We start from the raw sequence: 57,671 nt of genomic DNA on the forward strand, positions 1-57,671 counted from the left end.
ATACTGCCCTTATTTATAACAGAGAGTTAAATTAAAGAAAAAGTTTTTCTTATAATTTATAGACTTATGGGTAATAGTAAGGTTTACTCCGGAACGTACTCCTGCTGCGTCAACAAGTAAAAGTTGGTGCGGATTCTTCGGGAAACGAGTTGTGCCAGCAATAGCAACAGTTGGTGTAGCCATTGCAACTGTATATTACGCGAGTTTATAAAAAATTATCGTGGCGAAGCCCCATAGGTATCTGTAGAAATGCTTCTCTCAACATTTGAGAAGCATTTTTTATAGAAAAATTAGATATCGTTCCCAGGCACTTTTATTTGGATTTTTCTTATTAAATTCAATGTATTAGATTATATTGTTTGATTTATAGTTTCTCTTTCTCCGAGGAATTACTCCATAAAATATCCAATTAAATGACCATAAAATACAAAAAAAATACAAATTTTGCTTGCATTTGAGGGAGCCGTTGCGTATCATGCCGAAGCTCAATAATAACCCAAACAGTTCCATTTATAGAATATTTGTTGTTAAGTTGAATAACAAGTAAATTTAAAACGCGAATCGGAGTAGTCAATGCAACAGAAACATATTAAATCTTGGTCTGAAATTGATGTTAAATCTGCAAAATATTACGATAAAATCATTGCTTTATGTAAAAAGAATCTAAAAATTGATGATAATGTTACTTTCTTAGTAGTGGATCATTGTCTGCAAACTTTTGAGTCGCATGTGGATTCTATAGCAAAACTTGGCAAAATAGCGGGTGTGATTCTGAAAAGCTCTACTCATGTTAAAGAAGCTGAGGAATTTGCCAAAAAACACTGCAAAATATTAGATGTTTCAAAAGAAGATCTTAAAAAACCTGGAGTAGCGATTGATCTCGTTTTAAAAAATACAAAAGCCAATGAAAAATTGGTTATATTGGACCATGGTGGTTATTTTTCTTATTCTCTTAAAGAGATGATGTCTGATCCGGAAGTGAGCAAAAGACTAATTGGTATTGCAGAGGTCACTGAAAATGGGCACTACAAACTGAATAAGGCTTTAAAAGAAACGGCGATGCCTAATCTTTCTGTTGCTCGTAGTAACATTAAAGAATTGGAAGATGCGCAAACGGGTGTTGCGATTTGCGATGCGAGCAATACAATCCTATATGGTGTACATTCCGCTTTAAATTCGTTACAACACGCTTGTGTTATTGGTTATGGAAAAATCGGCCGGAGTATTGCAAATAGCTTAAGAAAAAGAGGGATTCCAGAAGTCACAGTGATTGAAATTGACCCTCTTCGCGCGCAATTAGCTATGATTGACGGACATCAGGTCGTAATGGGGACCGATAAAAAAGCTAAAGCACTTGCTTTCCAAAAAGCACAGATTTTATTTAGTGCAACTGGATCAAAAGTATTGTGTGCCGAAGATATTGCTAACTTACGAAAAATTGACCGCTCTTCTGAAGTGGACACGCAACCTGTGTTGTTTATTGCATCATGTACTTCCCCAGATGATGAGTTCAGTGATGACTTTTTTAAAGAACTGGCAGCTCAAAGCACAAATTCAGAAAGAGATCGTTGCGAGTGTGAAGAAGACCAACACTTGTCGCCTTATAAGTTATTTGATGGTCGTACAATCTATGTATTAAATGGTGGAAAATCGGTCAATTTTGCAATTGGTGGCACTCCAGGTTTTGAAATTTGCCAGGTCTGGGCAGGAGTTTTATATACTGCAGCGAAATTAGCGGCACACGATGTAAAGCCTTCTAATACAGTACAAGAATTGAGTCGCGACGAAGAAAGGTCGATTGGTCTTGTGACCCAAACGGTATTCTTTGGTAAAGACTGTTGTGAAGATCCTAAACCTAAGGAAGAACCTAAAAAACCTCAAGCATCTAGGCTTCACCGCTCTCATAGTTTTTCAGAAGTGATGCAGTCTGGATTGTTTGGTGCCTCAAAACCAACAAAGCAGGAGACACAACACGATCCCTATGAGAAAAAATCTCAGTCTCCTCAATAAATGATATAGACTTGACTAGACGTATCTAGTCAAGTCTATCCAATATCATAACCTGTACCTCATTCACTAATGAATAGTTAGTCAAATAGTCTATCTTGGAATCTTGACTTCAAAGGAACTTAGTGAAAAAATTCATCATCTTATTTAAACTATGAACAACAAAAGAGCGATTCACCATAATCCGAGTCCTGCTCTTACTTTATTTAGTTCACAAAGTTTCACACTGTACTCAGATTTAATGAAATGATAGGTAATAAAATGTCTTCAGAAAATATGGAACAAGCACTTGGTGGCCTCTTGTCTACCACTATAACCCAAGAAACAGATCAGAAAAAAACAGAGCAGAAACAGCAAAAAAGAAAAGTAATTTTGAATCGAATAATTTATCCTATCAGTGCATTAGTTGCATTACCTACCAGCATATTATCTGGATTTGCAGCACTTGAAAGTGAGCATGGAAACCTTAAATCACTCGATTCTTTAAATGCAATTGGTCACTTACTCATGAATCAATCCGTTAGTCAGCTCTTCTATGGACTCATCTGTTTGCTAGCAACTGCTATTGTCTTGACTGGCCTTAATAAGAAATATCTTTTGGGTTCTACGCAAACAGTTTTAGATCTCATTAAAAGTAACATTATTTATTTAAAAAACAAATTTTCAAAAAAATTGGACGGAAACAGAGTTTCATTAATTGAAAATGGACTTTTCGTATGGTGCTTTATCACCAGCCTGATTTTTGCAGAGCTTGGCAAAGAGACGATGGCTTTTTTAGGAGTACCTGGTGAGCTCATTGGTTTTTATCTCAATTTAATCGTGTACTTCGCTACTCGATATGCAGGAGCACGTCGTTTTTTTCGAAATATTCTCGAACAAAAGAATACTCAATCCTCGCCACAAGATCATAGGATTAGAAAAATAGCCCCCATCATTGGCTATATATTGGCTTTTGTTAGTGCGATTTCGATTATCATTAATTTTATTCCCGAATGTGTTAAAGGATTACAAATGCTGTTACATAGCAATTTGAATGCTGATCCCAAATATCAAAACATGACGGCTCTAAGTGTAGGTTTTATCGCGACCTTACCAACAGTTTTTTTCTATAGTGTGAGCATTAAAGATTTACCCAAACATTTGACTAAATCTGGTTCACTATTTCATAAGACAATAAAGTTCCGTCATTATAAACACGCTTTCTTGTTATTGTTATTAACAGTGCTTGCATTTGCAGCAAGTTATTTCGCGGGAATTGGTTTCCGTTTAGTGGGCACCAGCAATATCGAGCAAGGCTATTTATCTTATTTGAATCCAGTAATCGCAAATTGGATGCCCAATATGCTTTTTATTGCATGTGTCCTGATGTTTTGGTCGCATTTGCAACATTTAATCAATGAGCGTGTAAAACAACAATAGACCTCTCTCCAAACTCGCTGAGGGGAGTGAAGTGCGAGGAGAGCGGAGCACAGAAACAGAGTGTACACGCAGTCACATGAGGATTCGAGCACCGCATCGACGAAGCAATGCACCTCCTCAGTAGCGTTTGGAAAAAGGTCTAATAAGAGACAAAACCTAGCGGGCACTCAGAAATCTTGATCTTTTTATTATTGCTCGATGAAAAATATTTATGTATAGTTGTTAATTAATGACCACAAATCTTTATAAGTGTTCAAGATACATTTATATTTTCATTGATGAAAAAGGAGGATGTTTGTGCCTAAAAGTTATAAGGAAATACACGATCGAATAACAAAGAAATATAAATCCCATTACTTAAACAAAACTACTTCCAAGTCTTTAGCGAAAAATATTAAAAATCTCACCCTTGATGATATTATTAATTTATTAAAAGAAATTAGAGACACGCCTGAACTAACCCAAATGTCTATTTCCCTATCCCGAAGAAGCAACCTATTTGATAAGTTAGTTCTGATGATAGGTGATGAGCCGCATGAATGGGCTTTAAGATTACATACCTATAACATGGTAAGACAATCCGATGAACCCGGATATGTAATAAGTAATTTAAATAGAAAAATTAGGGACGATGAAAACCATATACATGAACATAGTTGGCAATTGGCCTCTAGAATTTTAATTGGTGGATTCAAAAATCATCAATATGCTAAAACTGAAGTAGCACCCTTTTTTAATCGTTATAATTTAGTACCCACCATCAAAGATGGTGTTTCTGAAGACACATCATATAGAAAAGCTATATTAGAAGGACAAACAGGTATAATAGAAATTACTGAAGATTTATATCAACAAGGTGATTTAGTCCATTATCCCATAGAAATTCCTCATAAAATCGACACGCTTGCTTCTTCTTACTTAGGCATGACAATCACCTTGGCACATACCTCTGAGCGTCAACACGAGAACTCTATTTTTTATGAGAAAATGCAAGGTGATGCGGGAGATATGGAATTGACAATTGAAGCCCATAAATACACAGAAAGAACCTATTATGAAGCCATAAATATCGCTATTACTAATTTAGAGCTTATAAAATTATGTGATCAACTGGCAAAAAAGGGATTTGAACGGTTTAATCGCTTTATCGATCCACTTACCAAACAATTTTCTCCAAATAACGTGCTAGAAACAGAATTATTACCTACGATAGCCATGTTAATATTACAGAAGAATGAGAAATTTATAGAGTATCCAATGACAGCAGAACTACAGGGAAAATCAAAAAAAGAAATTCAAAAACTAAAGGAAAAATATGCGAATCGAAGTAGTGAATTAAAAGAACTTATTGAAAATACAATTGAAGATATGGATAGACCCTCTTTAATGCAGCTTATTAGAACTTCTCAAGAGAATCTAATTGCTAAACTATACACAGCTTCTCGTGACAATTTAGCTCCAAGCGTTCAGCACATATTAAAAAAGAGAGAGATAAATCCACCAGAACATGTTCTCAAGAGCGTAAGCTTTTTTTCTAGAGAGCCGGCAGGAGCACGTACGTTAATAACAGAGAGCCACGATTCGCTTGCCCAAATCATTTCATTGAAATAATAACTCTGGTGGGTCTTAAGAACTCAGTACATCAAATCAATTAACCACTTAATTTGCATGACTTTATGCAAAAACTTAAAATTAACCAACGTAGGATGACGACATACTGCTTCTCACGCCAGTCATAGTTTTTATTAAAAATTTCAACCTGCTATCCCCTCTTGGGAAGTAATTATCTATTCATTGTTTCCTTTGCATTTATTGCGATTTCAATTAGTATTGAAGCTAATAGTAAGTCAGGGATTTTAATCATGTCATACTTTATCCAGAACTTACAATGGCCAACATCTATCAATGCAGCCACAGGAATGGATGCTTTGTCCCATAATCTAGGAATTGCATGAATTTCTTATATTATTAAAGAGCCCTATCAATGAGATCTAGATTAGTTAAATTGTTAAAATCACTAGTTAAGCTTATCTGCTTAGGTCTGGTAATTTTACTCGGGTTAAGAATATTTGATTCGCAACGTGGCCCAGCCTTGGAGCTATGGCATACTTATGTCCCAAAAGAAAAACATGCTAAAGAACTTGATAAACTTAATTGGGCACAATACATAGAAGTAGAAAATGCCCTTTTTAACGCTGTACGAACTGAAGTAACTGAAAAATTAAACCGTAAAGAGCGTGTCCCGATTAATCGATATTTCTCCGGAAGCCCAGTATATCCCGAAAATTTTTCCATCGATTGGAATCACTCCTACATACTTGAGCCCCAAGGTCCTACTATTGGTGCTGTTGTACTCTTACATGGGCTGACTGACTCTCCTTATAGCCTGCGTCATATTGCCAGACGATATGTCGCCCATGGTTATGTCGCCATAGCGATTAGACTACCTGCTCATGGCACAGTACCTGCAGCGTTAACAGATGTCAAATGGGAAGATTGGTTAGCGGCAACCAGGCTAGCCGTACGTGAAGCACGAAGACGCATAGAACCATCACAACCCCTTCATCTCGTAGGTTTTTCTAATGGCGGAGCACTGGCATTAAAATATGCTCTTGATTCTCTTGAAAATAAACAATTAGTACGACCCGATAAGATTATCTTAATTTCACCAATGATAGGAATCACCCGCTTCGCTCGCTTTGCGGGATTTGCTGCCTTACCGGCTATCTTACCCCCATTTGCAAAAGCAGCTTGGCTTAGTATTCTTCCTGAATTCAATCCATTTAAATACAATTCTTTTCCGGTTAATGGAGCAAGTCAGTCTCATCGTTTAACTACAGCATTGCAACAACAAATAGTGCGCCTTGCCAATGAAGATCAACTCATTGAACTTCCACCCGTATTGACGTTCCAGTCTGTAATGGATTTTACAGTGAGTACGCGTGCAATAATTACTGCTTTTTATGCCAACCTTCCTGCAAATGGTAGTGAATTAGTATTATTTGATTTGAATAGAGCGGCTAAATTAGGTCTTTTATTACGCCCTTCCGCAGATACAGCAGTGGCAGAGCTTTTAAATGCCCCTCCGCGAAAATTTCGCACCGTAATCATCACCAATGCGAATGTTGACAGTGTCGATGTTGTCGAACGTGTCACTGAAGCTGGAACTGTAAATGAAACCGTTTCCCCTCTGGGATTGACTTATCCACGCGATGTTTACTCCTTGTCACATGTTGCCATACCCTTTCCTGTAAACGACAGTCTATATGGCCTTTTTCCTGATTCGAAAAAATATGGCATTCAATTAGGAGCCACCGCTTCGCGTGGTGAACGACACGTACTCATCATCAGTTTGGATTCAATCCTTCGACTTTCATCCAATCCGTTTTTCCCTTATATGATTAAACGAATAGAAGAACATATTCCCGCAACTACCCAAAAGGTTCCTAAAGCATAAAAAAATTTGCATACCCAATAAGGAAATAATATACTCATATTGAGTAAAATAAATTCATTATGGCGTGGCAAAAAGAAAAGGAGTTCATAATGATAATTAAATCATTAGCAACTGGATTAGCGCTTGCTTCTTCCATGATACTAACAAACATTCCAAATCGGCCAGTATGTTATAAGGAATTTCATGAAAAAAAAGGATGGCATATGGTTTCAAAAAAATGTCCTATCCCCCCTGCTAGAACTTGGAAAGAATATTACAGTGGATTCTACACTCGTCCAGAATTATAGATTCTGAGGCTAAAAACCATCTCTTTTGGTGTCTTAAGTAATTATTCATTTTTTATAGTTAATTATTGGGTCACTTTAACCTGAGATATGTCACCTTATACACAAGATTTTTTATAATCATTGTCAACTTTAATAATACACTTTGAACTAAATTCATGTCATTCCCGCCTGCGCGGGAATGACAAAATATATAAACAATATGATCATTAAAAGCGACAAATTATTCAAAAAAAACTGACGATACCTCAGGTCAAAATGACCTGAGGTATCGTCAGCTTTTCATTTAAATTTTTTTGATTCATTTCATAGAGACAAGTCATAATTTACGGTGTTATGTTGCACAAGACTCCTTGTGTTCTTTCTCCGCCAACAAAGTAAAGTTGGCTTCAGCAAAGCAACTTGTTGCTTCATAATGTACTGTTTTGCTGCTTAGGTTTGCCTGGCGTAATTGATTTATAAGCGTTTCATTGTGCCGAAAACTGTCCAACCATTTTTTGATCCTTTTTAAACGCCATATATGTTTATAAATTTTTTTATTCTTTATCTCTTTTATAACAATGAACTTAGGCAATTTAAAGGGAAGTAATTCTTCATTGAGGAGAAGTATTGCCATTAGCCAACGTAGTGAAAGGAATGAAGGGTGAAAGTCGCCACTGCGGTGGCTGATATTTTTTAAAACAGCCCCTGCTTTATCTTTAAATTTTATATTTCCTGCGGTCAAGCAGCATGCAGTCTCTAAAGGATCACCGGTCATTTGGAAATGTTTCGGTGCTTTATTATGAGGACGAGTTTCAAATGCAAACCACAGCTTACCTGCTGTATCTACTAAAAAGCGAAAAATGGTTTCTTCTTCTCGCGCCAGTAGTTGTTTGAACGTAGATAAAGAATTTACAGAAAAAGAATCCGCTTCACAATTAACGGCTGTTTTTCCCGCATAAAAAAGATGTGCTGGATCGGGAGGAGCTGAGAAAAACTCTTTATCTAATTGGGTTGAAAATCGAATCATATTTTTTATTAGAATAATTGACGCACTAATAACATGAATCATAACACAAATAGGCGTCGTCAAGTTAATAAAATCCAGGGTAAAAAATACCAATATCTTGAGTTTTCGGACGGCAAAGAATCCGGGGAGCGAAACCAGCTTATAAACCAATTACTTCGAACTGACGTTTTAGAGATAAAAGGATTGCAAATTTAATTTAACTCGATAACATAATCTATAAAAAGAAATAACAAAGGAATGTCATGAAACTTGCATTATTTACTACCGCTTTATTAGCCGCTGGAACCGCTGCCTCATCCTCAGTGAATGGCTGGTATGCCAGCGGCTTTGGCGGCTACACTTATTCACCTTCTAATGTAGAAAGGATTTATTACGATTTCTTCTACCTCTCCGATGTACATTATCGTTGGGGCTATAATGCTGGTGGCGGCCTTGGATACCAAAGCAACCCTATTCGTTATGAATTTCAATATACGTACTTATATGTTGATACAAATCAATATAGTGTAAATCATAGACCCGCACTGGATATCGATGGTGGTACTAAAGCAAACATCCTTATGGCCAATCTTTATTATGACTTTCCTGAAAAGTTGGCTAAAATTTCTCCCTTCCTTGGAGTAGGTATCGGCTATGCCTTTATGCACGCTACTTTAAACAGTACAAGCCGCTTCAAACGCCCTCATTTTAATGTAGACCAAAACTCCTTTGCTTATCAAGGAACCGCTGGGTTGACTTATAATATTAGGGAAAATTTTGCAATCAATGCAGCATATCGCTATTTCGCATCCACCGATAAAAGTAATTGGGGCAAAAACCTCCAAGCACACATGGCTAATGTTGGTGTAGTATATCGTTTTGATATAGGCCAGATAGGTAGTTATAAATAGTAGTTCTTTGCATTTGAAATTCCAAATTTAGTCCTATTTCCGATGACGCCCGATTTACCCGAAAAGATTGATTATGCCTTTAGGAGTAAATAGTGGGCCATTGGACAGAGCACCTTTAGTATAATAAGGACCACCAACCCAGTCTACATAGGTATATTGATTAGTATCCATGTTTAAATCCCCAAATGCAGCACCTCCTTGGGAGCGCACATTTTCTCCAACAACCGGCGGTATGGTTCCTACATGGTACGTGTCTTCAGCAATGTATTGCCCAGAGGATTTTGTACCCGTTACATGCCATACGTATTTGGGCTTTGAATAAGGCTCATTCAAATCTCTGCCTTCTGCATTGGCTGGCGTTATTGTAAAAATGGAAGTAATAAAATAAACAATAAATGAAAAAGAAAAAATAGGGGCCATTCCATGTCTCCCTGTTTTCTAGAAATTGTTATGTAGAAGTATAGCTCAAAGGAAGATCTATGCTTCAAGCATGTGTTCTTATAGCTACGAGAGTCCGAGCTGCGTAATACTTTAACAATTTTTTTCGTTGAATGTCGATACAGTACGATTAGGGCTAGGCTTTAACAGTCTGGCCTACGTTTGTTGCGGTTCATAAAATTGAAATGCGCAACAAAATTGGTTAAATTCTACATAATATAATTTTGCTAATTTCCTCTTCCCTTAAAGGAACCTATGCATCAAACTACGTTAATCTACTCAACCACTCTTATTCGTAAAGCGATTTTTAGTTTTTGGTATAAAACCGTTGGGCCTTTCACAATCCTGACTTGGGTTGCGCTCATGGGATATTTAATATTCCTAATATCTAATGAAGATTATTCTTGGATTACCGGTGCACTTGGAGCGATTCTCTTTTTTTCTGTTGCTATAGTTATTATGCTGTATTTCGTTCACTATCGAAACTCTATAAACAAATTCAAAAAAATGGGAAATCCTGATGCGCTATTCTTGGCCTCCGAGGATAATTTCACATTTTCATCAGGCGCAGGCTCGGTCACTCTTCCTTGGTCATCAATTGAATCAGTTTGGCAATTTTCTGACTATTATTTATTGTTTTACTCAAAATCTCAATTTTCGATCGTTCCTCTTGCAGGTGTTAATGAAGAAATTCAGCACTATATTATTAAGCACGTACGCGATGCGGGTGGAAAAATATTTTGAACTTTAGAGCGGTGTAAGTATAAGCTGGCCTGTTACGCCCAGTATAGAATCTTTAGTTTTTTCACATGAACATTCATTGGTTTTTTATTGAGTCACTTCAAGTCACTTATTTTGCACAAAAAAAAACCTGACCTATATTTTATATATGAGCACCTTGTTTAAGGACTTGTCATGCCGCATCCCAATAATTATAGACCTTTTGATCCTCCCAATGATAAATCTCCTCCTCCTAAGGTATGGGCACAAGCTGTATTGCCAGATATATTAGCTTTAGGTCGACAGAAGATTGCTTTGTTTAATAACTTTCCCCCAGAATATGTCGACTATTACAAAGCCCTCCAGGAAGCGATTGCCAAACACCATCCAGACGAGCAAGACCGACCTTTAATTTGCCTGGATATTATAGGACGTAAGCGTAAAAATGAGCGGCCCCTTGACGAAGCAGACCCTAGGCCTCAAGAGGATGATGGGAGATCTCCTGAGGATAGTATGGAAGCAGCCCCTAAGCTTCAAGAGGATGATGGGAGGGAAAAAGCTCCTGAAAAGCCTAAAGTAGTTCGCTATTTTGCTGATATTCGAATGGCTGGAGGTACAGGACCATTATCTGATGCAACAGCCTTAGAAAACCTTGTACGTCAAATGTCTAAAATTGGCCATGCTCCATTGAATCAGGAGACACGAGAGCAGATTGCAGAGCGGATGGAGAATTTTTCGGGTGTTATGTACTCAATGCCTCCACCTCGGGATAAGAAACGTTTAGCTCTAGAAGGAAGAACATATAAGAATCTATACAGAGATGCCAGGGAGGATCTACCTTGTACGTCGTTACACATTCTAACCAATACCGGTCATTCTAATAAATGGGTATTTAGTTGGGATCTTTTTTTAGGTCAGAAAAAATTTGGCGATGTGGATGATATGACGGTAAAAGTTGCACGTCGAATTGAAGATGAAGCCCGTAATAATGAACGTGTATTAATATTGGGGACTCATGAGGCTGACAAAAAAAAATTATACCCTAACTTATTAAGTAATCGATCCATCGAAGCAATACTCCCTACAGGAAAGTTTGGACGACACGATGCCAAATTATATTTGCAAAGCATTATTGATCAAACCAAAGCAGGTAGAGTTCACGCGCATATGCCGGGCGAACCTCGTACTTGTGGTCAAGCATTCGTTGACTTTGTTGTAGCCTATGCAAAAGCAACTCGATGTACCTCTTTACTTTTTAGTTGTACCGAACTACCGATGCTTCTGCATACCCCTGCATCTGCCAATCAGACTTATTTTGATATATTAAAAGAAGAGTTAGCTAAATTAAATGTAGATTTTAAATATTATGATACTGAAGAACTATTTGTTGAAGAAATGGCCACAAAAAGTCTGAGCTTGCAGAAGCATCCAGAGATACGCTCGACTTTTTCTTTCAGAGGCGAATCATCAACTTATCATCATCTGCATACCAAGTTGAATGAAGTTAGAGATACTATAGAACAACATTGTCATAAGTTTATTGGTACAAAGGATGAGAAACAAAAACAAAAAAGAAATGTACTTATGGCTACATTGAAATACTTTGACGATGGTGATTTGAGTGCGTTAGCTCGTGTAATGAAAGAAAACCCAAGATATGAGGAATCATCAACAAAAAGTAAAACTTTAGAATTAGTGTCAACAGGTATACACTTAATGAAAGATATAGAGCGTGAGAAAGCAAAATTTGATTCGTTTAAGGTAATGCGAGAGGACCTACAGGAAGGAAGAGCACAAGCTTTAGAAAATGCGTTGCCGCCTGATGAAGGTAAAGAGCCGTATGATGATCAAGCTCAAGCTCGACTCGCCTAGCGGGGGTAGCTTGTTTGCTGCTTACCCACAGGCATACCGAAACGTTAAAACAGAGATTATTAGACCGTTGCTCGGGAATGAGGATTAAAATAGATAGTTAAGGTAAATGCCGGGTTGCAAGCAACCACACTACGCTTACTTATTTTTCATATTTTTATTGACTCAGTATCGAAGGTGTATGCTCCTGTTCATCAGAGACTTTTGTATTGAAATAGTCTGGCAATTCGAGTGAGTTTTTCTTGCAATAAGAGATAATATCCGCCTTACATCCCATTTTATAATGGCCTTTACCATCTGAAAAAGCATAATTATCACTATTTACTTCTTTAAATAAAAATGCATGCCCTTCATTTGCCTGCTGACTAAAAAAAGCATCTGCTTTTGAATTGTCCTCATCGTCGGGGAAATGGAGACAATTACCATGAATATTTTCCTCGCCAAACTCCTCTTTAAAATTTGCAAATATCTTAGCAATCGTTTCATTATGTGCGGATTGGACTTCAAATAATGGATTAGGCTTCTTATACAATTTTTGCAATTGTTCTATCGGAGGAAGTTCATCCATTCCTGCATCATCGCTTAGCTTATCTTTCAGCCTTTTAAATGCCTCTTGCTCCATAGTGGTTAATTGTTGGTGTTGCAGTTTTTTAATGAGTAAAGCTGCTTCTTCTTCCTTGATGATTTTTCTTAATTCTTCAAGTGATGTAGCCATAAAATTAGTTCCGCTCAACTTAGTTTATTAAATCATATATTAAATAAAAAGATGAAAGCGAATTTACCCATAAGTTTACACAATTTTTACAAATTGATTTAATTTTACATCATGGAATAAACACTTTTTTACCTTAAAAGTTCATTTCACCTCGTAAATGCCAACCTTGTTCTCGTTTCCATTGGGCATACAAACAATACTCCTATGCCAAAAATACCGGCATTGAACCATTCTGGAAAATACGTTACATTTTTTAAGAATTAGGCGCTCACAATACAAGGAAATGTCTGTGATAATGCAAACCATAACTACCTATTACTTGGGGTTTTTAGGTATAAAGAGGCGATGGACTCAATTTTTATTTATTTTCTCTTTCTTTATGTCTTGCTCTCATGCGGATTCATTACGTCCGCTTATAATAGCTACAGAAATTTTTAACCCTCCTTTTATTATGCAAGGAGCAAATAAGCAATTATTTGGTTTTGATATAGAAATGATGGAGGATATTTGTCAGATGATACACCGTGAGTGTCAATATCGTCCCGGTTTTTTCGAAAACACGATTATATCGAGTATCGAAAAAAATGAGGCAGATATAGGTGTTGCGTCGATTACAATTACTTTAGAACGAAGTGAGCATGTCAATTTTTCATTCCCCTATCTTCCAAGTGATGCTCAATATTTAGCATTAAAAAAATGGACTGCTGTCCCCTTTTCTCAAGACGCGTTTAATGGAAAAAAAATAGGTATTCAAGTGGGCACTATTTTTGAAAAAGTAATTAAAGACTCAGGTTTTCCTGATGTTGAAATTGTAAATTATAATTCAACTCCTCAGCTCATTAAGGCTTTGGGCGATGAGAATGTTGATTTTATTTTACAGGATGCATTGTCAGCCCAGTATTGGGCCAGTCAAATGCCGATCTTTACTACGTTTGGAAAACCGTTTGGCTTTGGATATGGATTGGGTATCGCTGTAAATAAGAGAGAAAGTGAGTTATTACAACAGATTAATGATGCGTTACTTGAGTTCCAAAAAAATGGCCAGTTTAAACAGACTTATGATAGATATATTCTAGGAGGTTATGTCAAAAATCCTTCAGATAGGCATGTTCTGGGAGAACATGCCAAAAATCTTTCGAGTAATAAGAAGTAACTATTTGTAAGTGCCTCATTTAAAGTATTAGGCTGTAATGAGCAGGTGAAGTATTCTTCAAGTTCAAATTGAAATTAGGGAACGTTAGCTGTGATATTGAAATTAATTATTCGCACATTGATCACGTTATTCATTATGGCTTTATTTCTTTTTCTACCTGTAGGCACTATGAATTGGCCAAGTGCATGGATCTTTCTGCTTCTTCAGGGAAGCTTTGAACTATTCATTGGTTTTTGGTTGGCGAAACATGATCCGCAGCTATTAAAAGAAAGACGATCCTTTGTTATTCAACCAGGTCAAAAAAAATGGGACAAAGTAATTATGGTACTGTTCTCAATCCTGCAAATAACTTGGCTACCCTTTATTGCCTTTGATGTGGCTTATTCCCAGGGAAATTTTATTCCTGTTTTTGTCAAGGTTGTGGCAGCTATTCTAATGATAACAGGATTCTATATTTTTTATTTGGTATTTAAAGAGAACTCTTACGCCTCCCCTGTAGTAAAAATTCAAACAGCGAGGGAGCATAAAATCGTGACTACAGGTCCATATCACTATGTGCGTCATCCCATGTATTCTGGTTCCATGCTCTATTTTATCGGCATCCCTTTATTACTTGGCTCCTGGTATGGTTTGTTGTTTACACTGTGTTTAATTATCCTGCTGATCATTCGCTCCATGCTGGAAGAAAAAGCGCTCACAGAAGAGTTTTCAAACCATTACATTAAGTATACCGAACGTGTTCACTATCGTTTTATTCCTTTCGTTTATTGACCGGTATTGATGGTGTAATGAAGTTTTTTGACACGTATTTTAAGGTTTGTTTACAATTCGCTATCTTGAGCCAAAATGCAGCGATTTTAGAGCACCGAAACGGAGCATACACGAATTATGTGAGTATCGGAGTGCAGAAAGTCGCTGCATTTTGGCCAAGAAAGTAGAATTGTTTTTATAGGAATTTATAATGAACATTCTATTAACTGGCTCAACAGGTAGGCTTGGCAGAGAAATATCCAAACTCCTAAATACTCCCAATAACAAAATAACACTGCATGGTAGAAATCAAAATCGTTTAGATGAGTTAGCCAAGTCATTGGATAAAAGTGACGTTATCACTGTTGCTAAGGACCTATCTTTTCCTGAGGCAGCTGAATCGATCATTCAAGAGGTAATTCATCATTTTAAAGGCTTAGACGTCCTTATTAATAACGCAGGGTGTTTTAATTTTGGAAATTTTATCGATATACCTCTTCCAGTGATAAAAGATACGATGCAAACAAATCTGGTCTCATTAATCATGATTACTCGATTAGCTTTACCTTACTTAATCGCGAGTAAACACGGTATAATTATTAATATTGCATCCATTGCAGGGCGGGAATATATCCCTGGAGCGTCCACATATTGTGCCACAAAACATGGGATTTTCGGCTTTTCTGGATCATTATTTGAAGAAGTGAGAGAGCAAGGAGTTAGAGTGTGTACCATTGCTCCAGGGCAGCTCACAATTTCTGATGCAAATGAGAAAAATACCATTCCACCCACGGAACTCGCACACCTTGTAAATTATGTTCTTAACTACCCGGGCAGAAAAAGCTTTCCCCGAGAAATAATAGTTGGAGCTACTTAGGGTCTGTTTACATTTCTACTATCTTGGCCAAACTGTCCTGATTTTCTGCGCTGCTATGCTCACATACCTTATGTATGCTGCGCTTCGGTACTCGAAAATCAGGCCATTCTGGCTCAAGCTAGCGAAATGTAAACAGACCCTAGTCAAATAAATTCTGCAAGCGATGCTTTTACGTATTCACTGTTGTCCGCAAGTGCCAAAGCCAAATCAGCAGATTTATCCAGATCATGTGACAAGATGGCTTTCCATGCTATTGCTCTCATTTGTTCATTGGAATGGGTCATCGCAATGTTGCGAATGAGATCCAAACTATTTTTATCCCCAAACTTAATCGCTGTTTCAATTAAGGTGCGCATTTGAGTCAAGCGATCAAGGTTACCCAAAATTATTTTGGCTTTCCCATTTTTTTCGAGTAATTCGAATTCGTATTGACGGCGTTTGGCCGGATACGTTTTGGGCAGAATGAGATTCAGTGAAACCGTTATAGATTCTGGAGGATACTGGATATGAGCATCAAAGCTACCATAATAATACATAACCTTGTCCTGGGTTAAATAACATTCCTCAATAAATGGTAAGTTGATTTCCTCTCCCGGTATTCCTTTTACCAGATCATAGTCATAATGATAAATTCGTGTCTTATAACCAGGCCCAAAGTAGTTTACCGTAAAAAAATCAAAGTTATGATCATGTGGTTCGAAATAGGAAAAAACTTTAGCTTGATTACGATCAGATAGAGGCATCCAAATTACTGCTCTTATCACGTAGTTAGTACTTCTATGAATTATAATCGTTGATGGTTTGAATTGATTATCGGTTTGAAACGTTTCAAAATTCTTTAATTCATGACCAAGTTTTTTCGCTAAAAAAGTTTTATTGAGCGCAAGTTGTGCCAATTTCTGAGCAATCGTTTCTAAGTATCCCGGTTTGTATTCCGAGGACTTCAGTGCATGTATTATGGGATTATTTTCAATAAACTGAATAAATGTCTCTAATGAAATGGGTTTATTTACATTAGGGTAAAATGTTTCCGCCATGCTCATCCCCCATTAATGCTAATGTTTTTTGTGACGCTCTCTTTATTTCAGGATCCTTATCCTGGCTTGCAATCTGTCGCAATAAAGGTAAAGCACTCTTACCATTAATTTTATAGTAGTATTTCATCGCCTCCCAGCGAACGTTCGCATCATAATCGGACAAAATCAGTTTTTTTAAAAGAGGTTTGATTCCCTTAACCACCTGCATCGCCTGAAATAATTCTAAAATTAATCGAATTCTTGAGGCACGTACATCAGTACTAATCCGTCGAATGGGATCTAAAGTCTCCCGATTAAAAACCCAAGTGGTTCTTGCTTTTTTATCTGAATGCACAATAAGCAAAGGCGCATTATGTGACGCATTGTAAAAATCAGCAACTGAGGAGAATGCCGGTAAGCAAACAGGTTTGTACGAAGGCAGAATTAAGTCCTCTTCTCGCTTAAGAGAATTGGGTCTCTCATATAAGCGCTCCCGCTGTAAATTACAATGGTACAAGGGTATATTTAATTCCACTTCGGATAAATTCATCACAATAGCATCTACCTCACTTGCAGATAAAGAATTGGAAGATGGTTTGTGGTGAGTAAAACGCATCAATAAATGCAAGCCAGGTTGCTGATAAAAGTATATTTTATTTTCATCAGTAATTTTATCGTTAGCCGTTATTTCTATTAAAAAACTATTAATCAGAGAAATGATATCTGTTCTGGTTAACTTGCTGAAAATCGGAGCTAAATCAAAAAAACTCGTACCCGGTTTATTTATTGCTTCATATAGAATAGTACCCAGTTGAAAAAATGTGAGGGAGCTCAAATGAAAATCCTCCTTTGATTTTATTTGAATATAGCTAAAAAAAGTAGAGATATCCATTCCCATGATAATTATAGAGTTTCCACGCGTATTAAATTTTATATGAACTATTGCTGCAGCAATTTTCGTAAATTATACTAAAATAAAAAGGGAAAAGCTTATCTAAGCTTTACGGCAAAATTTAATTAAGGAGTTAATATGAAAGACGAAATACTCGATGAACTTCAAAACGCTACAGAAATTGAATTTGTTGAATTAGATGATGTTTCAATTGCTGGTGCAGATTCAACTCAAATAACCGCACAAGAGGAAGGTCGAGTTCTTGGTTTTGGGTGTCTCGATAGTTAATCCATCATTTTTACAGGTTAGAGAGTAAATAAAAATTTTTTCTATTACGAAAAAATTTTAAAATTAACTCTCTTACTGTAAATATTAATTCTAAATATAAGTTTTCCTATACAAAGCCTATTTTAAATTCGATGTGTTTAAGAAGATAAGATGTGTAATTCAATATCTCTTATTAATTCCTGAATAGTGGTATCTTCTTTTTCTAACTGAATAAGAAGAGATTTACTTTCCTCTCCGGGTAAAGCTTTTTTGACTGCAACAATGAATTTTTCCCTGATTAATAATGAATTAGAGAGCTTAGTCGACTCGTCTTCATCCCACCAAAAGTTCAAATTAATATTGATCTCTCCACGATGTTTGAAGCTGTGCAGCCAATAGGCAGGAATAAATAAAATCGCTCCTTCATCTAATCTACCTTCTAAATAAACAGCATTACGGTATAAAGGAAACCGAATGTAATCGGGATTTAAAATATTTACTTGACTGAAGTTTGCTATTCCATTCCTACTGTATAAATTCAGATAATAGTTTTGAACATTAAAAGGAGGAAATAAAAAAATGTCCTTGGCACCTTTAATTTGAGCATTCAAATTATGATACCCATTTTGATCATAATGCAACCACGATACAACATTTTTAGGAGAAATCCATAATCCGCCGCTATGAAGTTTATTTCTATCAATTAATAATGGAATTTCAAAATCTTGCTCTAAAATATTAAGCTTTTGATTGTATTTTTTTTTATCGAACAGCGATAATTCATCTCCTGCAAGAAATACATTCTTTGCTTTTTTTAGCAGAGCAATAAAATGCACCAGCGTTCCTTCGCTAAAAAATGCTTTTTGATCCAGTCTACCTTCCTCGATAAAGCGGAGATCAGGATACAAGTTGGATTGAGAAATATAATAACGAACCTTAATTTCACCAATTGTTTTTGCAAAATAATCGAGAGACCATAATTTGTATCCCCGCCAGAAAGTAACAGCATCTTGGATAATCACAGGATTATTCCGTAAAACATACTGGGAGTGAAATTTTTCTGGAGTGAGAGAGTTCACACGCTCAATAACACCAATTTTTTTCATACCAATACCTTAGTAGATTAATTGACGAGGTAAAACTCTCTCTTAACGATTTAACGTATCAACATCATTTCTTATTTATTTTTCTATTTTCTCTTTAAAGGAAAACAAACAGGTTCTATCTTCGGGTTTTCCTTGGGCGTCAACCCAATTGACTACCATCATAAGACCGCTTGCTGCTTCATCTTTATTGGTTTTGTTTTTTGTAAATCCAACAATGACGTCAGCTGTTTCTTGACCATTAAACTGTACTTTATGTCGAATTAAAGCTTGATCATGGTCTGAATAATTTTTCATAATGCGTTCTTTGTGACTAACAGAATGACCGCCTGGGAGGAGAGTTTGTTCCCCTTTTTTCCAAGTAAAGTTTTTTTCTTTTAGAACTTGGCCAAAGAATTTCTCGCAATCGGGAGAAGAACCTTCGCTGATAAGTTCGAAATCGGTGATATGGGTGTGAACATCTGCTTTGGATGCTTGGTGGCCGGAACTATTATTAGTTGCATCATTACTACCATATGCAAGATTCATCAGTAAAATTGAGGCTAGCATAGGAATCATCTTCTTCTTCATTTTTTTCTCCTTGATTAGTATACACTTCTAAGTTCGATCATTGCGCGTCATATACGGCTAAACCAAGACGGGCGGTCCAAAAAGAATCCGGTGGGTCATGCATTTTTTAATCGTTACAGAAAAATGTGGACACTTACCGTCTTCTCTTAGGTCATCAATGTAATTTATTGATGAAGTAACCAATTAAAATTTAGCACCTACTTTGCTTCAGCGCAATTTAACTTAGTTATTAATCTCATGGATTTTTTAATAATTAACTCCAAATATCTTTGAAAATTACATACTTAAAAAAAACAGGTCTCTATTGATTCCTTACAGACTTGCTCAGTGCAAAACCCTATTGATCAATGAATATTTCTTGGCATACAATCTGATCATTTTTAATCCTAGAGAATATTCATTGAACTTTTCCATTTTTAAATCCAAAGCCCTAACTATATTAAATTATATTTTTATTGCTAGTATTCTAACCGTCTGTTTATTGCCCAGTAACTCTATAGCCTCAAATATTGAACAATATGACTTTGGGGATATTTCTCATAAGGTTACCAAAATCTGGGATCCTGAAGTTGCGCTTTATGTCGCGAAACATTTTGCCGCTGCAAATGGTTTTAATGAACACAATGTGTCGGTCACACAATTGAAAGCAGGGGCTGCAAATAATTTTATCTATCTCGTTTTTATAGATAATCAAATGAAATTTGTTATAAAAGGGCTTTCTTCAAAAAAAGAAGCTGAGTCTTTGTTTGCATTACAAAACTATCCAAAACTGGAAGCGATTAAAAATAATCCTGAAGCAGCTACCATTTGTTTAAGTAAGCTAATCCGGTATTACAAGGTAAAAAATGAGAATAATATTTATTATTTTGCCATTCTTGAGGCTGCTCAAGGAAAAGAACTGTTTAAAATAATGAGTTACGAGCTGCTTCAAAATAAAGATATAAACAAACTTAAAGATATTTTTTATGCTATTGGTCGTCAAACCAGTGAACTACATAAAAGTATTATTGGAGTGGAACAATTTATATCGCCAAGAAATCTGCTGTCGGTAATTCATGATGATTTTCATCCAGAAAATACTTTTTATAATAGTGAAACAAATGTTTTTTCTTTAATTGATAATGACAGTATGGGTGAGAGTATCGCTAATCCTTTACCAATTGTCAGAGAAATTTATGGAATATATGAAGTTCCAGTAATTAGATGGCCATCAGAAAAAATTAAAATTGATATTTTAAAAGACGCAGATCCTCATGACATAGCAAGTATTTATTTTGAATTAATCATGGGAATGGCTTCGGTGTATCAAAACCCTCAAGATGCAAAAAGCGTGTTTGTTCATAGCATTATTGAGTTAAATAATATGGCGATTGCATTTCTAAAAGATAAATATTCTGAGTCATGGATGTTATATCCTACCGATAAAAATGAGGATCATATTGTGTGGGGCAAGTTTTCTAAAGTTGTAAATGATCCCGCGCTTGCTGAAATCTATATATCTAAATTAACAATAATCAATAACGATTTAAGGTTAATGGGAGGCCTGCAACCTTAGGGCTGGTTGCGAGCCTGTCTCTTGCTCACATCTCTGCCCCCCTCCCCCACGACTTGTTCGATTAGAGCTGGCCTGGTTTTTCAGCAATGTGTAGAAGACACTGTTGCAAGCATCCAGGCTTGTGGGAATCTTGTGTAATACCAAGGTTTAATCTATTGGGTAGTTTTAGGTTATCAAAGCAACTCGATGTGAATTAATATCCGCTTGTTCCTAATGTTCCTGTAGCTATCTGATGCGATGGTGTTAATGGCTGCAATTTTTCTGCTTCCAGATATTTTTTTACAGCGGGTCACCCCTCAGCCCAAGCAAGGTATTCTGCAAGCGGAATAAAACTGCTGGGTGTCCGGGTTCCTTCTGAGTAAGGCAGAGGACGTAAAAAATCTGCAACTGAGGTGAGATTATTGACTACTCCTTTCTCATGAAGAAAGCGAATTAATTGATAAAAATGTAATGTATCAGGTTTATAGTGCCCACTGCTGTTGCTAATCATCGCCACCATCCCATCTTTAACCAGCCACATTCCAGCACAACGCACTTTACGCCCCTGAAAAAGTGAAGAATGATGATAAATTCCGGCCTTATGAGGATGAACATGAAATAGATTATCATCAAATTTATCCCATACAAAAGCTGATCCCCCATATGGCATGCCCATTTTAAAAGAGATATTCTTTAAACGTGCAGTATTGAGAAGAGGAGCTTCCGCCAAAGAGTCTTGGGGAATAACTTTCAACTTTTTATTGTCAATTTTAACTTGAACTTTATCTCGCAACTCATAATCGACTGATGTGACTTTCGTTCTATAAGCCTCCTTCCAATTGTCACTCACACCTTCTAATGCCGTTGTCAGAGGATGTTCTTCTAACCATAAAAAAAAGGGAGGTGGGTCAACCTCTCTAACCCACTCATAGAACGCAGTATTCATGGGGTAACAGGCACGATTGAGTCCTTTTTCAATATCGCTAAATTTAAATTCAATGGTACGATGAGCTGGATCTAAACGTTCGATTAAAGTTGCGCCAGAAAGACGTAATAAAGGGTTATTACCATGTGTTTCTTCGCGCTCTTTAAGTGTTTGCAGCAATTCATTTTTTAACAAATGGCGGGGTTTAGCTTGTTTATAATAATCCTTTAATTTTTGGAGGTACATTGTCTTATTTTCAGCGAGCTTTTGGATAATTGCCAAAGGCTTCACCACTTTAGGTTCTGTTCCCATTAATTGATTGCTTATATTTTTTATTTCAGAAAGTAATTCCATTCTTTTATCGAGTAATTCTAGTTGTGTTTTTGGAATTGAATGATAGTCTTGCAAGGCTTGAGTCATCGGTGCTAGAAAAGTACTAACCTCAACTGCAGTTAATCCACACTTTTCACATAATTTTTCCCAATCTTTGAGATTCGGAACATCGCGCCACATAAGACCGAGCTTCAAAAAGTACAATTATTATAATATTAGATCAATAATTAATCATTTGACAAATTTATTGCGAATAAATAATACAAATTTGATGTCTAAAAATGGATGCAGGAATAAATTAAGAAAACCATTACAAATCACCTCAAGCAACCTGGGACGCCACCCCGTATGCCCGAAATCGACTTATTGTGTAATGAATGGTAATGTTTAAAAATGCCTTTCTCTGTATGTGCCATACTTATCTATATTAATTGACGGAGTCTAATCAGAATATGGAAGTTCACACTCATCAGGAGTCATTACGTATTTATCTCGTTCATCAAGATCCCGATATAATTAAGTTAATTACCAACGAATTGAAAACGTCAGGACATATCACATTCTCTACAGATAATGTGGATGATGCGCTCATTCAAGTGAATCAACTCAAACTCGACTATGTATTAATCGATCAACAGATGCCCGCTGAAAAGCTCAAAGAACTTTGTAAATCAAATACATATAAAGCGATTATTCTCTCTTTGGATCCGAGCAATAAGAACATTAGCCCGTATAAATTTGGTGCGCATGGTTGTATTTATCAAATGAACCACATTGAATTATTTACTGATCAACTTAATCGTATTATTGAAGACAAGATTGATATTGAATTTTGGGGGGTAACAGGTGCTTTTCCAGCACCAGGAAAAGATTTTGTCAAATATGGTGGGCATACTTCATGCGTCACATTAAATTTTGTAAATGAGCGCACAATCATATTAGACGCAGGTTCTGGAATAATCCCATTAGGTAATGAGTTAATCACTCAAAACCAAAACGCCATAGAGGCGGATATTTTGATCTCACACGAGCATTGGGATCACATACATGGATTAACATTTTTTAAACCACTATATCATCCTGGAAATCTATTCAATTTTTATGGGCCACCTCAAGGAGTAAAAAGCGTTCATGAGCTACTATCAGGACTTATGGATGGCTTATATTTTCCAGTTAAAATTGATAACTTACCCTCTACCATTTCATATCATGATTTAATGGCAGATCAAAATTTTAAAATTGGTACTATTAAAATAGCAACTATCGCGCTTCAGCATCCATGTGCAACATATGGCTATAAAATTCAATATAATAATAAAATCATAAGCTATATAACTGATAATGAACTCTATGATAAATCATACCACTTATATAATGCTGATTTTGTACACAATCTTATTCAGTTTACGATGGATTCCGATATTTTAATTGTAGATTGCGCATTTACAGATGAGGAATACGATGCGGGTCGGGTATCATGGGGACATTCGTGTCCCAGGCAAATAAGTGAATTTGCCCACTTGGCCCATGCAAAGCAGCTTATCCTCCATCATAATGACCATCATGAAACAGATAATATTGTTGATGCTAAATTGATTGCGACACAAAAGATATTAAAGGAACTCGGTTCAGAGATGAAATGTATTGCACCTGTATACAGACAGATATTGCATGTCTAGTAGAAAATAGGTAAGTTGGCCATTTTTGCTACCACAAACAATTTTTAATTTTTCTCATCCTGTTTGCACATGAATACCCTACTTTCTAAACAATGCTCTGGCATTATCAGCTAAAATTTTTCTGACGAGATCTTCGGGAAGATTCGCTTGTTTAATATAATCTACGGCCCTAACGTATTTATCTTCATTCGCATAAGGATAGTCTGTACCTAACAGCAAATGATCCGGGGGATATACATCAACGGCATTATGCAAGGCTGGAATATGGCCATGAGCTACTGTGTCAACCCAAAATTTCTTTATAAAATCACTGGGCTTGCCTTGTATCTCACCTTCGCCCCAATCTGTATATAAATTATCAATACGTTGCATAATCATTGGCAAATATCCACCAAGATGAGTGCTAATAAACCGGATATCCGGAAAACGTGATGTGACACCGGATAAAATCAAATGCAGCACGCCGTAAGTGTCTTCAAATGGAGCACCAATCATCCACGTGAGACCAAAGACCTTGGTCTGCTCCCCGGTGCAACAACCGGCAGGATGCAAAAAAACGATCGCTTTTCTGCGATTTAGCTCAGCAAAAATGGCCTCAAAACGGTTTGCTTCGACAAGTGAATGCTGTAAGACAGTGGTCGTCAGGGTAACCCCCCACATCCCCAATTCATCAAAGCAGCGTTTAATTTCATCTAATGATTCCTGGATATGCGGCAGAGGAAAAATCCCAAATGCCTGAAAGCGTTTGGGGTATTTGGTAATAAGCTGCGCGTAAAGATTATTGGCCATTTTAGCACTGCTCACGGCATCCTCTTTACTTGCAAAATAAGGGACTTGAGGTACCATTGAAAGCACTTGTAAATCCACACCTGCGCTTTCCATTACGGCAAAACGTGCCGTTAATTCTTGCTCCTCGATTCCAGCTTTCATATAACGAGCTACATTAACCAAATCTGCTCCTTTTTTTTCAATATCATCAAGATATTCTTTGGGAAAGCAATGTGCATGAACGTCAATAATCATAGTAAATTGCCTCTAACGAAATATGAATTAACTTTAAGTATAGCTAGGTTAACTGAGAAGCAAGAAACATGTCAGTACGTTTCTTGATTTACAAATTCATCATTAGTTAATAGTAAGAAGCCTGTGCTCTATGAAGTTTCTTTATTCTGTGGTATGAAATTTGAACTCTTCTCAACTATAATTTTATTTAAATCGATCAATTTGTTTCATTATGAGATTCCCAAAAGCTATTGTCGCTTATTCAAATAAGGATGCCGCCCATCTTGCTAATAAATACGCCAGAGAATTCATCATAGAAGGCGGGACTCAACTTATTAATAATACTTATCTGATTGATAAGAGAAAAAGTCTAAGTGAAGCAGTAAAGGGTATAAGGGAAAAATCTCAGGAATCTGCAAGTTCATGGTTGGAGTTTGACTATTATATTTATGAGTTTTACCAATCCATTGAATGCAGTAAAAAATATTCAATTGGAAATTGTAATGAGCTTTCTGAACTGGCTTTAGATTATATTGCTCATTATGCTCCTCACGTGGATGCAGAAGTTTTTCAATTAATAGGCGGCAATCACGTCGTACTTGTAGTTGGAAGACAAAAAGGAAGTGATCCCAAGAAACCAGAGACTTGGGGTAAAGATGCTTATATTTGTGATCCTTGGTCTGATGATGTATATCCTGCTTCGGAATACCGTACTCGAACTAAAAATTACTACCAAGAATATGACGAAGTTTTAGATGTTTATACAAATCATGTAGAAGATTTTAATTCCAAACATACTTTTAGTCCTATTAGAAATTACAATACCGATTACCTCAGAAAATATAATACTAAAGAGCATATTGTTGCAGTTTATGAACTTTTTCAAAAAAAACAGGGAATGATTATTGCAGCAGCAGTAAATTTAGAGAAAGCTCTGATAGAAATTAGCAATAAGTTAGAAAAAAAATATGGTGTAAGTAATGAAAAATACCAAATTATCCAACGCAAAATCAATGAGGTACGGAGTGCTACCGAACAACTTACTAGCGACTTTACTAAGCCTATTGATGAATCAAATAATTATTATGAAGTGATATCTCAATTAGATAAGACTCTGCGGCAATCAATTAAGACCTATATTAAAGCAGCAGAAATAACAGACGAAGAAGCAATCGCTTTAGCCAAACCTGTTGAAAGGACAAGGCGACATTCCCCCAAATTTTTTCATTCGAATTATGATGTAGTATCAAAAGTTAATGATGCTTTAGAAGCGTCCAGTGATATGTTAAAAAATGTTATCGTAAAAAAATAAATCCCAAGGCCCAACCTACAGGACTTCTAGAAACAGAATTCATCGATTTTTCGAGCGATTGGCAAGTACCCTCTTATCCATTACCTTCCGCCATAATGGGGGGCAAAGAGCCAGAATTATCATACCCAAATAACCTGACGGAAGCTGGGGACTTGAGTTAATATGTCTTAATAATTGATAAGGGCGTGCTCCATGAACATGATGATCCGAATGTCTTTGCAGTTGAAAAAGAAGCATATTACTAAGCCAATGACTCGCATTCCATGAATGTTTATCTGAAACTTTCTCATAGGATCCACTGGCGAGTTTCTTGCGTTCCAAACCATAATGCTCAATATAGTTAATGACTTCCAACAAAATAATGGCGGTCAACGATTGAAGAATAAAGAAGAGTAGTGCACTCCATCCACCATAATAAAAAAGAGCCATTGCCAAAATAATGGGCATGCTAATTATCCACCAGAATTGATTTTTCAAATGGAACCATGAAAATCCCAGACGATTTAAACGCTTGTACTCTATGTTCACAGCAGAGCGAAAAGAACCAATAATTGTTCTAGGTAAAAACTGGTATAAACCCTCACCTAGTCGAGATGTTGCAGGATCTTTGGGTGTAGCCACATGAACATGGTGTCCACGAACATGTTCAATAAAAAAATGGCCATAACATACACTGACTAATAATAATTTACTGAGCATTTGATCAGTCATGGAATTTTTATGCATGAGTTCGTGAGCAAGAGTAATTCCAATCCCACCTGTCAGAAGTCCAATTGATAAACTAAATCCAATAAACTCTGTTGCTGTTAAAGGGAAATGTACAAGAAGATAAGTCGCAAGAATCAAGAAGCAATATTGTAAAGGAACGTACATCCAAGTAAGAAGTTTGAAATATCGATCTTTTAACAATATATGCTCTTGAGTACTTTCTGGATTTACTGGATCAACGAGCCAAGTATCAATCAGCGGAATCAATGTGAATAATATAAAAAAAGGGAGAAAAGTATAAAAATCACCGAAATAAAAACCAATAAAAGGCAGTATCACCAACAAGTAAGCCAGCATAAAACACAGTTTTTTACTTCGTTTCATTATGAATATCCTTTCACTTCCTGTCTATAAATATAGACGGATCATGAACAATATAAAAGCCGCACAGCCTCCTGAAAGGATGCAAATTTCTAACCAACAAGGATATTTTAATATAACCTATCTTTTTCAGATTTCCACATAAAAATACCAAGATTGGCTACTTTGCTCTTACAACTTCCAAACTAGCATTTAATTATTTCGAATTGTAGTATTTTTTATCAAAATTAATATTATCTTAAGGATAACTGAGTAAAATATAAGTGTATATTAATTCTAATGTGACATATCTTTTCTATAAGGACGGATTAGAGAACTGGTCTTTACCTAGTTTTAAGTATTAAACGGGTTTGTTGCTGAGAAGTACTCGAAACATGCATATTAATGTTTCAATAGACCTCTTTCCAAACCCTAATTTTTGCACTCGTAGTTATAAATGCCAGAGATCAAATTAAACCTCAATCCGAATCGTTTTCTTTTTTTTCTAGCTGGGTTTAGTGCTGATTTTGCAGATTTTAAGCAGACTAATTTCATTAATTCTCTTTTCAACCACATCAAAATATATCAAAGTAAGCTATTTTTCAGAAATGGATTTAAAAGTGATGGATTGGGGATTAATAAGGCAGTTATCGGAAGAAGAATTCCGTCGTCTGACTGGAGTAAAGAAACACACATTTGATAAAATGGTTGGTATCTTAAAATCAGCAAGAAAAGAAAAGCTATCCAAAGGAGGCCGAGGCCCTAAACTCAAAATAGAAGTAGTTCTGCTGATGACATTGGAGTATTTGCGAGAATATCGGACCTATTTTCACATCAGCAAAAGTTATCGTATTAGCGAGAGCTATGCTTATAAACTAATTCGTTGGACTGAAGATACATTAATCAAAAGTAAGTTATTTAGCTTGCCTGGTCGTAAGGCATTGGTAAAAAGTGATGTTGAATACGAAGTAATACTGATTGATGCTACTGAAACACCAATTGAGCGGCCTAAAAAAACAAAAGCACTTTTATTCAGGGAAAAAGAAAAGGCATACGCTAAAAACACAACTGATAGTAGATAAAAATCAAAAGAAGATTATTTGCACGAGTTTTTCTAATGGGAAACGTCATGATTTTAGGTTATTTAAGGAATCTGGTGTCCATATTCATCCAGAGACCAAAAGCTTAACCGATACAGGTTATCAAGGAATACAAAAGTTACATCAGAACGCAGCTTTGCCAAAGAAAAAAACAAAAAAGAATCCGCTAACTAAGGAGGATAAGAAGAAAAACCGTGAGCTCTCGAGTGAACGTGTTTTAAACGAGAATGTTATTGGAATGCTTAAGCGTTTTAAAATCATCGCTGACCGATATAGAAACAGAAGAAAACGATTCGGATTGAGGTTTAATTTGATCGCTGGTATTTATAACTACGAGTGCAAAAATTGAGGTTTGGAAAGAGGTCTAATGAGACTTAGTCGGCAATTTTGCTTTGATTTTCCCATTGCGCATTTTAAGTCTCGAATCAAAATCTGCATGATTTTAATGAGTAAAAATTGAAATTGAGAGCTTAACATGACCTACCAATCGCTAGATTTAAATAATAAAAAGTATCAAGATAATTCAGCCAAATTAATTCAATTAATTCAGTCTTTCCCCTTAGTAAATGCTAAAAATGAACATCTCTTATTGAAAAAAATGAAGGAGAAAATAGGATTTGCCAAGATAAAATACCCTATGAATCAGAATGATATAAAGAAAATAGAAATGATTGTTCTTCCGGCTTTTAATAAGGATGGGTATCCTGGAAAACATGACTTAGTTAGTGCAAAAATAACTTATACTGATGGCAGTAAACAATTACACTTACTCAACTTTGCACCTCAAGACCAATTAGAGCTTATTAATACTCTATTAATCGCTTTAAAAGAAAAAGCGGAAAAATCATTTCTTTCAATTAGAATTCTTGCAGAAGAATATAATGTTGATTGGAAGCATCTAGGCTTAAATGATGTTTATACAGAAAAACGATCAGGTTGATAAAGCTTATAAAGCATTCAGTGAATTCAACGTTATTCATCCTCGAATAGAGTGAGTTGATAAAGAAGCCTCAAAAAAATTGTTTAAAAAGGAACTACTTTCTGTCTGCATAAATCGCAATCTGCCAAAGACATACTCGAGCTTTCTAATATAAACGTACTTATTTATTTTTATATTCAACAGTGTCTATAATGGATCATTGTGTCACACTATGGGGCATCTACTATGGACAGTAAAATTGAAAAGGAACCTTTCACACTCGCAGTGCTTGGGACACTTACTGACTTTACCCCTGAATTAAAACAAACTGCTAAACCTGCTCCTTATACTAAGGGAGCTAAAGTAAAAGATTATCCTAAAGGAGAAACATTGAGTGTAGTTTCTTCTTTAATCAAAACAAATCAATCTGCTAAAGCGGCAAAAGTAGACGCAAAAAATCCATATCCTTTTCAAGCGGATGAAATTACTGTAATTAACGGACCTACAACAGACGGCTCTAATGTAGGAGAGAAAATTGCCCTGGGATTGGTAGCGATATTAAAAGCAGTAGCTCGTGGACAAATACAAATCAACATTATTGCTCATAGTAGAGGCGCTGTTGAATCGATTTTAATAGCCCATGAATTACAAGCAATACAAACCATTATTTCTGGATGCACCACCTTTGAAGAAGTATTGAAACAGTTGACTGAGCAGCAGACCAAACGATATAAGGGTACGCCAAAAAATAATACACCAGATATTATAGAGACTCTAAAAACCCAAATTAATCTCATTCCCAAAGAAAAGCAAGAGCAATGGTTTGATGATCTAAAAACACATCTGCCCCATGCCTTAGTAAACTTTTTTGGCATAGACCCTGTCCCCGGAGATTGTTTTCCGATTACTTGGTATGACGACCGATTTTTTATATTACCGGAAATTATCAAAAACACTGAATTAATTTATTATGCAAATGAACGTTCTGATTGGGGATTTACTCCGATTTATCCTGAGGTAGTCTCTAAAGAAAAGCAAAATCTTGTGTGTTACTCCATGCCTGGGCATCACGGAACTGGCTCAAATGGGAATGATGGTTCCCAACAAGGAATCATTGTTTCTCCTGATGGTTATAAAACCACCCATGTCCAAAAATTAATGCTATATAAGGTACTTAATTTCTTATGCAAACAGCGCGTTGAATTTAATGATGGCACTCAGATCTTTCATCAATACACTGCTTTAGGCCGAAAATATTTAGGAATCGATGCCGAAGTAAAGTCAATTAATGTAGCAACACTCGATTTTCCCACCATTTTACGAACACTTTATGCTGCAATTTCCAAAAATCAAATTGGCTATGATGCATATAATTCAACTCATTATTCCTACATGGGACTGATAAAGCAACGTAGGATCCTGCATAAAGGACGTGTCTATGGCCTCTTCAATGATGTATTTACGACCTACTCTGGCTATGTTAATGAAGAACATGCTTTATTAATGCAAGCACATTTCTTTAAAATTTTTGGTCTTGATACCAAAAGAAAAAATCTTGCCGAGATGATCAATACTGCAAGCAAGGCCCTGGAAGAAAACATAAAGAAAGTCGCCAATAAAGAACTATCCATCCTGGATTCTGAAGTTACGCGCAAAAATGTGTTGGAAACTTTTGGTATAGTGATTCGTCAGGTTAGCCACCAATATTTAACTGAAGATTGGTCTTCTATTGGGAAACAAGAAGAAAAAGAGACTTTATATCAATCAATTATTGATATATTTACTAAATTTGAAGAACTCTCTGCATCAGATAATGTAACAATAAAGCAGTTTATCGCATCACTGCTTGAATTAAGTTTCACCAGCATCAATCATACCTTGGTTGTTAGAGCCCATGCCTTGAAAAAAGATTTTAGTTACTTTCAGGAATCTATAGATAATCGCTTTACCCACTTTTTTAGTGCATTATTAATGCAAGTAAATCACGTCGAAAATAGCTCTCCAGTTATCCTGAATGAAATTATAAACTCTGAAGAATATAAAAAATTACCCAACCACCCCTCAGCAATCAAAATAACTCATATTTATAAAAAACTGACTGGAAAAGGTCTGGAGAAATATACTATTGATGAGCTTATCAAGAGCTATGAAGAGCAATTTGCTGATACTATTGAAGATTTTGCAAAACTTTATCAACAAATCCAGATTTTTATCTATGACTTGGCGGCTTTGCGTGGGATAGTACCTAGCAAAAAAATTGAAGTAGATGAGCTGTGCTTACTAAAACAAGCTAATGAATTAGTCGCAATCGCGGCAGAACGCTTTTATAAAGACAGACCCGAGGAGCTTCCTCCCATTGCTGAGCCAGGTTCTTTCCTGAAATTGACAGAACAACATGCTATTGAGCATTTTGGTATCGTTGATCGCAGCAAAGAAAAAAATAAGGGACCAGAAAAGGCAGCTAATGTGGAGACAGGCGGCTACCTTTCAGGAGCCTTCTCGTTCTTCTCAAGAATGATATACGGTTCCCCTGTCACTACGGTTTCCCCTAACGGAGAAACCATCCCAAAAGAAGGCATCACACCAACTCTTACAAAGGAATAAATTCAATATCATCAAGCATAACCTCCGTTAATCATGCATAATGGATCTGGATTCCAAAGCGACGGAACATAGGTATTTTTGAGTTTATTCATGCTGTTCAAGGTATTTTCCTACCAATTCACAAAAGTTTAAGATTGTTAATATTTAATTAATATTAAAGTGGTACTATATGAAATGTAGCGATATTAAACTCCTAGGTTATAAATCAATCATTTTATCGCTACATTAAGCTTTTCCATTTGCTGCATGGGCAATTCCTGCTTGACTCTTAATCCATTAATAAGAGGCTACTCGGTAAAATATCAAGTACTGTCAATTTAAATGGGCGATCGATTTTTATATTCTTCTCAGATTCACACAAGTGACGAGCTGGAGGTTTGCATTCCAATGGAAATAGACTGTCAGTAAAAAATTCAGCACAATACAAAGGGTGTTATTTATTGACGGAATTGTTTATATCTGTACAATGCAAAAAACATCAGTAGCCCTCTAAGTATAAGATAAAATGCTATTTTCTACTCAACCGCTCAATATGGAGACTGCACGTCAGGTCAAGTATGGTCAAGAATAACCCTGTTCAATTTTCAGTAGTCAGAGAAGACCCAGAAATCGAGAAAAAAGTAATCCATTCCTCGGACGCGAAGGACATTCTTCTTATTGCCTCGGGAGGCTGTACCGCACTATCTTTACAGGCTTATTTTCCTCATCTTCGGTTCACTTTAGTTGACCCGAATCAGGCACAGATTAAATTAATCCAAGAGAAAATGAAGGCCTTAGAAGAATTTTCTGCCACAAAAAAGAAAGCGACTTTCAATGTAGAAAATGATTCTTCGTTTGGTCTCAACGAAAGAGGAAACTTCGAGTCACTTTTCCGTTCGTTTAGAAATTTCATTACCGAGTTTATTTTGCCTCCCGAAGAGCTGAAAGAACTTCTGACCCAGCCTTTAGACAAATTTGATACCGCTCACCTAAGAACGGTACTGTTTGAACACAAATATTGGAAGGTTGCCTTTGATTTGTTTTTTCACCACAACTTTCTTGAAGCCATGTTCGGGCCAGAGGCAGTACAGCACGCTCCTAGAGACTCCTATCCGGAATACTTCAGGAAGGTAATCGAACAGGGACTGGAAAAGGAGAACATGTCCAGAAATTATTTTATTCATCATCTATTTTTGGGGCATTATATTGATCAGGAATCCTGCCTTCCTTATTATCTCTCCGCTCCAACTCCGAAGTATCATTTTGAGTTCTTTAATAATACCATCGACAAAGTCGAAAGTTTTCACTCATTCGATCTTGTGAATCTTTCCAATATTTTTGATTGGATGGATGAAGACAAAATTAGGAGTCTGGCAAATCGTCTCAATCTCGAAATGAAACCCGGAGCACGGCTGTTGACACGCCAACTCAATAATCAAAAAGATTTCATGAAATACTTCTCCCATTTTGAGCTTTTGCGTGATGAAAGTGCAGAGTTGCTGGCAAGCGATAGAAGTTTATTTTATTCACAAATCAATTATGCCTTGAAGGTAAATTAAATATGAATCAGTTAATCGAGCATATTCTCCAAGAAACAAATTACTTAAATAATTCCTATTTTATCCATCTAAAAGATGGGACTTTTGATAAAAGTGATTTCGTCGAAACACAGATTCAATTTTATTCTGCTGTTGATTTTTTCGCCCGCCCTATGGCTGCTTTGGTATCGAAGATTCCTTGTCCTGATCAAAGACTCGGAATTTTGCGAAACGTGTGGGAGGAACACGGAGAAGGCGACCGCGATCGGTTCCATAAATTTACCTTCCTAGTCTTTCTCCAAAGATTGGATGGATGTACTTTTGAAGACGTAAAAGCACGCATTTTGTGGCCAGAACTTCGAATTTTTAACACGACCTTGGAAGGTGTATGTAATTCCGATCATTATTTGATCGGAGTCGGAACGATGGGAATGATTGAGAGGATGTTTTCCGATATTTCATTTTTTATCGGACGAAGCGTGGTAGAGCGCGGCTGGATCACTCCTGGTCAGCTCATCCATTACGACCTCCATGAGAAATTGGATATCAAACATGCGGAGGACTTCTTTACGGTTCTGCGGACTGCTTGGAATTCAGAACCTGAGTCGCGAAATTCCATTGAGCAAGGACTTCGTTTGGGGGCAACTCTCTTTAATGGATTGTATGAAGGACTGTTTCGCGCGCGCAGAAGGCGTTGGATTCAAAGCAGTCTAACAAACTCGGGTAATAAAGAAAAATACGGATTAGCACAAGAAGTTAAATTGTCTGAAGATAAAAAGATATCTGATGCAGCAGTGGCTTCGATTTCATGAAATTAGTGCGTTTGACTCTTGAAAATGTGAATCTTTATCTCACACAGATCCTTGATTTGGAGCGAGAGGTCACCTACCCCTACGGGGATAAGTTTTTTAAAATTGATCATGGTAACGATTATTTTGCCTTTTTTGAACGATTGGGAAAACTCTATTACTACGTACTCTTGGACAAACATCGAGTTGCTGGAGTAGTTGCCGCGGTTTTGAGAACGGTTCCTTCTCGCATTGGCTTGAAAAAAATTTGGTACTATTGCGACCTGAAAATTCATCCGGACTATAGAGGCCAGCACTTACCGATTAAAATGGCTTACAAAATTTATTTACGAAATTTGCTGAGCAGTTGGAATGGCTTTGGCATTTCGATGAATCCTGTAACAGGAAGTAGCCAGAACCGAATGAAACGTCTCACCAAATGGCTCAGATGGATTCCCGTAAGAGATACCCAGCTTAGCCTGTTTTCATTAGACCATGCCTCTATGCAAAAAGCCCAGCCCATTTTGGAACGGCATCGAGGGGATGTTCGATTTCTCTCTCTGGAAGGAATTAAAGATCTTGTTTTAACCCATGATCAAAGTAGAATTCCGGTTTTGCATGCACAATTTGGAGAAATGGGGAAAGGATCTGAGAAAGAGTACCAGCCACAGGAGGGTCATATCCACATGTTTTGTGCAACATCCGAAGATCCCCTGGTTGAGGAGCTTTCAGGGATACAGCTTTTTCCTTCTTCTACGATCACGTTACTCAATTGCGGGACAAAACCACAAAATTGGGACTGGATATTAACCAGTGATCTTTAGAGTTAATTTGAATGAGCGGACAAACCTATGGGGCAAGCACACTTTAACGGGTTGGTATATACATTAGCTAATGAAGATTCAATTGTCGAATCGGAGCTTCTTTCTCACCATACAGAGAGAGTCATCGCGATTGCGGGAAGCGGAAGCAGAATCATTCCTCTTTTAGCCAAATCGCCTCAAGAGCTCGTTTGTGTGGACCTCTCTTTAGAGCAACTTTATCTGACCGAACTAAGAATTGAAAGTGTGAAACACTTGGAACACAATGAATTTATTCAATTTCTAGGTTATCCAACTTCAAACAGTTCGGCTCAAACTCGAGAAGATCTTTTTAAGAAGTTAATCACATTGCATCCATCCACCCGGGAATATTTTTTAAACGTGTTTGAAAACCTCTCCTGGAGTTCGCTTCTTTATTCTGGAAAATGGGAACAAACCGTCCGTAAATTCAGTAGAGTTATTCGCAAATTCGTAGGAAAAAAGGGATTAAAAATTTTTGACTGCAAAACTCTGGAGGAACAAAGGAATTACTATACTCATAAATTTCCCAAAAGAGCATGGTACTTTTTTTTGCGAATTTATGCTGCATTAATGGCAATCACCTGGAAAATAAAGCCAGGCATATTTCCCCAGGTAGACCCCAAAATCAGTTTCTATTATACATACAAGAAGTGTTTCGATCAGATGTTTCTAAATACTTTGGCAAGAGAAAATTACATGCTCCAATTGATCTTCTTTGGAGAAATTGTTTTCTCAGAAGCACTTCCAGCAGAATGTGACCCAATCCTATTTCATCAGGCAAAAAATGCACTCTTACACACTAAAGTCAGTTACGCCCAGGAGGATATCATTTCAAATCTGGAGAGGAGTGAAAATAAGAGCGGGTTTATTTCATTTTCAAATGCGCCCTCCTATTTTCCGAATGAAATGGCTAAGAGCTATCTTGCTCGGATTGCCTCTCAACTTTCTGAATCTGCGACACTTGTAGTCCGGAATTTTCTTAACGATCCAACTGTTGCTTGTCTCGACGGCTTTACAGATGTTTCAGAGCACTACTCTGATATCCTTGCCAAAGAAATTACAAAAACCTACGAGATACAGATTTTTCGATATTCAAAAGGATAAAAGTTGAGCTTTTATGGGATTTTGTTGCATGTGATCCATTCTAAGAAGGAACCGATTGAGGAGAGATTTCCGTAGCTCTTTGCTCACCAAACTTAAAATAAATCCCTTCCTGCCGTCCAAGACGATAAAGCATAGGATTTCTTGTTAAACAAGTGGCAAAAATTAGCAAAAAAATGTTTCGCTATGGTCATTGACTTAGGTAAATGCAGTTTGGTCTCTGCATGAATCGCATGAATATCTTCGGGTTGAAGATAACGACGTAGATGCTCTAAATAATCTGGATGTTCGAGCCACCGTTGAATCAAATGAGCATCGACTTCCAAATGAAATTGGAGTCCCACACTATTATGATGACAAAAGGCTTGCACACACTGACTGTTTTCTAAAAGAACATCAATACCTGGGGCTGTCTGATTTGCAAATTGATGCCATTGAAAAACATAGATTGGAAGATCAAACAATCCGAATAAATCATGTTCACCACATCTATCTACTCGTGTCCATCCAAATTCAGGTTTGTCTAAAACATAACAGCTCCCACCCAAGGCTATATTCAACAGTTGGGAGCCTAAGCAAATGCCTAATATGGGCACTTCTTTAGCAATTGCTACCTGCAATAATTCTATTTCGTGAATTAGATGTGGGTACAAATCAAGTTCATTAGGATGCATGGCGCCACCAAGGACAACAATGCCATGATAGCGATTCACATCTACCCGCTGATAAGGATCCCTGGCAAAATTGACATAGCGAATACGCAACTTCATCCTTCTTAAGGTATGAATAATGATACCCAATGGTTCATAAGGAGAATGTTGTAAAACCAGAATTCGTGCCATTATTATGTTATTTTTAATGAGTTATTTTAAGTATAGCCTGATGAGATTGGTAATTTAAATCCTGGAATAATAGCGACAGCTTTTTTTCTTCATAACACGTATTGCTGGATTACTTGCAAACAAGCAACCTAGTTGCTTGCAACTAGGAGTTTTTAGTAAGCAGTCAAACGACACTCGTCCGAGCTATTCATACATTGTTGGATCGCTTCAATACGTAATCCTTTAATTTTTCTATTGAGTTCATGACCGATGTATTTCGAAGCAAGTTCTTTGGTGTTAATGGATTTTGCTGCTTGAAAGGCATTGCGTACGTGTTCTATATACGACGGCTCTTGGGTACTCAGCTCAAAAATACGCAAGCAATTGTCAAAACGCTCTTTATTATGGAACGCGCCGATGTTTGTCAATAAATCCAATAACTCTCCTGCATTCAGTTCAGGAACACGTCGAAATTGCGTCAAATGTTTATTTGTTAATAAGGCTAAGTCACGGTATTGATTGGGTATGTTGAATTGTTTGCAAAACGCACTTATTTCATTTTGAGACTGGTTGTGCATCAAAACAGCGAAGCGAACATACGCTGAATCTTTATGATCAGCGGCCCGTTGCAACGCTTTAATACTGGAGTCTGATATATCCATATTGGGGAATAAAATACTGTCTGCACCACATTGTTTCAGCACGTCGAAGAAATTTTCCGGATATGCTCCCATAAGTGCACGTTCCAGTTCCTTCCAAAGTTGCTCAGAGCTCAGTTCACAGACTTTCCGTTCCGCAACCATCTGCTTCATAAGCAGCATCGTTTCTGGAGCTACTTGAAAGCCTAAGCACGCGGCAAAACGTGCAGTACGTACTAATCGAAGAGGGTCTTCAACAAATGTTGGCGATACATGCCGTAATATATGGCGCTCCAAATCAGCTTTTCCATTATAAGGATCAATCAATTCACCCAGCTTTCCTTCTTCAAATGGTAAAGCCATGGCATTTATCGTCAAATCTCGCCGACTTAAATCATCAATTAAAGTAATTGTCGGAGAGATATCAAACTCAAAACCAGTATGTCCACTTCCGGTTCGCTTTTCGCATCGAGCAAGGGCATATTCTTCTTGAGTTTCGGGATGTAAAAATACAGGAATATCTTTTCCTTCTTGACCACTACGTACTGGTTTATATCCCAGTTTTAGCATTTCGTCCCAGGTTGCACCCACAACAACCCAATCATTATCTTTGGGGAGAACGTTACGTAATGTGTCACGTACTGCGCCCCCTACTAAAAAAATTTTCATAAGATTTAAAATATAAAATTTGCCAATAAAAAGAACATTTTATATTCTGATAGGAAAAATATCAACAATTATGGGTATTTTTTTAACAATTATTCAGCTGTCGTTGAATTCATCCCCAACTTATCAAAACATTCTATTAAAAAATAATATGATTTGCTCTCATACTTGAAATCTTAGTCAAATGGAGCGAGGATAATAAAAAATAGTTCTTTATACTAAAAAAATGAATTTACTTACTACTGCAGTTCAAGTTATTCTGGGAGAAGAACATGTTGTGCAGACAACTCCGCAGTACTTTACGTGCGTATTTTTATACGCGCAAATTTTAAGCATAATAATTGGTATTGTCTTTCTTTTTATTGCATTTTTTATACTACGTCCAAAAGAAAAAGAGCAAAGGCGGATTCAAGATCAATTTTTATTTTATTTGATCGTGGGGATTTTTTTCATTAGTTGCCCTTTTTTAATTGAATATTTTGGATATTGATGCAGAAGACATACCCAGTATGAGTAGCAAGACGTTGCACAATTCATAAGGCATCTCTCTCTCGATTAAAGTCAAAAATGGTACCATTTTTATGTATTAATTGATGATTATTCATGAGGATAAAATTAGGTAATGTCCCTAAAGTTTTTGTGGATTCCCAGCTTTAATCTATGCACGTAATTTTAAGCTTACTTCGATCTGCTCCCTCTCCCGCGCAAGAAATTTGAATAGTATGATAATGCCTTTTCGCTGGAAGAGGGTTGGGGAGAGGGAGTTGGACAAATCGATACTGAGACAACATGCAAAAGCTTTGCGAAAACAAAGCACTAATTCAGAGAAACATCTATGGTATTACCTTAGAGCAAACCGACTTGGATTTAAATTCAAACGACAAGTTCCAATAGGAGCATACATTGTCGACTTTGTCTGCTTGGAAAAGCGCTTAATTGTTGAGCTTGATGGTGGCCAGCATCTTGATAACCAAAGTTACGATATGTCTCGAACAGCCTGGTTAAATGCGCACGGATTCAAAGTGCTGCGCTTTTGGAACAATGAAGTACTCCAGCAGACAGAGTCGGTCATAGAGGTCATTTTGCATGCATTAACGGAGATCAATATGGAAGGGAAAACTACTTGACAGCCCCTCTCCCCAACCCTCTCCCGCGAAAAGGCATTATCATACTATTCAAATTTCTTGCGCGGGAGAGGGAGCAGATCGAAGTAAGCTTAAAATTATGTACCTAGATTAAAGCGGGGTAATCCACAAAAACTTTAGGGACGTTACCTAAATAAAGGAATTTTTGAGATAAAATAAAATCAAAGAAAATTGGCGTTAATCCTGAATGTTCTCAATAAATCGTTCCAGATTTTCTATGATATGTAACAGATTTTCATTTAGCTTCTTTACTTCTTTATCAGGTAAATTGCCAATGGACAGGTTTTGCATCAATATCCCCTGCTTTTCTAATTCACGGCATGCTTTTTTTGCTTTTTCAGTAAGAAAAAAATGATAATAACGTTTGTCCTGTTCATTGCGTACACGGAGAACAAGTTGGTCTCGTTCCATCTTATCAAGAATACCAACGACGGTAGGTTGTTTAAGTCCCGCACTTTTTGTAAGTTCCATTTGCGTCTGACCGTCTCTTTCCCATAAACGCACCAGAAAAATGGTCTGACTATAGGTTACACCAAGTTTTTCAAGATTAAGATTTGAAACACGTTCAAATAAACGTGCTGCTTTTTTAATTAATACACCAGTATGTTCATTCAAATTAAATGTCATAGACCTCTCCTTTTCGAATAATATATAGGTGCCTATATATATTGACAAGATTATATTCAATTAATATTATGGCCATACTATTTATTTATAAAGGGATTTAATTATGCTCAAAAAAAGCTGCATGCTATTTATTTTCTTAGGGATTTTCAATGACGTCACCTATTCCCTTTCCCCCAAATCAACTTTAGCGGTTGTTGAAGAAAATGCAGACCGTATCAGTTTCTACAATCCCGATACAGGTACAAGACAGGGCAGTCTGAAACTTGCTTTTCTCCCCCATGAAATCGCTGTTACACAAGATGGAAAAACAGCTTATGTCAGCAATTTTGGTATCAGAGACTACGATAGTGGCTCTGGTGTACCCGGCGTATCAATCTCTGTCATCGATCTGCCAAATCAGGTGGAGAAATACCGACTGTTTACTTTTGAATCATTAGAAAACAAAGCATACTCAGACATTGATAGTGCTCCCCATGGCGTTAAATTACGTCCTCCTTTTGAGAAACAACTTTATGTTAACGTAGAAAAAGGTGGCAAAATTCTTGTTTTTGATGTGGAGAGCAAAACCATTGTCAAAAAAATTGAAGTGAGTCCTCATACGCATAACCTGTTTTTTTCCAAAGATGGAAAAACCTTATGGCTAATGGCGGGAAAAGACGGCGTCATCCGAATCGATCCTGATTCGGGAGCAATTACAGGAAGCCTAACATTACCCTCAGCAGTACGTGGTCTAAAATATACACCAGATAATCGTTCTTTGATGGTGTCGGCTGTGAATCATCGTCTTTATTGATCCGGCGACTCTCGCCATTAAAAAACAATTGAATCATTTAAATCTGGGCCCAATTCTTTACTCAGATATTACGCCGGATCAAAAATATGTATTAGCGCCAGCCCCTTTTGATCATCAAGTTGCGGTGATTGATGTTGATTCGGGTCAAGTTATAAAACGGTTAGTCACTGGCTTGAATCCTATTAATGTTTTAGTTAGCCCAGAAGGGCAATATGCTTATGTATCCAATGCTACAGACAAGCATCTGTCTAAAATCGATTTGCATACCTTTGAATTTACCTCTATTCCTACCCATGCTGGCCCTAATGGTTTAGCATTTATTCCTGAATTTACTTCCAGTACACATAAAAAACTGCGCATGGGTGTCGCTTTACCATTGACAGGAAAAGAGGGTTCCAAAGGTCGTGAAATGCTTAGAGGCTATGAATATTGGAAAAGTACGGTCATCAAAGGAGGCGGCCTTTTGATTGGCAATCAAGTTTACGACCCCGATATTGTTTATCTGGACACAGAGTCCAATCAGGATAAACTCAAAAGTTTGACGCATGAATTACTCACGCAATATCAAGTGCAAGTACTGCTATCCACCTATGGCATAGATACGTACAACCTTGAAAAGGAAATTGCAGATGCACAACATATCATTCTCACTACATCCCCAGGCGAAGAGATGATTTGGAATCCTGACAATACAGCACGAGGTTATGATTATTTTGTGACCACAAACCTTTATGAAAAAGGCTACATTACCCAGTACAACTTCAAACCTTCTTCCTGGTCCGCTCTGGCTTCTGCCATTGGCTTGAAATTCCAAAACGCGTGCCAAACAGCGAATACTTTGGATTATCAAACAATAACCGCTTTATTAAACAATGGGGATTTTCACTTATTTTATCCCTAAATTATGAATTGAACCCTTTAAATCAAGGAATTAAAAATATGTTTTACTATCCCCAAATATTCTTTATTTTATTTGCTTTATTCACGGTCTGTACCAACGTATTGGCAGAAGATACAGATTATGTCTTTAATCCCAATGATCCGCATCACAGCCTTTATATTCCTGATGCCCCCACCAAAGCCCCTGCTATTTTATTGTTACATGCCAGCACGGGCATTGAAAAAGTCAATTATGATTGGGCCACCCGATTAAAAGAACATGGATATGTGGTATTTATAATTGATAGCTTTAAACCCAGAGGCTGGGAAGATCGTCGGTCAGTGGGCTGGGAAAAAGCCACGCAAGCACAACTTGATGATGTCCTGCCAGCCTATGAATACCTTAGCCAACTTCAATTTGTTGATCCTGACCGCATAGGAATTTTAGGATTTTCCATGGGAGGTTTCGATGTACTGAATGTCATGGAGTCCGTACAACACGATCCCAAACCTTATCAACAAATCTCCTTTAAGGCAGCAGCTTCTTTTTACGGTGTATGCCATAGGCTCGACAAAGGAACACAACTCAGAGCAAACACAAAAATATTTATTGGCGATAATGATGATCGATCAACAACGCAAGATTGCATTCATTTAGTCAATCGAAGCACTGATAACCATCAAAATGTTTCCATTCAAATTTATTCAGACGCCTTGCATGGATTTGATAACTTTGAGTTTCCTGCTTCAAAAGAAGTCATTGATGAAAAAGGAGAACATTATCATATTGGTTTTAATGAGGCAGCAAGAGTACAGGTATTAAAAGACTTACCTGAGTTTTTTGACCGTTATCTCAAGCCACAACCCTAATTGATAAACTCCTAAAACCCAACGCTCGTCTAAGCCCTACTTCGGATACCGAAGTAGGCATTTGCTTTATTACCCACTTCGAAGACCTAGAAACAAAATTTGCATTTGAATGTTAGAAAGTTTGACTTTGGACCAATCCTCCAACTGGGTGGACTTCATCTTCTAATGCCCCCTCATGTTCTACATTAAGTCTTACTTCTTCTTGTATCACTTTCTTAGGCATTGCTTTCAGTGTTGCTTCATATGCTAAAAGTTCATCAAAATCTTCAAAACGTCGCATCATAACACTACTTTTGCCCTTTTCTTCAAGGATCATTTTGTCTAAGTAATCGATTTGTGGATTGAGTACTTCAATGGCTTGCGCTATCTCTCCTCGATGTTCGCCTAATTGCTCATGCAATGAAGTGAGCTCCCCGGTTAATTGTTCTTTAAATGTCGATCTAGCCAGCTTATCTAATCGATCTATTTCCGTTTCCTTTAGAAGATCTAAATTCACTTTACCTCGAGCAGCATTCAAAGCTTTCGCATTTTCTTCAATTTTAAGCTTGACTTTTTCGGGGTCGTCACTAACTAAAGTGGAAAGAAAATTGATAAATCCACCTTTCTCTTTTTTGTCCTTTGCTTTTTCAGCTTCCTCAAGCTGTGTCAGTAATGTTGTTTTCGTTTTTTCTAACTTCTGCACCAATTTTGTATTGTCACTGAAATTTTTGAAATATTCTTCAAAAACCCGCTTGGTTGTTTCATCAGTACAGTTTTGTAGAGCTCCAGGGTAATTTTGTGCGGTTAAACCACTAACTAATGTACGATTGCTAATATGCCCTCTTACTTCGGCCCGAAACGATTCATTATCATTTAAAACACCGTCGCTATTTAATAAATTGATATGAGTGTTAATTTTTGTGACTGTCTCATTAAATTGTTCCGGCAATCCTTCTCCAATTGGAAGTACACGTTGTTCCCCAGTAATTGGTCTTGAAATTTTTGTTTCAATGTACGTATGGAGACCAGCATGTTTTTCTCGCAAAATATGCATTTCATCTCTTTTCGATTGATGTTGTGCTACTAAGCTATCTAACTGAGTATTATAACGAGTAAAGCCTGTAAATACCTCTTCCTTGCCCGCTCCCTCAATGACTAAATCAAAATATTCGCTAAAGCCGGTATGGCCATGCTTAATTGAAACATGTTTTACACTGTCAACATCTTGGAGTCCGTTTAACGTTGTTTGAACTTGCTCCGCTTTCTTCGATAGATAGCGACTGTTATCCATCAACTCTGGATATTGCTCGCTTACCTCTTCTGATTTAGAAAGTAACTTATAGATTAATTCTTGTAAGAACTTAAGAAGTGATGAGCCATTATGTTGTAATATCCTTTTATGGCGAGCAAGACATTGATCGATCTCGGAAAATGCATACAAACTTTTATTATTTGTATGAATATCTTCTATTTCTGCTTTAATTGCTCGCCACTCTGCTCTCGCTTTTTTAGCTGCATCAGTTTGGTCTTTTTCAGGATATTTCTGCTGTATTTTTTTGTCCGTTTCAGCAATAAGTGATGAATACTTCTCATAATGTACATCAAATAAAGCTTCTTCACGGCATTCAGCTCTAAACGTTGGAGGCAAATCTGCGACCCGAGCCAAGTCATCAAAAGTCCTTATGGTATTTTTAATAAGATCACGTGTATTTTTATGACCGAAAGAAGGAATCCACAAATCCTCCAATTTGGCTTGGTGCTTTTGTAATAATCGATAAAGTTCTTTTATTTTATCCTGTTTTTCCGCAGGTTCCTTTGCCTCTTCAAGTTCTTTAGTAACATTGAGGATTTCTGCCACTGCTTTTTTAACAGCAGTCCGCTCTATAAAATAGAAGAATCCTTTCTCTTTCGCCCAAGAAAACGTTTGCTCCAAATCTTTAGCAAGTTGATTCGCCACTGTATCAATATAATCAGTTTGCAATTGGTTCATTATTCTAGGTAGTGATTGTTCCTCAACATCCTCTCCGGGCCCATTCACTTCATGATCCACTTCATGAGAAAAAAGCCCCTTAACCTGATTATAAACAGCAAGAAACTCGACCACTACCGGCTGCATGCGATTTTGTTCACTTAGAGATCCTTGTGCTTTAAGATCCTGAAAAGCTTTAGCAAATTGAGTAAATGTCTCTTCTAAGCGCTCATTACTTTCCGCCTTCTCCCCTTCCAATAAAGGAAGGCTAATTGTATCCTTTAAAGAGGTTCGCTCAGTCACATCATTGAAATTATTTGCAATTAACTTTAATTGTGTCCACGCAGAGCGTTGCTGCATTTCCAGGGGTACACCATCGGTTCCACCAAAGCGCAATACGGCAGCATCCGGATCCAAACCGGACTCTATACGTCTTAAGGCAAGTTCCTGTTCCTTGGCAGCTGCTTTTCTTTCTTCACGCGCATTCAATTTACTTAGCTTTAATTGCTCAGAAAAATCAATCTTGAGCATATATTCTGCACGCAATTGTTCAACAGGCACATTGAGCTTATTCTCCGTTTTTCCGCTTAATTTAACTCGAGTCTCAGCCCAAATCCTTGCCGCATCCACTTCAAAACTTTTTAATGCTGCATTAAGATCTTGAGTGATCAATTTTCCTTTAGGATCTCGACGAATATAAGGATTAGGATATGCTTTCTTTGGATCAGACTCTTCAAGTCTCAATCGCCATTGTTCAGTGAGTTCTGTGATCAATCCCTCGCGCATCAATAAGAGTGATTTTTTAAGCTCTTTACGCTCTGGCTCACTATGTAAATGATTCAGAAATCCTTGCCACTCATCAAATTGCTTCATGGCAACCTGTTGAATCATAGCAACTTCCTGGATAAAGTGTCGTTCAACAGCAGCTTCTTGATTCATTATTTTTTGAATTTTTTTCAGCGTTTTTGCCCGTTCAGCAGAAGACATTTTCATCAGCGAACCAAATTGTTGCCTATGGGGTATATCATTTTCATCATAGATAGCAACATATTGACCCACTTTTCCATTACGTGCTGCTCGACCAATGATTTGGCGTGTATTACGCTCAGTATCAAGATAAGCCTGAATAACAAATAAGCCATCGTCATGTTTTGGATCGATATCTGTCCCTCTACCAAGTAACGACGTGGAAATCGTAAAGACATTAGGTTGACCTGCTTTTTCAATCATCCGTTGACGTTCTTCTTCAGATTCCTCACCTGTAATTATTTGTAGTTCTTTTCCCTCAATTTGCCCTGCAGGAGAACCTAATTTGTTATATAAGTCACGAGCCTGGTTAATGTCTTTACAAATCATTAATACAGGTTGTGTTTGTTCACTATTTGTTTTTATAAGCGAATTATAGTGTTTCTTAATTTCATCTACTTGAGCCGTTTTTGATTTGGTGACACGGGTTTTTAATTCTTCGCGAAGATTTTTTTCATGAGGAGGAATACTAATCGCCTTTAAGCCATATTTAACCTGTTGTTCCATTAATTCATGAGGCACACCTACAGTACCTGAAATACCGATAATCCTACCTCGCTCACGATGAGCATCAATGAAATCCTTGGCTGACTCACTTGCAACAAATAACATTTCTGGATCAATCGGGAATAGACGCCCTTTTGTATCTTCTTTTTGTAAACGAGCCTGGAGGAATTGTTGTTCACTATTAGAAAAAATAGCGCCAATCTGTGGTACTGTATTAATTAAGGGTACAACGGTATATACTTTTTTTTCTTCTCCATTTATATTCCGTTTTTCCTCTTGAATAATATAATGGGTACCAGGGATTCGGCGCTTAGCGACACAGGCTGCAGTCAACCAATTATCAAATTTTTTATCTTCTAAACTGGCTAATAACTTTTTGTTTTCCACAGTACCTGCACGTTCATCCAAAAAGGTTTTAAGCTCTTTAATATCACGTAATCTCGTCCATACATCTCCTTTATCTGGATTAAGATTTTGGAATTTTTCCTGATCGATAAATTCATTAATTAATGGATACACCCAGGAAAAAGGATTATCTTCTGTGCCACCACTACCCTCTACTCCCATTGCCAAGTTAAAGAGTGTCTTATCTTCCAACGTGACATAATCTGACTCATCAAGAATTAAATGAGTTGCAATTTCGCGGCCATCAACCGTTGCAGTGAGTGATTCACCTTCCAGTTTGGCTCGTGAACGATATAAAGATAGATTAGCAACGTTCGAATAGTTAATACCGCCAACTTTATAAGTTCCAGCAGGTGAGTCAGAACGCACAATAGCCGATGGAATACCCATGCTATCGAAAAAGTTTACCGCACCTTTTTGAGTGTAGTCTTGGTCAACCAAGCCCATATTGGCGGTACATACATTAACCGTATCACCTTTTGCTTTTGCCCATTGTAAGGCAGCAAGTAATGCTGTAGTGATACTCTTTCCTTCACCCGTATTGATTTCCATTAATAAATTATCAGGATTATCCAGGGAGAGCAGCAAAGTAATCATTTGCGTTGTTCGCGGAAATTTTCCAGTACTGCGGAAATGCATTTCACGCATCACTGCCATCAATTTTAAATTAATCGCGCGTTCTGCTTCTGGAGTATGACCTGGAGTCCGTAATTGCTTGATTAACTCATCTGACAGTTCACGCAATTGCTCACGACTCGCCTCGATTAATTTGGGATAGGTTTTTCCATTAATCTCAAGTTGGAAATCTTTACCAATGGCGTTGATGTAAACAATTTGTTGGGTCAAATCATATTGTTGTTGCGGGGAGAGATTTTTATTTTCAAGAATACCTTTAATCCCCGTTATTACTGATTGAATACGGTTTGTCTCGAATTGATCATGAATGATTTCTTCAGTGGTTTTAACTTTACCTGTTTTTGGATCTTCGGTAGGAGCACGGCCAGATTTCGGATCTTTATCAAAATTTGTTATAAATTGATCAAGTGCCTGTTTATTATCTTCCAGTGCAGTCAATAGCTTATCTAATTTTGGGTAAGGTTGATAAGAAAATAAATTGGCAATTTGATCTAAAGATACATCATGTTTTACTAAACCTGCTTGCAGTGACTTAATCTGCTCGAGTGTTATATCGGTTGCAGTAGTTGAACGAGTAATAATTTTAATCCATTTCGCTTGTGATTGCGGATCTTCGGGTAAACTGTCAAGCAATCCTATGTAGGTTTGCAATTCCAACTCGTTGCAATGAGTACATTTTTTTAATAAAAGTGTGGTCAAAGGGACTATAGTCGGCGTGCTTACTACCTTACTCTCAATCGCCTTCGTTGTCGTGCTTATAAATTGGCTAATAACCTCATCTCCCACTTGTGGAGGAATGCGTTCGATGACACTTACAAGGCGGTTAAATAATTCCTCGGATTGCTCTTCATCAATATTAGGAATGGACTTGAGCGCTATCATTTGCCGGAGTGGAAAAAGTTCTGGTTTCGTTAAATTGTGATTTAAAGAAGCTTTTAACAACGCTTTATAAGCTTCAACACCCAGCGATTCACTTGACTTCACTAGAAGTTTGACTTGTTCCAAAGATTTTTGAATTGTTTCTATGCTGGGTTTATGTGTCTCTAAAGCATTTAAAATAATATTGAGTTGCGATTCAATCGACACATTAGGTTGTTCCAACAAATAACTCATGATTTGAGTCATTTGTAACATCTTAGGTATTTGGAAATGAGGCAGATTCGCAGGAGAGTTAATTAATGCCAGTACTCTTCGATAGTCCGCTTCATTACGATTTCTAATACGAATGAGTCCATTGGCAAATCCATTAACTATGTCAAAACGATCACTATATTCTTTTAATGCATTATCAATTGGTTTTCTATCATCGATCCCACCTAAGGCATCTGTTAGAAACTTATTAAATGGTTCATTAGCGGTTTGCAATACTTTGATTGAGCTATTTAGATTTTTCTTAAAACGCGCTTCAAGATTTTCTTTGAGTAAAACCATTAACGTTTTTCTCTCAAAGAACGCACCCAGTTTATCTTGATGCTCTTCCCCAGCCAGGTTTAGAATTTTTCCTCGTACAAAAGGTAAGACTTTAATTTTGGCAAACTTATAATCAAGAAGTTTCGCTGTTTCGTCGTCCAAATTTTTTAATTTTTGTAATGCCACTCCAAGGTCTACTGGTTCTATTGCTAAAGAATCTTTAAATTGATTGACTGCAGTACGAAATGCTACAGTATCATTTCTCAATATCTCTGCTGCACTTTTTTGCAAAAGCTTTGGTAAATTGGGTACTATATCTTCAGTAATAGCCTTCTCAATAAGCTCATTGAAGTTCATGTCTTTAAAGAAATCTTGAAAAACACCAACTAATCCAACCAATGATTCATTAATTGGCTCTTTACCAATTTTGGTATCTGGAAGAACATCTTGAACTAACTTTAATATAGCTTCTCGATTATTATATTCTTGAGGACTCTCTTTTATCGCAATTAAGATTTCTCGTATATTCTCAAGTGAAGGCAGAGACGTGGATCTGGAAATATCTACATCGCCCATTATTGAGAAGAATAGATCCCGTTGATCCCTTGGCAACCGTGCCAGTCCTGCCAAACCAAGAATTTCGTTACTTAGGGCCTCTCGATCTTTAAGGTCATCACTTAACAAAGAAAGCATCGCTACAAAGCGTTGCATATCTTCTATACCTTCAGGATTTGACTCAAATATACCTTGTATTTGATTATACTCATTCCCTATAAGTTTTTCTTGGAAGGGTGGTCTCGCTATAATATCGAGCAAAGGCATCAAAGGTAGTTGGGTTATCTGATTATTACTTTGTGCTTCCATGATTTTTCGTTGCTTGATATTATCAAGTATTAGGTAAATTTTATCTCCATACCTTTCTAGTTGACTTAATACCGAATTAAGCTTGAAATTAAAACCAACTTCGACATCCACTTTAGATAAAAGATCGATAATTTTTTCTAATTCAGCGGGAGTGGGTATACTCTGAGAATGAGTGTTTTTTAAAGAACCCAAATACTCCACTAATTTAACCCTAACATTTTCCTCCATATTTTCTATATACTTAAGCAGGGATTTTACTTCAGCCGCAGGATCATTGATTTTCTTTAAGGCATTAGGTCCTGTAGTGATTAATGCAATCACGCCAAGCAATAACCCCTTATTTATCTCTGGCGATGCTCCTCCTTGTAGAAATGCCGTATTTTCATCAATTACTTGTACAATTTCTTTATAAGTATCTAATGAAAAAGCCCATTCTTGTTGACCAATAGAGCGATAAAAAAATTCAAGCGATTTTCTATAATCAAAATCTTCAGCATTGAAAGTGAACGTTACCGCTTGGAAAAACTGGGTCGCATCTCTAAATGGATACTTTAAACGATCACCCTCATTTTCTGGTTTTATTCCCATTTCCTTGGCTACTAACTTATAACCATCATATTGACTGGCATGATAAGCACCATAAAGACCATAATCCAAGCCTTCCAAGCAAGCTAATTGCTCCTCTCTATCACTTGCATTACGAAGAATAGTTAATGCTCTATCTAACGCTGGCTTCATATTTCCAAAATTCTTGATAGGACAAGAAAGTGGGAGTTTTTTAAGTCCTAATTTATCGACCTCTTCGAGAAAATAACTGTATGCTTCGAACAACTCATTAAAATCGGTAGGGGCTCCTGCTTTTTGATGTTCTGTTATAAGGGATTCCCACCAAGTCAATTGTGGCCCAGTCAAATTGGCCATTTTTTCTAAATTTTTCAGGCCATGCTCAGTAAGCAAAGCGTCATAATTAAAGTTGTTTTGCAGAAAAACTTTATCAAATGTTGCAAATATCTCTTTATCTTTGAGAATGGACATTTGCTGCAAAAATTTTAATATGCCCTTATCACCGCTATTTATTAGTACCCTGGCAAGTCCCTGGTACTGTTTATCACTAAAATTAAATGAACTGAGCCAACTTTTAATCATTTCCAAGCGTTGCGGATCATTGCCTACTAATTCAGCTAAGAAAAACTGGAATGCCCCCTTTATTTTTGATGGAGTAGCACCCGTTAATTCTGCGAAGCGTTTTTTGTAATCCTTCGCATTTGGGTATGCCTTATTAAACTCTGAATTTTTGCCATTCAATGCAGAATTTATGTAAGCTGGCGGGAGGTTTTTTCCAGCAAGAAGCTGCAGAATAAACTGCTGATGTGAACCAGTTGGTTCAACAGGTTCAGTCAGTTTCAACGTGAGCGGATTAGTAACATTTTGATATTGAGGGGCAGGACTATAGCGTAATATTTGGGTTTCATCGCCTTGTTTTTCTATATAAAAACCTGAAGGTAAATTGTCAAAGACCAATCCATAACTAAATTCAGTATGGTGGCGAATAATCGCCTCCATTGCCTCTCTTTCTACAGCCTCAATACGTTGTTTCTTTTGAGCTTTCTCAGCACCTTGACCTACCAGATTAGTCCATATTTTATTCAAATCAATATTTTGGCCAGGATAAACTTGATTGGTAAAATCTCTTAGTTTTTCCTCAATATTAGCTTGAGTTATCAACTCACCATGAGGATTTTCGTCGCTTTGAGCTTTAACAACAAGGTCGAGATTCGCGCGCTCTCGTTTTTCACGAGACTTCCGATTCGTAGTTTGTTGAACTGTTTGTTGTTGCTGTTGTTGCTGTTGTTGCTGTTGTTGCTGAATTTGTATGCCGCTCTCTTTTACCCCCCTAACTAAATCTATCTTGGCTTTACGAAGGCTTTTTTCAGCAGGCTCTTTCCCTTTTACTTGATCTTTTGGATCGGGGTGTTTTTGGCTGAATATCGTTCTTTTGGCAACTATATAGGCATCGGTAAGAAGTTTGTTTTGCTCAACTTGCGGAGTCAAAACCCCCTGGTCTTCTTTTTGCACGTTTATTTGAAAAGCAACTTTTTGTTTTTTAATAACAAATGCCAGTAACTGGGCAAATTCATCTTCTTCTAGCACCTCAGTACAACGAACAGTTAAAGAGAGTAAGGGTTCAGATTCATCTTTATTTTCATATTCACGATCCAAATACTCAAATACAGAATTTAAATCTTCAAATGAGACACCATTTACAAAAATTGTCATACTCTTGCTCCATCATTCATCGAGACTGAATAATAATTACCATTTGGCTTTTTTATTTGACCTATTGGTTATAATTATAGCAACCAATACATTAAGGAATGCTGAACAACTAAAATAAGAGGATTTTTGGAAGAGAATCATAGGCTTGGAAAATGAAGTACAGATAATTCTGCGCCATCGAATTTAAAGAGCAGAGCAAAGTAATCTATACTTAAAGATGCAATCAACCAATATTAAGATGGAAAACATGAAACAAACAGGGATGGTGCTGCAAGGAGGCGGGGCGCTAGGGGCTTATGAGTTCGGTGCCTTAAAACGTCTTTATGAAAATCCTCAATTTTCACTTGATATTGTTTCAGGAGTTTCTATAGGTGCTATTAATGCTGTAGCCCTTGTCGGATCTAAAGATGATCCCATCGCGACTCTTGAGGCAATGTGGGAAGAGTTTACGATTTTTTCATCTCCTTTTCTAAATGATAAATTGAGTTCTTATTTGGCTTTATTTGGTAATCCATCCTTTTTTTATCCACGAACTGACTATTGGAATGTAACAGATTGGACTAGTTTCTATTTTACTAAGCCCTTAGAACAGTTATTAGAAAAGTATATTGACTTTAAAAAGGTAAATAATACCTCTACGCGTTTAATTCTTACTGCAACAGATATTGAAACTGGAAAGGTAAAAACGTTTACAAATCAAGGTAATGATCGAACAGAAATTACCCCTTTGCATGTTTTGGCAAGCGGCAGCTTACCTCCTGGTTTTCCTATGACCATGATAAAAAAAACATATTATTGGGATGGAGGCTTATTTGAAAACACACCGCTCTCCCCTGTTTTAGAATGTCTTGATCCTGATCCCGCGGTAAAAAAGCAAATTATTGTCGTCAATCTTTTCCCCAGCCAAGGTAAAATACCTGCTAATATGGCTGACGTTTTTGACAGAATTTTTGAAATTCAGTTTTCCAATAAGATCCGATTTAATAAAGACTTAACGGAAAAAATTAATGAATACATCGAAGTAATCAATGAAATTGATAAAGTTATACCTCCTAATAGCCCCATCAAAAAGTTACCAGGATATCAACGTCTAATCAATTACAAGTACATTGAAAATATTCTTTATATTGAAAATAAGGACCCCGAAAATGTAAGCGCACCCTTTGATTTTTCTTCTAATACAATCAAAAAAAGAATCGCTGCTGGTTATCGAGACGCAAAGAAAGCTTTAATAGCCCTTAATTCGTGAACAGACCCTACAAATCAACAGCAAAAATTGCTGCCGAATCCTGAATAACAAATAACTCAAAAGATCGAACTGACCCAATTGGTTATAGAAAATACAGTCAGGAAACCTGTATAATAATCAATCTATGATTATTTAAGGTTGTTTTTGCACCATAGAACTTGTTCTGGAGCCTAAGCCCCCTTTTAGGAAAATTAAAATTTTTCACCTTAGTGAGGTTTATGTAATGAAAATTTCTAAATTGAGTAGACCAAGCATTTTAATGCTCGGCTTGGCTGGTTTGTTCACTGTGAGTGGGTATGCTTTTTCACAGACTCAGTGTCAGGGTGGCGGCATGTCAGTGAGCTTTGACCTATCAAAAACCAACAACACACATATTGAAAATAGAAACACATACATTGTAGTACTCGGTATTGACCCAGTCACCAAAAAACATGCTTATGTAAAGTTTAATAATGGAAATCGTGTTGGTACCCTTGTTGATATTACTGATATCAATATGAATGGAAAAAACTATGGTATTTCATTGTCCGAATTAATCCCTAATTCAGGAGGAATGGCACAAGCCTGCATACCTCATCTTACCTCGGGCAGAATTTATATTTCTTTTGGAAATACTCTGGATATGCCTACAGATAAGGACACTCTAACCCCAAAACAACCCGATGTAAACAATCCTCAAACCACTACAAATGGTACACTTTTTGATAAGGTCGAGTTTAATTACAGTACCAGTGGCGAAACGGTTATTAACCCGACTGGCGTCGATTTTATTGCCATCCCTTATACAATCAAACAAGCAGGTCATGAGTATGGACATTTTGGCGGACTTGATGGTGTCATTAAAAATATGAAAACAATCATTTGCCGTTCTGCAGGTGAAACAATGGATTCTCCTGAGTGTACGCAACGGTGGAACCATTCGGAATGGTCCAGTCTGGTTGTTTACAACTCAGCAAACGCCTTAATGCGAGTCGATGCTCCTGGCAGGTTTGGCAATCGATTTAGTGGATATTTTACCAACTATATCAATGAACTAAGCAGGTACTATTCTTCTTCTATAAATCGTTCCATTAAAATTGATTTAAGCGAATTAAATAAAGGTATTTGGTCAGGAGCTTTTGAGCCCAGCAGTCGAACATTAGTTTTTTCACGTGATGGCGAGTCCGGCTCTGAAACCTTGTCTTATAATCTGGGTTCACCACAAGCCAGTAATTCAATTTTGATGGGGGCGCAAGCACCATTTAATAATAAAAACGCTGTGGATGCGACTATTGCACGCGATCTGACCTCTGCCATTGTTTCAGGTATGTTAATGCGTAAAGAATCAGCCTTCATCGGTAAGAATTTCTTTGATTCAGAAGGTAATCCAGTGTTTAGAAATAAACAGCAAATGCAAGAACTGTTAAAATACTACTTCAACAACGTTGATTATTCTGTTGACTATGTTGTAAATCAATGTGGCGCTACTAAAGATGCTCCCTGTGTGAATGTTTATTCCGAAGCCATGCATGCGTTGAGTTTTGATAAAAATATCGATCATCCACAAAATAGCTATTTAAATTCCTACGCTTTTTCCTATGACGATTTTCTAGGTATGGATGGTACAAATACACAGACCGATGCAAAACCTGCAACGGTAGTGATCGGTGATATGAAAAATCGAAAGATTCCACATATAGATCCCTAACAGATAGGATATTTCATAGAAAGTAACCCAAAGGAGAGTGCCTGTGGATTTTCAACAGGAACCCTTTGGGTCGTAGGGAAATGGCATTGCTCATTAGATTAAACAATTGCTTTTCTCGGGGTTTAACTTTTGAGTACATTGCTGGCATTACTATGATACGCATCTACGATATAATCCACAAAAACACGATGCTTTCGCGACATGTACTTCGGTCTTGGATGCACGAGCCACACAGACATCGGAAGGGGTCTAAAATCTGCCAAAACCTCTACAAGCACGCCATTTTCAATGGATTTCTGAAAAAAATAACGAGGCAAAAATGCAATTCCAACTCCCTGTAATACAGCCTCTAATACCAAAGCGGAATTATTGAGACGTAAATTTCCATTTATCGAAATTGAGCAGACTTTATCTCGAGAATTAAAAAACCACACATCCACTTCATATAAATTAATTTGATGAATAATGCAATTATGTTTCCTTAAGTCATCAGGTTTTAGAGGTATACCATATCGTTTTAAATAATCTGATGTAGCACAGCATATCATTTGGTGATCGATTAATTTTTTTGACTGTAGGGTGCGTGTATTTATTTCTTTATATCGAAAATAAATATCATAAGAATCGTCAATCAAATCAGGAAAAATATTACTTTTTATAAATTGAATTGTAATTTGCGGGTAGTCCGCTAGAAACCGAGCAATGATTGGCAGTAGTTCAAAATAGCCTGAATAAACAGAAACGGATAGATTGAGTGTTCCGGAAGGCTCTTTTATGTTGTTTGCGATACCTCCTCTTAATTCCGCAAGAATTGTAGGAATATTTTGACAATGCTTATAACAATATTCACCGTATTTTGTCAGTGAAAATCGTCGGGTATTTCGCTTCAACAAGGTCACTCCAAGCTTTTCTTCAAGATTGGCCACTTTTCGAGTAACAGAAGCAGGAGAAATTTTTAATACAGATGCTGCCCTATAAAAACTATTACTATCTACGACTTGAAGAAACACTTCTATATCTGACAACACAGCAATCCATTGTTTCATTTTTGAAAAAATATATTACGAAAATATCGGATTGATTGCTATAGCAAAATAATGGAAGAATATTTTTCGAAAATCATAACAAAAGGACTCATGATGAATACATTAAATGACACTATTTCTTCTTATAGTAATGCTGCATTTACGGCGAAAAAAATTCGAAAGTTGCGTGAAGAATTTTCTCGTCATGGCATAGTCAAAATTCCTGATATTGTCAGTGAACAACTCAAACAAAATATTCACAATGAAATTTACGGTTTACTCGAAAACTATGCCGAACGTCGCGATCTTCTTTTAAAAACTACTGACAATACTCCGCGATACTTAAGTGTGGTGCGTAGTGAATTAATCGAAGAGCAGAGCAAGATGATTAGGGAAGTTAGAGAATCAGATGCACTATTGCAATTTTTAGAGAAAATTACCCAAGAGAAATTATTAACCCATGTCAAAGAAGATGAAAAATTTGTGATTACCAAGCAAGAGTTCAGCGGTGATACTCATGGTTGGCACTGGGGAGATTATAGTTTTGCTTTGATCTGGATCGTCGAAATGCCACCAGTTGATTGTGGTGGAATGTTACAATGTGTCCCTCATACAAGTTGGGATAAAGAAGCGCCTGACTTATATCAATATTTTTGTGATAACCCCATTTACACTCATTCATTTGTTCCCGGCGATGTGTACTTATTGAAAGCCGATACGACCCTACATCGAACAGTACCCTTAAGATATGATGCAACTCGCATTATGCTCAATATGACCTGGGGCAGCATACGCGATCAGGATAACCCCTTTCTATCCGTTGATGATCGATGGTGGGATAATTTAAATGCACAGGCTGCACTCCATGTTCACAACTGATCGAACTGTCCATGATCCTGCATTATTGCAACAAGCTCAACGTGATTTAATGCATTGCGAATCATATAAGAGCATGCAGGATCTGCTACTGGATTTAATTCAAAAAAATGATACTTGGCGAACTAAAAAGTGCATCAACTTAGTTGCTGCTGAAAGCCCCATGAGTCGACTTGCCCGCTCCTTACTTGCATGTGATTTAAGCATGCGCACTGCGGGCGGGCATATTGGCAAAAAAAATCGGAATTTCATGGCAACCCAATACATTGATCAACTCGAATCCATGTGTCATGTTTTATTAACAAACGTGTTTGAGTGTCATTATTGTGAACACCGATTATTGGGAGGAACACAAGCGTGTCACGTTGTGTATTCCTCTCTCATAAAACCCAACGATACACTGATTACCGTTATGCCTGAGCATGGCGGTGATTCAAGTAATTGCAGTCAAAGTATGCCTGGATTATTAGGTTTAAACATTATTCCAATGCCTTTCTTACCGGATCAACTGACTGTTGACCTAAATCAACTTGAATATTTAGTTTGCCGTTATCGACCACAATTAATCGCATTAGGATTTTCAATTTGCTTATTTGAACAACCCTTAAAAGAAATCTGCACCATTGCCCAAAAATATAAGGTGCGCGTCTTTTATGATGCGGCACATGAACTTGGTTTAATTGCTGGTAAATGTTTTGCAAATCCGTTTAAACAAGGCATCACTGTGATGAGTGGTTCCACTGGAAAAACATTCAGCGGTCCTCAAGGCGGGTTATTGCTTTGGGATGATGATGAATTAATTCAGCCCATTGCAAGTACTGTATTTCCCAATTTTGTGGGTACCTATCAATTAAATCGAGTCGCGGCATTAACATTAACTACATTGGAGCTTCAACAATATGGTGAACGTTATATGGCACAAGTGGTACATAACGCAAAAGCATTAGCGATGCATTTATATGAGCTTGGGATTCCAGTGTTTGCTAAAGAAAAAAATTACACTCAAACCCATCAAGTTTTAATTAATGCTAAACAATATGGTGGAGGATTTGTTGCTGCGAATCAATTGGAGGCCTGTAATATCATTGGAAATCACGTCAATATACCAGGCGATAATAAACCATTACAGGGGTTACGAATAGCCACCACAGAGATAACGCGA

The 57,671-nt window shown here is 37.0% G+C and carries 46 protein-coding genes and 1 pseudogene (1 of these 47 running past the window's edge); 31 read left to right on the forward strand and 16 right to left on the reverse strand.

Translation table 11 applies throughout. The features are described from left to right. Positions 1-573 precede the first annotated feature (573 nt). The 6 genes from Lani_RS00005 (at position 574) to Lani_RS00025 (ending at position 7,170) form a co-directional block, all read left to right on the forward strand. Positions 574-2,010 carry an NAD-binding protein gene (locus Lani_RS00005; protein ID WP_019231961.1) on the forward strand — a complete coding sequence of 479 codons (1,437 nt, stop codon included), beginning with the start codon at positions 574-576 and terminating at the stop codon, positions 2,008-2,010. A gap of 258 nt (positions 2,011-2,268) precedes the next feature. Next, a complete protein-coding gene (locus Lani_RS00010; protein WP_019231960.1) occupies positions 2,269-3,426 on the forward strand; it encodes a hypothetical protein in 1,158 nt (385 codons plus the stop codon). Positions 3,427-3,717: 291 nt separating this feature from the next. Next, on the forward strand, positions 3,718-5,037 hold the full coding sequence (locus Lani_RS00015) for a hypothetical protein (RefSeq protein WP_019231959.1): 1,320 nt from the start codon (positions 3,718-3,720) through the stop codon (positions 5,035-5,037). 251 nt (positions 5,038-5,288) lie between these two features. After that, positions 5,289-5,381, forward strand: a complete 93-nt coding sequence (locus tag Lani_RS21005) for an iron-containing alcohol dehydrogenase (protein WP_136344278.1) — start codon at positions 5,289-5,291, stop codon at positions 5,379-5,381. 29 nt (positions 5,382-5,410) lie between these two features. Then, positions 5,411-6,883 carry an alpha/beta hydrolase gene (locus Lani_RS00020; RefSeq protein WP_019231958.1) on the forward strand — a complete coding sequence of 491 codons (1,473 nt, stop codon included), beginning with the start codon at positions 5,411-5,413 and terminating at the stop codon, positions 6,881-6,883. An 89-nt stretch (positions 6,884-6,972) separates the two neighbouring features. Continuing rightward, complete coding sequence (locus tag Lani_RS00025) at positions 6,973-7,170, forward strand: hypothetical protein (protein ID WP_019231957.1); 198 nt, start codon at positions 6,973-6,975, stop codon at positions 7,168-7,170. A gap of 331 nt (positions 7,171-7,501) precedes the next feature. Here Lani_RS00025 and Lani_RS00030 read toward each other — a convergent pair whose 3' ends face one another. After that, positions 7,502-8,239 carry a hypothetical protein gene (locus Lani_RS00030; protein ID WP_223499446.1) on the reverse strand — a complete coding sequence of 246 codons (738 nt, stop codon included), beginning with the start codon at positions 8,237-8,239 and terminating at the stop codon, positions 7,502-7,504. Between the two features lie 179 nt (positions 8,240-8,418). Here Lani_RS00030 and Lani_RS00035 point away from each other — a divergent pair, with 179 nt between their 5' ends. Then, entirely contained in the window at positions 8,419-9,066 is a 648-nt protein-coding gene (locus Lani_RS00035; protein ID WP_019231954.1) for an outer membrane protein, read from the forward strand. Between the two features lie 54 nt (positions 9,067-9,120). Here the strand turns inward: Lani_RS00035 and Lani_RS00040 are convergent, their stop codons facing one another. After that, a complete protein-coding gene (locus Lani_RS00040) occupies positions 9,121-9,486 on the reverse strand; it encodes a hypothetical protein (RefSeq protein ID WP_019231953.1) in 366 nt (121 codons plus the stop codon). A gap of 273 nt (positions 9,487-9,759) precedes the next feature. Here Lani_RS00040 and Lani_RS00045 point away from each other — a divergent pair, with 273 nt between their 5' ends. Together Lani_RS00045 and Lani_RS00050 are read left to right on the forward strand one after the other, a co-directional pair. Further along, positions 9,760-10,248 carry a YcxB family protein gene (locus Lani_RS00045; protein WP_019231952.1) on the forward strand — a complete coding sequence of 163 codons (489 nt, stop codon included), beginning with the start codon at positions 9,760-9,762 and terminating at the stop codon, positions 10,246-10,248. A gap of 171 nt (positions 10,249-10,419) precedes the next feature. Then, the gene (locus Lani_RS00050) at positions 10,420-12,096 is read left to right on the forward strand and encodes a hypothetical protein (protein WP_019231951.1); all 1,677 of its coding nucleotides are present in this window, start codon (positions 10,420-10,422) and stop codon (positions 12,094-12,096) included. Between the two features lie 154 nt (positions 12,097-12,250). On the opposite strand, the gene Lani_RS00055 is transcribed toward Lani_RS00050, so the two are convergent. Further along, positions 12,251-12,808: a hypothetical protein gene (locus Lani_RS00055; protein ID WP_019231950.1), complete on the reverse strand. Its 558-nt coding sequence runs from the start codon at positions 12,806-12,808 to the stop codon at positions 12,251-12,253. 295 nt (positions 12,809-13,103) lie between these two features. Here Lani_RS00055 and Lani_RS00060 point away from each other — a divergent pair, with 295 nt between their 5' ends. From Lani_RS00060 to Lani_RS00070, 3 genes are all read left to right on the forward strand, one after another. Continuing rightward, positions 13,104-13,961 carry a transporter substrate-binding domain-containing protein gene (locus Lani_RS00060; protein WP_019231949.1) on the forward strand — a complete coding sequence of 286 codons (858 nt, stop codon included), beginning with the start codon at positions 13,104-13,106 and terminating at the stop codon, positions 13,959-13,961. 90 nt (positions 13,962-14,051) lie between these two features. Beyond that, complete coding sequence (locus Lani_RS00065; RefSeq protein ID WP_019231948.1) at positions 14,052-14,732, forward strand: methyltransferase family protein; 681 nt, start codon at positions 14,052-14,054, stop codon at positions 14,730-14,732. Between the two features lie 190 nt (positions 14,733-14,922). Beyond that, a complete protein-coding gene (locus tag Lani_RS00070) occupies positions 14,923-15,588 on the forward strand; it encodes an SDR family NAD(P)-dependent oxidoreductase (RefSeq protein ID WP_019231946.1) in 666 nt (221 codons plus the stop codon). 143 nt (positions 15,589-15,731) lie between these two features. Here Lani_RS00070 and Lani_RS00075 read toward each other — a convergent pair whose 3' ends face one another. Together Lani_RS00075 and Lani_RS00080 are read right to left on the reverse strand one after the other, a co-directional pair. After that, positions 15,732-16,625, reverse strand: a complete 894-nt coding sequence (locus Lani_RS00075) for a hypothetical protein (protein ID WP_019231945.1) — start codon at positions 16,623-16,625, stop codon at positions 15,732-15,734. Further along, the gene (locus Lani_RS00080) at positions 16,603-17,439 is read right to left on the reverse strand and encodes a HEAT repeat domain-containing protein (protein WP_040521833.1); all 837 of its coding nucleotides are present in this window, start codon (positions 17,437-17,439) and stop codon (positions 16,603-16,605) included. Before Lani_RS00080 ends, Lani_RS00075 begins: the two co-directional genes overlap by 23 nt. A gap of 195 nt (positions 17,440-17,634) precedes the next feature. Between Lani_RS00080 and Lani_RS20425 the strand changes: the two genes are divergently transcribed. Then, on the forward strand, positions 17,635-17,784 hold the full coding sequence (locus tag Lani_RS20425; RefSeq protein ID WP_019231943.1) for a hypothetical protein: 150 nt from the start codon (positions 17,635-17,637) through the stop codon (positions 17,782-17,784). Between the two features lie 137 nt (positions 17,785-17,921). Here the strand turns inward: Lani_RS20425 and Lani_RS00085 are convergent, their stop codons facing one another. Together Lani_RS00085 and Lani_RS00090 are read right to left on the reverse strand one after the other, a co-directional pair. Further along, complete coding sequence (locus Lani_RS00085) at positions 17,922-18,869, reverse strand: cupin-like domain-containing protein (protein WP_019231942.1); 948 nt, start codon at positions 18,867-18,869, stop codon at positions 17,922-17,924. Between the two features lie 75 nt (positions 18,870-18,944). Continuing rightward, the gene (locus Lani_RS00090) at positions 18,945-19,436 is read right to left on the reverse strand and encodes a hypothetical protein (RefSeq protein ID WP_019231941.1); all 492 of its coding nucleotides are present in this window, start codon (positions 19,434-19,436) and stop codon (positions 18,945-18,947) included. Positions 19,437-19,836: 400 nt separating this feature from the next. Between Lani_RS00090 and Lani_RS00095 the strand changes: the two genes are divergently transcribed. Then, positions 19,837-20,991 (forward strand): serine kinase, encoded by a 1,155-nt coding sequence (locus Lani_RS00095; protein ID WP_051045678.1) that lies wholly within the window; start codon positions 19,837-19,839, stop codon positions 20,989-20,991. Between the two features lie 289 nt (positions 20,992-21,280). On the opposite strand, the gene Lani_RS00100 is transcribed toward Lani_RS00095, so the two are convergent. Next, positions 21,281-22,408 (reverse strand): hypothetical protein, encoded by a 1,128-nt coding sequence (locus tag Lani_RS00100; RefSeq protein WP_019231939.1) that lies wholly within the window; start codon positions 22,406-22,408, stop codon positions 21,281-21,283. Between the two features lie 272 nt (positions 22,409-22,680). Here Lani_RS00100 and Lani_RS00105 point away from each other — a divergent pair, with 272 nt between their 5' ends. Beyond that, entirely contained in the window at positions 22,681-23,907 is a 1,227-nt protein-coding gene (locus tag Lani_RS00105) for an MBL fold metallo-hydrolase (RefSeq protein WP_019231938.1), read from the forward strand. A gap of 78 nt (positions 23,908-23,985) precedes the next feature. Here Lani_RS00105 and Lani_RS00110 read toward each other — a convergent pair whose 3' ends face one another. Further along, positions 23,986-24,930: an amidohydrolase family protein gene (locus Lani_RS00110; protein ID WP_019231937.1), complete on the reverse strand. Its 945-nt coding sequence runs from the start codon at positions 24,928-24,930 to the stop codon at positions 23,986-23,988. Positions 24,931-25,141: 211 nt separating this feature from the next. Between Lani_RS00110 and Lani_RS00115 the strand changes: the two genes are divergently transcribed. Next, positions 25,142-26,221, forward strand: a complete 1,080-nt coding sequence (locus Lani_RS00115) for a hypothetical protein (RefSeq protein WP_019231936.1) — start codon at positions 25,142-25,144, stop codon at positions 26,219-26,221. A 39-nt stretch (positions 26,222-26,260) separates the two neighbouring features. Here the strand turns inward: Lani_RS00115 and Lani_RS00120 are convergent, their stop codons facing one another. Further along, positions 26,261-27,313, reverse strand: coding sequence for an alkane 1-monooxygenase (locus Lani_RS00120; protein ID WP_019231935.1), 1,053 nt, complete (start codon positions 27,311-27,313; stop codon positions 26,261-26,263). A 408-nt stretch (positions 27,314-27,721) separates the two neighbouring features. Then, a pseudogene (locus tag Lani_RS21120) lies at positions 27,722-27,829 on the reverse strand (IS5/IS1182 family transposase); the annotation flags it as partial. Between the two features lie 83 nt (positions 27,830-27,912). On the opposite strand from Lani_RS21120, the gene Lani_RS19610 reads away from it, so the two are divergent. The 7 genes from Lani_RS19610 to Lani_RS00160 all read left to right on the forward strand — a co-directional run bounded on the left by Lani_RS19610 (position 27,913) and on the right by Lani_RS00160 (position 36,163). After that, positions 27,913-28,738, forward strand: a protein-coding gene (locus tag Lani_RS19610; RefSeq protein WP_202972313.1) for an IS5 family transposase whose coding sequence is annotated in 2 segments (ribosomal slippage) — positions 27,913-28,301 and positions 28,300-28,738 — 828 coding nt in all. Because the reading frame shifts where the segments join, the coding sequence is not laid out codon by codon here. A 126-nt stretch (positions 28,739-28,864) separates the two neighbouring features. Next, on the forward strand, positions 28,865-29,329 hold the full coding sequence (locus Lani_RS00135) for a hypothetical protein (protein ID WP_019233334.1): 465 nt from the start codon (positions 28,865-28,867) through the stop codon (positions 29,327-29,329). A gap of 225 nt (positions 29,330-29,554) precedes the next feature. Continuing rightward, on the forward strand, positions 29,555-31,912 hold the full coding sequence (locus Lani_RS00140; protein ID WP_040522427.1) for a hypothetical protein: 2,358 nt from the start codon (positions 29,555-29,557) through the stop codon (positions 31,910-31,912). A gap of 557 nt (positions 31,913-32,469) precedes the next feature. Further along, the gene (locus Lani_RS00145) at positions 32,470-33,450 is read left to right on the forward strand and encodes a DUF3419 family protein (protein ID WP_019233333.1); all 981 of its coding nucleotides are present in this window, start codon (positions 32,470-32,472) and stop codon (positions 33,448-33,450) included. Positions 33,451-33,452: 2 nt separating this feature from the next. Then, a complete protein-coding gene (locus Lani_RS00150; RefSeq protein ID WP_019233332.1) occupies positions 33,453-34,241 on the forward strand; it encodes an iron-containing redox enzyme family protein in 789 nt (262 codons plus the stop codon). Then, positions 34,238-35,041 carry a hypothetical protein gene (locus Lani_RS00155; protein ID WP_019233331.1) on the forward strand — a complete coding sequence of 268 codons (804 nt, stop codon included), beginning with the start codon at positions 34,238-34,240 and terminating at the stop codon, positions 35,039-35,041. Before Lani_RS00150 ends, Lani_RS00155 begins: the two co-directional genes overlap by 4 nt. A gap of 27 nt (positions 35,042-35,068) precedes the next feature. Continuing rightward, a complete protein-coding gene (locus Lani_RS00160; protein ID WP_019233330.1) occupies positions 35,069-36,163 on the forward strand; it encodes a DUF3419 family protein in 1,095 nt (364 codons plus the stop codon). A gap of 92 nt (positions 36,164-36,255) precedes the next feature. On the opposite strand, the gene Lani_RS00165 is transcribed toward Lani_RS00160, so the two are convergent. Continuing rightward, on the reverse strand, positions 36,256-37,002 hold the full coding sequence (locus tag Lani_RS00165; RefSeq protein WP_019233329.1) for a type 1 glutamine amidotransferase: 747 nt from the start codon (positions 37,000-37,002) through the stop codon (positions 36,256-36,258). A gap of 152 nt (positions 37,003-37,154) precedes the next feature. Further along, complete coding sequence (locus Lani_RS00170) at positions 37,155-38,288, reverse strand: tRNA nucleotidyltransferase/poly(A) polymerase-related protein (RefSeq protein ID WP_019233328.1); 1,134 nt, start codon at positions 38,286-38,288, stop codon at positions 37,155-37,157. A gap of 761 nt (positions 38,289-39,049) precedes the next feature. Here Lani_RS00170 and Lani_RS00180 point away from each other — a divergent pair. Beyond that, positions 39,050-39,412 carry an endonuclease domain-containing protein gene (locus tag Lani_RS00180; RefSeq protein ID WP_081595158.1) on the forward strand — a complete coding sequence of 121 codons (363 nt, stop codon included), beginning with the start codon at positions 39,050-39,052 and terminating at the stop codon, positions 39,410-39,412. A gap of 195 nt (positions 39,413-39,607) precedes the next feature. Here the strand turns inward: Lani_RS00180 and Lani_RS00185 are convergent, their stop codons facing one another. Further along, complete coding sequence (locus Lani_RS00185) at positions 39,608-40,057, reverse strand: MarR family winged helix-turn-helix transcriptional regulator (RefSeq protein ID WP_019233325.1); 450 nt, start codon at positions 40,055-40,057, stop codon at positions 39,608-39,610. Between the two features lie 103 nt (positions 40,058-40,160). Between Lani_RS00185 and Lani_RS00190 the strand changes: the two genes are divergently transcribed. The 3 genes from Lani_RS00190 to Lani_RS00200 are packed head-to-tail and all read left to right on the forward strand — an operon-like array spanning position 40,161 to position 42,599. After that, positions 40,161-40,850: a YncE family protein gene (locus Lani_RS00190; RefSeq protein ID WP_019233324.1), complete on the forward strand. Its 690-nt coding sequence runs from the start codon at positions 40,161-40,163 to the stop codon at positions 40,848-40,850. A 28-nt stretch (positions 40,851-40,878) separates the two neighbouring features. After that, positions 40,879-41,751, forward strand: a complete 873-nt coding sequence (locus Lani_RS00195) for a hypothetical protein (RefSeq protein ID WP_019233323.1) — start codon at positions 40,879-40,881, stop codon at positions 41,749-41,751. Between the two features lie 38 nt (positions 41,752-41,789). After that, the gene (locus Lani_RS00200) at positions 41,790-42,599 is read left to right on the forward strand and encodes a dienelactone hydrolase family protein (protein ID WP_019233322.1); all 810 of its coding nucleotides are present in this window, start codon (positions 41,790-41,792) and stop codon (positions 42,597-42,599) included. A 112-nt stretch (positions 42,600-42,711) separates the two neighbouring features. On the opposite strand, the gene Lani_RS00205 is transcribed toward Lani_RS00200, so the two are convergent. After that, positions 42,712-51,672, reverse strand: coding sequence for a hypothetical protein (locus Lani_RS00205; RefSeq protein WP_058388345.1), 8,961 nt, complete (start codon positions 51,670-51,672; stop codon positions 42,712-42,714). A gap of 247 nt (positions 51,673-51,919) precedes the next feature. Between Lani_RS00205 and Lani_RS00210 the strand changes: the two genes are divergently transcribed. Together Lani_RS00210 and Lani_RS00215 are read left to right on the forward strand one after the other, a co-directional pair. Beyond that, positions 51,920-52,921, forward strand: coding sequence for a patatin-like phospholipase family protein (locus Lani_RS00210; RefSeq protein WP_040522433.1), 1,002 nt, complete (start codon positions 51,920-51,922; stop codon positions 52,919-52,921). Positions 52,922-53,144: 223 nt separating this feature from the next. Beyond that, positions 53,145-54,608, forward strand: coding sequence for a beta-1,3-glucanase family protein (locus tag Lani_RS00215; protein WP_019233320.1), 1,464 nt, complete (start codon positions 53,145-53,147; stop codon positions 54,606-54,608). Positions 54,609-54,730: 122 nt separating this feature from the next. Here Lani_RS00215 and Lani_RS00220 read toward each other — a convergent pair whose 3' ends face one another. Then, complete coding sequence (locus Lani_RS00220; RefSeq protein ID WP_040522419.1) at positions 54,731-55,636, reverse strand: LysR family transcriptional regulator; 906 nt, start codon at positions 55,634-55,636, stop codon at positions 54,731-54,733. A gap of 108 nt (positions 55,637-55,744) precedes the next feature. Here Lani_RS00220 and Lani_RS00225 point away from each other — a divergent pair, with 108 nt between their 5' ends. Together Lani_RS00225 and Lani_RS00230 are read left to right on the forward strand one after the other, a co-directional pair. Further along, on the forward strand, positions 55,745-56,512 hold the full coding sequence (locus Lani_RS00225; RefSeq protein ID WP_223499462.1) for a HalD/BesD family halogenase: 768 nt from the start codon (positions 55,745-55,747) through the stop codon (positions 56,510-56,512). Further along, a protein-coding gene (locus Lani_RS00230; RefSeq protein ID WP_223499464.1) for an aminotransferase class I/II-fold pyridoxal phosphate-dependent enzyme crosses the window boundary here: on the forward strand, positions 56,481-57,671 show its 5' portion. The gene runs 138 nt beyond the window's last position; only the first 1,191 of its 1,329 coding nucleotides appear in the window; it begins with the start codon at positions 56,481-56,483; the stop codon falls past the right edge of the window. The genes Lani_RS00225 and Lani_RS00230 overlap by 32 nt, the downstream gene beginning before the upstream one ends.

The organism is Legionella anisa (assembly GCF_001467525.1).
GTDB classification, from domain to species: Bacteria; Pseudomonadota; Gammaproteobacteria; order Legionellales; family Legionellaceae; genus Legionella; species Legionella anisa.

Excerpts from the sequence above, each read along its gene's own strand:
- Lani_RS00005 (WP_019231961.1), top strand. The coding sequence starts at position 574 with ATGCAACAGAAACATATTAAATCTTGGTCTGAAATTGATGTTAAATCT.
- Lani_RS00185 (WP_019233325.1), bottom strand. The coding sequence starts at position 40,057 with ATGACATTTAATTTGAATGAACATACTGGTGTATTAATTAAAAAAGCA.
- Lani_RS00085 (WP_019231942.1), bottom strand. The coding sequence starts at position 18,869 with ATGAAAAAAATTGGTGTTATTGAGCGTGTGAACTCTCTCACTCCAGAA.
- Lani_RS00050 (WP_019231951.1), top strand. The coding sequence starts at position 10,420 with ATGCCGCATCCCAATAATTATAGACCTTTTGATCCTCCCAATGATAAA.
- Lani_RS00070 (WP_019231946.1), top strand. The coding sequence starts at position 14,923 with ATGAACATTCTATTAACTGGCTCAACAGGTAGGCTTGGCAGAGAAATA.
- Lani_RS00105 (WP_019231938.1), top strand. The coding sequence starts at position 22,681 with ATGGAAGTTCACACTCATCAGGAGTCATTACGTATTTATCTCGTTCAT.
- Lani_RS00135 (WP_019233334.1), top strand. The coding sequence starts at position 28,865 with ATGACCTACCAATCGCTAGATTTAAATAATAAAAAGTATCAAGATAAT.
- Lani_RS00190 (WP_019233324.1), top strand. The coding sequence starts at position 40,161 with ATGCTCAAAAAAAGCTGCATGCTATTTATTTTCTTAGGGATTTTCAAT.
- Lani_RS00040 (WP_019231953.1), bottom strand. The coding sequence starts at position 9,486 with ATGGCCCCTATTTTTTCTTTTTCATTTATTGTTTATTTTATTACTTCC.
- Lani_RS00015 (WP_019231959.1), top strand. The coding sequence starts at position 3,718 with ATGTTTGTGCCTAAAAGTTATAAGGAAATACACGATCGAATAACAAAG.
- Lani_RS00055 (WP_019231950.1), bottom strand. The coding sequence starts at position 12,808 with ATGGCTACATCACTTGAAGAATTAAGAAAAATCATCAAGGAAGAAGAA.
- Lani_RS00120 (WP_019231935.1), bottom strand. The coding sequence starts at position 27,313 with ATGAAACGAAGTAAAAAACTGTGTTTTATGCTGGCTTACTTGTTGGTG.
- Lani_RS00155 (WP_019233331.1), top strand. The coding sequence starts at position 34,238 with ATGAAATTAGTGCGTTTGACTCTTGAAAATGTGAATCTTTATCTCACA.
- Lani_RS00100 (WP_019231939.1), bottom strand. The coding sequence starts at position 22,408 with ATGTGGCGCGATGTTCCGAATCTCAAAGATTGGGAAAAATTATGTGAA.
- Lani_RS00075 (WP_019231945.1), bottom strand. The coding sequence starts at position 16,625 with ATGGCGGAAACATTTTACCCTAATGTAAATAAACCCATTTCATTAGAG.
- Lani_RS21005 (WP_136344278.1), top strand. The coding sequence starts at position 5,289 with ATGTCATACTTTATCCAGAACTTACAATGGCCAACATCTATCAATGCA.
- Lani_RS00170 (WP_019233328.1), bottom strand. The coding sequence starts at position 38,288 with ATGAAAATTTTTTTAGTAGGGGGCGCAGTACGTGACACATTACGTAAC.
- Lani_RS00110 (WP_019231937.1), bottom strand. The coding sequence starts at position 24,930 with ATGATTATTGACGTTCATGCACATTGCTTTCCCAAAGAATATCTTGAT.
- Lani_RS00210 (WP_040522433.1), top strand. The coding sequence starts at position 51,920 with ATGAAACAAACAGGGATGGTGCTGCAAGGAGGCGGGGCGCTAGGGGCT.
- Lani_RS00225 (WP_223499462.1), top strand. The coding sequence starts at position 55,745 with ATGATGAATACATTAAATGACACTATTTCTTCTTATAGTAATGCTGCA.
- Lani_RS00115 (WP_019231936.1), top strand. The coding sequence starts at position 25,142 with ATGAGATTCCCAAAAGCTATTGTCGCTTATTCAAATAAGGATGCCGCC.
- Lani_RS20425 (WP_019231943.1), top strand. The coding sequence starts at position 17,635 with ATGAAAGACGAAATACTCGATGAACTTCAAAACGCTACAGAAATTGAA.
- Lani_RS00200 (WP_019233322.1), top strand. The coding sequence starts at position 41,790 with ATGTTTTACTATCCCCAAATATTCTTTATTTTATTTGCTTTATTCACG.
- Lani_RS00205 (WP_058388345.1), bottom strand. The coding sequence starts at position 51,672 with ATGACAATTTTTGTAAATGGTGTCTCATTTGAAGATTTAAATTCTGTA.
- Lani_RS00025 (WP_019231957.1), top strand. The coding sequence starts at position 6,973 with ATGATAATTAAATCATTAGCAACTGGATTAGCGCTTGCTTCTTCCATG.
- Lani_RS00060 (WP_019231949.1), top strand. The coding sequence starts at position 13,104 with ATGCAAACCATAACTACCTATTACTTGGGGTTTTTAGGTATAAAGAGG.
- Lani_RS00145 (WP_019233333.1), top strand. The coding sequence starts at position 32,470 with ATGGTCAAGAATAACCCTGTTCAATTTTCAGTAGTCAGAGAAGACCCA.
- Lani_RS00165 (WP_019233329.1), bottom strand. The coding sequence starts at position 37,002 with ATGGCACGAATTCTGGTTTTACAACATTCTCCTTATGAACCATTGGGT.
- Lani_RS00045 (WP_019231952.1), top strand. The coding sequence starts at position 9,760 with ATGCATCAAACTACGTTAATCTACTCAACCACTCTTATTCGTAAAGCG.
- Lani_RS00010 (WP_019231960.1), top strand. The coding sequence starts at position 2,269 with ATGTCTTCAGAAAATATGGAACAAGCACTTGGTGGCCTCTTGTCTACC.
- Lani_RS00090 (WP_019231941.1), bottom strand. The coding sequence starts at position 19,436 with ATGAAGAAGAAGATGATTCCTATGCTAGCCTCAATTTTACTGATGAAT.
- Lani_RS00160 (WP_019233330.1), top strand. The coding sequence starts at position 35,069 with ATGGGGCAAGCACACTTTAACGGGTTGGTATATACATTAGCTAATGAA.
- Lani_RS00020 (WP_019231958.1), top strand. The coding sequence starts at position 5,411 with ATGAGATCTAGATTAGTTAAATTGTTAAAATCACTAGTTAAGCTTATC.
- Lani_RS00215 (WP_019233320.1), top strand. The coding sequence starts at position 53,145 with ATGAAAATTTCTAAATTGAGTAGACCAAGCATTTTAATGCTCGGCTTG.
- Lani_RS00150 (WP_019233332.1), top strand. The coding sequence starts at position 33,453 with ATGAATCAGTTAATCGAGCATATTCTCCAAGAAACAAATTACTTAAAT.
- Lani_RS00140 (WP_040522427.1), top strand. The coding sequence starts at position 29,555 with ATGGACAGTAAAATTGAAAAGGAACCTTTCACACTCGCAGTGCTTGGG.
- Lani_RS00035 (WP_019231954.1), top strand. The coding sequence starts at position 8,419 with ATGAAACTTGCATTATTTACTACCGCTTTATTAGCCGCTGGAACCGCT.